The organism is Thermodesulfobacteriota bacterium (assembly GCA_026415035.1).
Taxonomy (GTDB): Bacteria; Desulfobacterota; BSN033; order BSN033; family UBA1163; genus RBG-16-49-23.
Window position 1 is genome coordinate 118308 of sequence record JAOAHX010000004.1, and the last position, 43831, is coordinate 162138.

43 protein-coding genes and 1 riboswitch are annotated in these 43831 nt (G+C 58.0%); of the genes, 17 read left to right on the plus strand and 26 right to left on the minus strand.

Annotated features, from left to right (window positions below; all coding sequences use genetic code 11):
* Both N3G78_04245 and N3G78_04250 read left to right on the plus strand, forming a co-directional pair.
* Window positions 1-238, plus strand: a 238-nt coding sequence (locus N3G78_04245; protein MCX8117128.1) for a hypothetical protein, incomplete at its 5' end; no start/stop codon positions are given.
* Between the two features lie 17 nt (window positions 239-255).
* Complete coding sequence (locus N3G78_04250) at window positions 256-795, plus strand: hypothetical protein (GenBank protein ID MCX8117129.1); 540 nt, start codon at window positions 256-258, stop codon at window positions 793-795.
* Here the strand turns inward: N3G78_04250 and N3G78_04255 are convergent.
* The 7 genes from N3G78_04255 to N3G78_04285 all read right to left on the minus strand — a co-directional run bounded on the left by N3G78_04255 (window position 792) and on the right by N3G78_04285 (window position 7368).
* Complete coding sequence (locus N3G78_04255; protein MCX8117130.1) at window positions 792-1829, minus strand: thiamine pyrophosphate-dependent enzyme; 1038 nt, start codon at window positions 1827-1829, stop codon at window positions 792-794. The genes N3G78_04250 and N3G78_04255 overlap by 4 nt on opposite strands.
* A 19-nt stretch (window positions 1830-1848) precedes the next feature.
* On the minus strand, window positions 1849-3048 hold the full coding sequence (gene porA, locus N3G78_04260; GenBank protein ID MCX8117131.1) for a pyruvate ferredoxin oxidoreductase: 1200 nt from the start codon (window positions 3046-3048) through the stop codon (window positions 1849-1851).
* Window positions 3045-3350, minus strand: a complete 306-nt coding sequence (locus N3G78_04265) for a 4Fe-4S binding protein (GenBank protein MCX8117132.1) — start codon at window positions 3348-3350, stop codon at window positions 3045-3047. Before N3G78_04265 ends, porA begins: the two co-directional genes overlap by 4 nt.
* A 16-nt stretch (window positions 3351-3366) precedes the next feature.
* The gene (locus N3G78_04270; protein MCX8117133.1) at window positions 3367-3954 is read right to left on the minus strand and encodes a 2-oxoacid:acceptor oxidoreductase family protein; all 588 of its coding nucleotides are present in this window, start codon (window positions 3952-3954) and stop codon (window positions 3367-3369) included.
* Window positions 3955-3994: 40 nt separating this feature from the next.
* Window positions 3995-4567 carry a GAF domain-containing protein gene (locus N3G78_04275; GenBank protein ID MCX8117134.1) on the minus strand — a complete coding sequence of 191 codons (573 nt, stop codon included), beginning with the start codon at window positions 4565-4567 and terminating at the stop codon, window positions 3995-3997.
* 243 nt (window positions 4568-4810) lie between these two features.
* Window positions 4811-6199, minus strand: coding sequence for a sigma-54 dependent transcriptional regulator (locus N3G78_04280; GenBank protein MCX8117135.1), 1389 nt, complete (start codon window positions 6197-6199; stop codon window positions 4811-4813).
* Window positions 6196-7368 (minus strand): ATP-binding protein, encoded by a 1173-nt coding sequence (locus tag N3G78_04285; GenBank protein MCX8117136.1) that lies wholly within the window; start codon window positions 7366-7368, stop codon window positions 6196-6198. The genes N3G78_04280 and N3G78_04285 overlap by 4 nt, the downstream gene beginning before the upstream one ends.
* Before the next feature lie 286 nt (window positions 7369-7654).
* Between N3G78_04285 and N3G78_04290 the strand changes: the two genes are divergently transcribed.
* The 5 genes from N3G78_04290 to N3G78_04310 all read left to right on the plus strand — a co-directional run bounded on the left by N3G78_04290 (window position 7655) and on the right by N3G78_04310 (window position 13384).
* Window positions 7655-9046, plus strand: coding sequence for a TrpB-like pyridoxal phosphate-dependent enzyme (locus N3G78_04290; protein ID MCX8117137.1), 1392 nt, complete (start codon window positions 7655-7657; stop codon window positions 9044-9046).
* 83 nt (window positions 9047-9129) lie between these two features.
* Window positions 9130-9408, plus strand: a complete 279-nt coding sequence (locus N3G78_04295) for a hypothetical protein (GenBank protein ID MCX8117138.1) — start codon at window positions 9130-9132, stop codon at window positions 9406-9408.
* A complete protein-coding gene (locus N3G78_04300) occupies window positions 9402-10499 on the plus strand; it encodes a pyridoxal phosphate-dependent aminotransferase (GenBank protein ID MCX8117139.1) in 1098 nt (365 codons plus the stop codon). Before N3G78_04295 ends, N3G78_04300 begins: the two co-directional genes overlap by 7 nt.
* A gap of 81 nt (window positions 10500-10580) precedes the next feature.
* The gene (locus N3G78_04305; protein MCX8117140.1) at window positions 10581-12686 is read left to right on the plus strand and encodes an indolepyruvate ferredoxin oxidoreductase subunit alpha; all 2106 of its coding nucleotides are present in this window, start codon (window positions 10581-10583) and stop codon (window positions 12684-12686) included.
* 113 nt (window positions 12687-12799) lie between these two features.
* Window positions 12800-13384, plus strand: a complete 585-nt coding sequence (locus N3G78_04310) for an indolepyruvate oxidoreductase subunit beta (GenBank protein MCX8117141.1) — start codon at window positions 12800-12802, stop codon at window positions 13382-13384.
* A 164-nt stretch (window positions 13385-13548) separates the two neighbouring features.
* On the opposite strand, the gene N3G78_04315 is transcribed toward N3G78_04310, so the two are convergent.
* The 17 genes from N3G78_04315 to N3G78_04395 all read right to left on the minus strand — a co-directional run bounded on the left by N3G78_04315 (window position 13549) and on the right by N3G78_04395 (window position 29861).
* The gene (locus N3G78_04315) at window positions 13549-14337 is read right to left on the minus strand and encodes an alpha/beta hydrolase (GenBank protein MCX8117142.1); all 789 of its coding nucleotides are present in this window, start codon (window positions 14335-14337) and stop codon (window positions 13549-13551) included.
* Window positions 14328-15296 (minus strand): tRNA dihydrouridine synthase DusB, encoded by a 969-nt coding sequence (gene dusB, locus N3G78_04320; protein MCX8117143.1) that lies wholly within the window; start codon window positions 15294-15296, stop codon window positions 14328-14330. Before dusB ends, N3G78_04315 begins: the two co-directional genes overlap by 10 nt.
* Window positions 15297-15372: 76 nt before the next feature.
* Complete coding sequence (locus tag N3G78_04325; protein MCX8117144.1) at window positions 15373-16224, minus strand: energy-coupling factor ABC transporter ATP-binding protein; 852 nt, start codon at window positions 16222-16224, stop codon at window positions 15373-15375.
* Between the two features lie 4 nt (window positions 16225-16228).
* Window positions 16229-16855: a hypothetical protein gene (locus N3G78_04330; GenBank protein MCX8117145.1), complete on the minus strand. Its 627-nt coding sequence runs from the start codon at window positions 16853-16855 to the stop codon at window positions 16229-16231.
* Window positions 16856-16862: 7 nt separating this feature from the next.
* Window positions 16863-17582, minus strand: a complete 720-nt coding sequence (locus N3G78_04335) for an energy-coupling factor ABC transporter permease (GenBank protein MCX8117146.1) — start codon at window positions 17580-17582, stop codon at window positions 16863-16865.
* 76 nt (window positions 17583-17658) lie between these two features.
* Window positions 17659-18096, minus strand: coding sequence for a transcriptional repressor (locus tag N3G78_04340; GenBank protein ID MCX8117147.1), 438 nt, complete (start codon window positions 18094-18096; stop codon window positions 17659-17661).
* 139 nt (window positions 18097-18235) lie between these two features.
* Window positions 18236-18799, minus strand: coding sequence for a hypothetical protein (locus N3G78_04345; GenBank protein ID MCX8117148.1), 564 nt, complete (start codon window positions 18797-18799; stop codon window positions 18236-18238).
* A 34-nt stretch (window positions 18800-18833) separates the two neighbouring features.
* A complete protein-coding gene (gene gcvT / locus N3G78_04350; GenBank protein MCX8117149.1) occupies window positions 18834-21548 on the minus strand; it encodes a glycine cleavage system aminomethyltransferase GcvT in 2715 nt (904 codons plus the stop codon).
* Between the two features lie 60 nt (window positions 21549-21608).
* Window positions 21609-22025 carry a secondary thiamine-phosphate synthase enzyme YjbQ gene (locus tag N3G78_04355; GenBank protein ID MCX8117150.1) on the minus strand — a complete coding sequence of 139 codons (417 nt, stop codon included), beginning with the start codon at window positions 22023-22025 and terminating at the stop codon, window positions 21609-21611.
* Window positions 22022-22975 carry a patatin-like phospholipase family protein gene (locus tag N3G78_04360; protein MCX8117151.1) on the minus strand — a complete coding sequence of 318 codons (954 nt, stop codon included), beginning with the start codon at window positions 22973-22975 and terminating at the stop codon, window positions 22022-22024. The genes N3G78_04355 and N3G78_04360 overlap by 4 nt, the downstream gene beginning before the upstream one ends.
* A gap of 82 nt (window positions 22976-23057) precedes the next feature.
* Window positions 23058-23921: a lipoyl synthase gene (gene lipA, locus N3G78_04365; protein ID MCX8117152.1), complete on the minus strand. Its 864-nt coding sequence runs from the start codon at window positions 23919-23921 to the stop codon at window positions 23058-23060.
* Between the two features lie 16 nt (window positions 23922-23937).
* Window positions 23938-25341, minus strand: a complete 1404-nt coding sequence (gene lpdA / locus N3G78_04370; protein MCX8117153.1) for a dihydrolipoyl dehydrogenase — start codon at window positions 25339-25341, stop codon at window positions 23938-23940.
* Window positions 25317-26063, minus strand: coding sequence for a lipoyl(octanoyl) transferase LipB (gene lipB, locus N3G78_04375; GenBank protein MCX8117154.1), 747 nt, complete (start codon window positions 26061-26063; stop codon window positions 25317-25319). The genes lpdA and lipB overlap by 25 nt, the downstream gene beginning before the upstream one ends.
* 66 nt (window positions 26064-26129) lie before the next feature.
* Window positions 26130-27602: an aminomethyl-transferring glycine dehydrogenase subunit GcvPB gene (gene gcvPB, locus N3G78_04380; protein MCX8117155.1), complete on the minus strand. Its 1473-nt coding sequence runs from the start codon at window positions 27600-27602 to the stop codon at window positions 26130-26132.
* 28 nt (window positions 27603-27630) lie between these two features.
* Window positions 27631-28980: an aminomethyl-transferring glycine dehydrogenase subunit GcvPA gene (gcvPA, locus tag N3G78_04385; protein ID MCX8117156.1), complete on the minus strand. Its 1350-nt coding sequence runs from the start codon at window positions 28978-28980 to the stop codon at window positions 27631-27633.
* Complete coding sequence (gene gcvH, locus N3G78_04390; protein MCX8117157.1) at window positions 28977-29366, minus strand: glycine cleavage system protein GcvH; 390 nt, start codon at window positions 29364-29366, stop codon at window positions 28977-28979. Before gcvH ends, gcvPA begins: the two co-directional genes overlap by 4 nt.
* A gap of 54 nt (window positions 29367-29420) precedes the next feature.
* Window positions 29421-29861, minus strand: a complete 441-nt coding sequence (locus tag N3G78_04395) for a ParB N-terminal domain-containing protein (GenBank protein MCX8117158.1) — start codon at window positions 29859-29861, stop codon at window positions 29421-29423.
* A 147-nt stretch (window positions 29862-30008) separates the two neighbouring features.
* Window positions 30009-30107: riboswitch (glycine riboswitch) on the minus strand.
* A 143-nt stretch (window positions 30108-30250) separates the two neighbouring features.
* Between N3G78_04395 and N3G78_04400 the strand changes: the two genes are divergently transcribed.
* The 10 genes from N3G78_04400 (at window position 30251) to N3G78_04445 (ending at window position 41170) form a co-directional block, all read left to right on the plus strand.
* Window positions 30251-31540 carry an FAD-dependent oxidoreductase gene (locus N3G78_04400; GenBank protein MCX8117159.1) on the plus strand — a complete coding sequence of 430 codons (1290 nt, stop codon included), beginning with the start codon at window positions 30251-30253 and terminating at the stop codon, window positions 31538-31540.
* 11 nt (window positions 31541-31551) lie between these two features.
* A complete protein-coding gene (locus tag N3G78_04405; GenBank protein MCX8117160.1) occupies window positions 31552-31824 on the plus strand; it encodes a 4Fe-4S dicluster domain-containing protein in 273 nt (90 codons plus the stop codon).
* 104 nt (window positions 31825-31928) lie between these two features.
* Window positions 31929-32549 carry a TetR/AcrR family transcriptional regulator gene (locus N3G78_04410; GenBank protein ID MCX8117161.1) on the plus strand — a complete coding sequence of 207 codons (621 nt, stop codon included), beginning with the start codon at window positions 31929-31931 and terminating at the stop codon, window positions 32547-32549.
* A 3-nt stretch (window positions 32550-32552) separates the two neighbouring features.
* Entirely contained in the window at window positions 32553-33740 is a 1188-nt protein-coding gene (locus N3G78_04415) for an acyl-CoA dehydrogenase family protein (GenBank protein ID MCX8117162.1), read from the plus strand.
* Between the two features lie 39 nt (window positions 33741-33779).
* A complete protein-coding gene (locus N3G78_04420) occupies window positions 33780-34928 on the plus strand; it encodes an acyl-CoA dehydrogenase family protein (GenBank protein ID MCX8117163.1) in 1149 nt (382 codons plus the stop codon).
* Window positions 34929-34967: 39 nt separating this feature from the next.
* The gene (locus tag N3G78_04425; GenBank protein MCX8117164.1) at window positions 34968-36113 is read left to right on the plus strand and encodes an acyl-CoA dehydrogenase family protein; all 1146 of its coding nucleotides are present in this window, start codon (window positions 34968-34970) and stop codon (window positions 36111-36113) included.
* Window positions 36113-38059 carry a CoB--CoM heterodisulfide reductase iron-sulfur subunit A family protein gene (locus tag N3G78_04430; GenBank protein MCX8117165.1) on the plus strand — a complete coding sequence of 649 codons (1947 nt, stop codon included), beginning with the start codon at window positions 36113-36115 and terminating at the stop codon, window positions 38057-38059. The genes N3G78_04425 and N3G78_04430 overlap by 1 nt, the downstream gene beginning before the upstream one ends.
* A 3-nt stretch (window positions 38060-38062) precedes the next feature.
* Window positions 38063-39205 carry a (Fe-S)-binding protein gene (locus N3G78_04435; GenBank protein MCX8117166.1) on the plus strand — a complete coding sequence of 381 codons (1143 nt, stop codon included), beginning with the start codon at window positions 38063-38065 and terminating at the stop codon, window positions 39203-39205.
* Window positions 39206-39369: 164 nt separating this feature from the next.
* Complete coding sequence (locus N3G78_04440) at window positions 39370-40140, plus strand: electron transfer flavoprotein subunit beta/FixA family protein (protein ID MCX8117167.1); 771 nt, start codon at window positions 39370-39372, stop codon at window positions 40138-40140.
* Between the two features lie 55 nt (window positions 40141-40195).
* Window positions 40196-41170, plus strand: a complete 975-nt coding sequence (locus N3G78_04445; GenBank protein ID MCX8117168.1) for an electron transfer flavoprotein subunit alpha/FixB family protein — start codon at window positions 40196-40198, stop codon at window positions 41168-41170.
* 21 nt (window positions 41171-41191) lie between these two features.
* Here N3G78_04445 and N3G78_04450 read toward each other — a convergent pair whose 3' ends face one another.
* Both N3G78_04450 and N3G78_04455 read right to left on the minus strand, forming a co-directional pair.
* Window positions 41192-41602 carry a hypothetical protein gene (locus tag N3G78_04450; GenBank protein MCX8117169.1) on the minus strand — a complete coding sequence of 137 codons (411 nt, stop codon included), beginning with the start codon at window positions 41600-41602 and terminating at the stop codon, window positions 41192-41194.
* 930 nt (window positions 41603-42532) lie between these two features.
* Window positions 42533-43831: hypothetical protein (locus tag N3G78_04455; GenBank protein MCX8117170.1), on the minus strand; the 1299-nt coding region annotated here is incomplete at its 5' end.

Below are 43831 nucleotides of genomic sequence, written 5' to 3' on the forward strand. Positions count from 1 at the left end.
GAGAGGCCAGCCCCGTGAGGAGGAAGCTGAAAGGGTCGAGCCCTCGGAGACCCGTCTCTGCCCGGAAGGATTCTTCCTCCTCAGGCCCGGCATGAAGGTGAGGCATCCCAAATTTGGCGAAGGAAGGGTGAAGGCCGTCGAAGGGATGGACGAAGACCAGAAGGCGACCATCCTCTTCGCAACCGATGGGCTCAAACGTCTCAAGACCCGTCATGCCCATCTCGAAATCCTTGAGTGAAACCGGAGGCCATAGCGATGAAGACCTACTTCATCCTCTCAGCGATCGGAAAGGACAGGCCAGGGATCGTGGCCGATGTCTCGGAGGTCATTTATGAATGCGGGGGCAATATCGAGGATTCGAGCATGACCCTGCTTCGGAACCACTTCGCCCTCCTCCTCCTCTTTTCGACCGAAAAGCAGGAGATCCAACAGAGGCTTTCGGCCGACCTGAAGCGGCTCGAATGGGAGAAGAACCTGAGCGTCTTCTTCTCTCCCGTCACCTTCGAAGAGGCCCATCCGGAGGCGAGAAAAGAGACCGACCGTTTCAAGATCCACACCTCAGGGATCGACCATGCGGGCATCGTCTTCCGGGTCTGCCGTCTCCTGGCCGATCGATCCATCAACATCGTCGACATGAAGACCCACCGTCTCATCTCCGCGGAGAGCGGAACCCCCTTCTTCGAGATGGAGATCGAGGTCGATGTCCCCCGGACGATCTCGGAAGAGGGGTTGAGGCAGGACCTCCATCGCTTGGCAGACGACCTGAAGATCGACCTCGTCCTGCGAAGGCTTTAATTGGGGCCCGAGGGCTCGATCTCCATCGTCAGGGACGTGGCGAATGGCTCCCGGGGATAAGAAGGGGTGGGTTCCTCTTCGAGGCCTTCCTGGCGGCAACGTCTCTGCAATCTGGCCCAGTCGAGGTCAACCTGGCTCTGGAGCGCGGCCACCAGATCCTCATAGCCCGGCGAGAGGAGGTGGCTGAACCTACCCTGCGAGGCGAACCAATCCGTGAGGGGCCTCTTCGTCTTCGGTTGGTAGTTCAGCCTCCACTCCCCCTCCTCGACCTCGTAGAGGGGCCAGACGCAGGTCTCGACGGCGAGCCTCGAAAGGCGGTTGAGGTCCTTCGGATCGTATCGCCACCCCCGGGGGCAGGGGCTCAGGACGTTGAGGAAGGCCGGGCCATCCGCAGAAATCCCTTTTTTCACCTTCCTCATCAGATCCTGCCAGGCATGGGGAGCGGCCTGGGCCACGTAGGGGATATTATGGGCCGCCACGATGGCCGTCATATCTTTTCGGTGCTGGATCTTGCCGGCCATGGCCTTTCCCACAGGGGTGGTGGTGCTCCAGGCCGCTTTCGGCGTGGCCCCGCTCCGCTGGGTTCCCGTGTTCATGTAGGCCTCATTGTTCAGGCAGACGTATAGGAATCGATGCCCCCTTTCGAGGGCGCCGCTCAGCCACTGGAACCCGATGTCATAGGTGGCGCCGTCCCCCGCGAAGACGACGAACCGGATCACCCGGTCGTCGATCTTCCCCTGCCTCTTCAAGGACCGGTAGGCCGCCTCCACACCCGAGATGATGGAGGCGGCGGTTTCGAAGGCGCTGTGGATCCAGGGGACCCGCCATGCCGTGTAGGGAAAGATGGCCGTCGTGATTTCGAGACAACCGGTTGGCGTGGCCACGACCACCGGTTCTTCGATGGCGTGGAGGATTTGGCGGACGATGACCGCCTCTGCACAGCCGGAACACATCCGGTGGCCGGGCGCCAAACGCTCCGGCTGCCGCGAAAGCTCCTTGAGATTGGTCCTCTTTCCCCTCTCCTCGAATCCCATGGAAGGCTCCTTTCTTTATTTATTCTCTCAGGCCGAGGTAACGGAGGGTCGGCCCGACCTCTCCAGATCGAACGATCCTCAACAGGTCTTCGAAGACCGAGCAGATCTGCTCAGGAACCGTATCCCTTCCTCCGATGCCGAAGATATAATCGACCAGATGGGGCCGCTCGCCCTTCAGATATAATGCGGTTGCCACCTCGGTGAAGACCGGGTTTCCTTGGCCGCCGAAGAAGGCCGTCCGTTCCAGCATGGCCACCGCCCTCTTTCCCTTCAAGGCCGTCGCGATCGCCTCAGCAGGAAAAGGCCTGAAGCAGCGGACCTTGAGCATCCCTGCCCTCACCCCCTTCTTCCGCATCTCGTCGACCGCAACCCGGACCGCACCTGCGGTCGCCCCCAAGATCACGATCGCGACCTCTGCATCCTCCAGCCGGTAGGGCTCGATCAACCCATAGGGACGACCCGTAAGCCTCCCATAGGCCTCGCCGACCTCGGAGACGACCACCCCTGCCTTCTCCATCGCCTCCCACTGGGGACGCTTGTGTTCGAAGTAGTAATCGGTGAAGTCGGCCGCCCCATAGGTGACCGGATGATCCACGTCCAGGACCGAAAAGAGGGGCCTGTAGCGGCCGATCCAGTCCCTGACCGTCTCGTCGGGCAGGATTTCAACAGGGGTGAGGGTGTGGCTTAGGACGAAGCCATCGAGACAGCACATCACCGGCAGGAGCACGTCCGGGTGTTCGGCGATCCGGACCGCCTGGAGGACGTTGTCGTAGGCCTCCTGCTGGGTCTCGGCATAGAGCTGGACCCAGCAGGCATCCCGGGCTCCCATCGAGTCGTCGTGACTGCAGAGGATGTTGAGGGGGGTGTTGAAGGCCCGGTTGGTGATGTGCATCACGATCGGAAGCCGCCATCCCGAGGCCACCCAGAGCATCTCCCACATCAGGGCCAATCCAGGCCCGCAGGTGGCCGTCTGGGTCCTGGCCCCGGCCAGGGCCGCTCCGATGCAGGCGCTCAGGGCGGCGTGTTCGCTCTCGACCGGAATGAACTCGGTATCGACCCGACCCTGACTGACGAACTCGCTGAAGGTCATCACGATCTCGGTCTGCGGGGTGATGGGGTAGGCCGCCACCACATCGGGGTTGATCTGGCGCATCGCCTCCGCAACCGCATTGTCTCCTTCGAGGGCCATTCGCAAGCCTTTCACCGGACGCTCGATCATCGATCCTCCCTCCTCATCAGGTGCTCCTCGACCATTGCGATCGCCTGCCGGGGGCACTCCTCCGCGCAGATGGCGCATCCCTTGCAGTACCCCAGATGGACGCCCACCACCCTGCCCTCCTCGACCCGAATGCTCCCATCCGGGCAGAAGAGCCAGCAGAGCATACAGTGGGAACATCTCTCAGGATCGATGAGAGGCCGAAGGGCCCTCCAGCTTCCGGTTTCGTACCCGACGGAGTTTCCCGCCTCGAGGATCAACCCCCTCATCGGCAACTCTCTCCAGCCTTTCAATGTTTGAGACATCCTTCCTCCTCCGGGACTATCCGATCTGACATTCTTGATAGGCCTTTTCAAAGGCCTCGATATTGGCCTCGGCCACCTTGGGAGAGAAGGTGGCCACGAGCTTCGTCCTGATCGTCTCGATGAGGCTCTTCTTCTGCACAACGGGTGCCGCCTTGACCAGGGCCCCTAACATGGGCGTATTCGGGATGTTTCTCTTGAGCGTATGAAGGGCGATCGAGGTCGCATTCACCACGGCCACCTTCCCCTTGCCGAAGGAAATCTTCTTCCGCACTTCCTCCGGGGTGAGGGGGGTGTTGGTCACGAGGACGCCTCCCTCCGGAGGGAGGCCCTCCGTTACATCGACAAATTCGATGAGAGTGGGATCGATCACCACCACGATATCGGGTTCGGTCACCTGACAGTGGAGGAGGATCGGATCGGAGCTGATCCGGGTATAGGCCCGGACAGGCGCTCCCATCCTCTCGCCACCGTAATCGGGCAGGGCCTGGAAGTACTTCCCTTCCTTCATGGCGGCCTCGGCAAGAAGTTTGGCAGCCGTGACCACGCCCTGTCCTCCTCTTCCGTGGAATCGAATCTCGCTCACATCCCTCCCTGTCGCTTTCATGGGTTCCCTTCCCGATCCTCGAATCTGATAGGAATCGATTTCAAAGGCTTCGACGGTATCCGTAGAAGTGGTAGAGGTCCTTCACGACAAATTCGTAATCCTTCCGGATGGTCTCGTACTTCTTCGCATTCTCGATGGCGATCGCGCCCATCTCCGAAAGCGATTTCAAAAACCCGATCTCTTCCGGCGAAAAACTTCGTGGCTCCGAGCTGTAGAGGCGGAGCGCACCGATCACCTGCCCTCCCACCGTGAGAGGGAGAGAGAGGATCCCGACGATCCCCTCTTCCTTGGCCTCATCCCGGTACTGGACCCTCGGGTCCTGAGAGGCATCAGGAATCCAGACCGTCTTCCCCTCCATGGTCTCAGCGATGCTCCGGTCGGCATCGACAGGCCCTTTCAAAAGGTAGCGATCGCTCAACCCTTGGGTGGCCACCAACTCGAGGCGCCTCCTCCCCCTGTCGAGCAGGTAAAGGGAGCATCCCTTGACTTTCATCACCTCCACGACTTTGGTGACCAGCGATCTAAGGACTTCGTGGAGGTCGAGAGAGGAATGGATCGATTTTACCACTTCCCTGAAAGAGTCTATCAAAAACGATTTTGCCTCCATATCCATCGAAACCCTACCTCCTTCAATTATTGAGAAATGATGTGATAGGCGTTCGAATTGAAAAAAAGCAAATTGGATGCCAAGCATAGTAAACCAAAAAAATATAATGATTTTCAATAACTATATCAAAGCCAGAAGGCCGGCGGCTTTAGAAATTTAGAAAAAATTCGAAAATAAATTAGAAATTTTTAGAAATCTCAGAATGGAGGTTGAGGCGAGCCGCCTAAGGGGGATTTTTTTCGGGGGCTTTCAAGATATATTCAATTTCTTCCTGCGATACCGGAAGGTATGGTGATTCAGATGGAGCAACCTCGCTGCCTTGCTCTCGTTGCCCTCTGCGATGCGGAGGGCCTCCTCAAAGTAAGCTTTTTCCAAGGATTGCAAAAGAGCCGTAAGGTCAATCCCTTCCGGTGGAATTGAAGGGACCTCTTTGGAGAGGGGGAGGCGGTCTGGAAGATGGCCTGAAGGGGGCTTTTCGATCCCGAGATCTTTTGGGGTCAAAGTGGGCCCTTTTCCGATCAACACCGCCCTCTCCACCATGTTCTTAAGCTCCCGTACATTGCCGACCCAGTGGTGATCCATGAGGGCCTTCTCCGCCTGAGGAGAGAAACCGGTGAAACTCTTTCCAAACTTCTTGTTGAACCGGAGGAGGAAGAATTTGGCAAGTGGGATGATGTCCTCTCGCCGTTCGCTCAACGAAGGGATCTGGATCTTGATCACGCCCAGACGGTAATAGAGGTCCTTTCGAAACTGGTCCCTCTCGGCCAGGCTCTCAAGGTCCTTGTTGGTGGCGGAGATCACCCGGACCCGGACCTGGAGTTTCTTGGTTCCCCCTATCCGATAAAACTCTCCTGCTTCGAGGAAACGGAGGAGCTTGGCCTGCGACTCGAGGCTCAAATCGCCGACCTCATCGAGGAAGAGCGTCCCATTGGCCGCCTCCTCGATCAGGCCTTTCTTGCCCGAGAGGCTCGCTCCGGTGAAGGCCCCTTTCTCATAACCGAAAAGCTCGCTCTCGATCAGTTCTTTGGGAAAGGCGGCACAGTTGACCTTTATAAAAGGGCCCATGAAGTTTGGGCTGTGGTAATGGATGGCGCTGGCCACAAGCTCCTTCCCCACCCCTGTCTCCCCGAGGATCAGAACGGGGGTGTCAGGGCTTCTCGCCACCATCTCCACGAATTCCATCACGTCGTGAATCACGTTGCTCTCGCCGATGAAGCAGGGAAGGTTCTCCTTCAGATACTTCTCCTGCAGGACCTGGACCTCCTTCCTCAACCGGATCGTATCGATCGCATTGCGGATGGTGATGGCCAGGCCCTCCATGTAGATCGGCTTGACGATATAGTCGCTCGCCCCCAGTTTCATCGCCGAGACGACCGTGTCGGTCTCCTCATAGGCGGTGACCACGATGACCAGGGCCTCCGGCAGGAGGGCCTTGATCCTCCGAAGCGCCTCGAGACCATGCATGTCGGGCAGCCCGATGTCGAGAAGAACCAGGTCCGGAGGATCCTTCGGGAGGGCCTCCAGGGCCGCCTTGGCCGTAGAAAAGGTCCTCACCCGATAATCCTTCTCCAGGGCCATGGTGATCCCCTCCCTGATGGTCTCCTCGTCGTCCAGAACGTAGATGCAATAGGAGATCATGTTCGCCTTCTCTCCCTCTTCACCGGGAGTTCGATCCGGAATTCGGCGCCGCCCCAACGGCTGGTCGAGACGCTCAGCTCCCCTCCGTGGTCGTTGACGATCCGCTGGCAGATGCTGAGCCCGATGCCCGTGCTTCCGTCCTTCGTGGTGAAGAAGGGGTCGAAGATCTTCTTTCGAAGGTGGAAGGGAACGCCCGGCCCGGAATCGGAGAGGGTGATGACGATCCGATCCTCCCGACAGGAGGTGGCAATCTCGATCTGCCTCGCTCCATCCTGCCCCTTCATCGCCTCCGAGGCATTGCTGATCAGGTTGAGGATCACCTGCCCGAAGAGATGGGGATCGGCCAGGCAGGGCGGCAGGGAAGGGGCAAAAGAGCGGTGGAGGGTGACCCCGCTCCTTCGCAAGGCGACCGCCGAGAGGTCGATGGCCTCCTGGATGGGTTGGTGAAGATCGATCAGGACGAACCTCGGCTCGGTGGGCTTGGCGAAGTCCATGACCCGACGGATCACCCCCTCGATCTTGATCGAGGCGGAGCGGATCTTCCTGAGAATCTCCTTCACCTTCTCCCCGCTTTGCTCCTCCTGGAGGGTCGTCTCGAGGTTGTTCAAAAATATGTTGATCCCCGAAAGGGGGCTCCGGATCTCGTGGGCGATGCCCGAGGCAATCCGTCCTAAAGAGGCCATCTTGTCCTCGATCCTCAGCAGATGCTCCATCTCTTTGGCCCGGGTGATGTCCAGTTTGCTGACCAGCAGAGCCTCCCGGCCCTGGTACTCGATCGCACTGGCCCAGCAATGGACCCAGATCATATCCTTGTCTTCCCCTCCCTGTGTCCCGGAGTAGTACCGGAAGTCCATATCGAGGGATTTCACCTCTCCCGTGAGGATCTGACGAAATCCCCTTTCGACCTTCTCGTAATCGTCCGGATGGATGTTCTCCAGCTTTCCATTTTGGAAGAATTGTGTCAGAGGGCTTGGAAGCCTCTTTTCGACCCGGTTTTCGTAAACGATCTTACCTCCTTGGATGATCAGAATCCCGATGGGCGAGTTCTCCATCAGCGTCTGGAAACGCCGTTCGCTCTCGGTCAGGGCCTTTTCCGCCTCCGCCAGACGGCGCCGTAACGATTCCAGGTCATCCTGGGGTTGGGTTTGAACCGTCTTGGGGTGATCCATCTTCTCTGCTAAAAAGAAAGGCTCAAGAGGTGCTTCACTTGGAAGAAGCGCCCCTTGTCAATGCAGGTGGGCGAGCGATATAAAAATATCATATACGTCCCTCGTTGTAAAGCAAAGAGGGGAAGATTGCCGAAATTTCTCTTGACAAGCCGAAAAATTGTTGATAATGGGAGACCAATATCTGGGGGGATTCAAACGGTCATTCTTGCGGAACCGAAGGGAGGTGAGAAGGAAGCGGACGTTCACACCTTAAGGGGGAATCTGTTTAAAAAGAAGGAGGATGGTTATGAAGGAGTTTAAAGTCTTTCTGAAGGAAGAGGAAATTCCGAAGCAATGGTACAATATCCAGGCGGATCTCCCGTCTCCTCTGCAACCCCCGCTCCACCCCGCCACCGGTCAACCGATCGGACCCCAGGATCTCGCTCCGGTCTTTCCCATGAACCTCATCGAACAGGAAGTGAGCACCCAACGCTGGATCGACATTCCGGAGGAGGTCCTCGAAAAACTTCTCATCTGGCGGCCCACCCCGCTTCACCGGGCCTATGCCCTCGAAAAGGCCCTTGGCACCCCGGCCAGGATCTACTACAAGAACGAAGGCGTCAGCCCTCCGGGGAGCCATAAACCTAACACCGCGGTCGCCCAGGCTTACTATAATAAGGTCTTCGGGATCAAACGGATCACCACGGAGACGGGCGCAGGCCAGTGGGGAAGCGCCCTCAGCTTCGCCTGCTGCCTCTTCGGCCTGGAGTGCAAAGTCTATATGGTGAGGATCAGCTACGACCAGAAACCTTACCGTCGCCTGATGATGAATACCTGGGGCGCCACCTGCGTCCCCAGCCCGAGCAAGGACACCAACGCAGGCCGCAAGGTCCTCGAAGAGAACCCCGACTCCCCTGGAAGCCTTGGCATCGCCATCAGCGAGGCCATCGAGGATGCGGTCACCTCGAAGGATACCCGCTATTCCCTCGGGAGCGTCTTGAACCACGTCCTGATGCACCAGACCATCATCGGACTGGAGGCGAAAAAACAGTTGGAGAAATTGGGCGAGAAGAAGGTCGACATCGTGACCGGTTGTGCAGGCGGGGGGAGCAATTTCGCCGGCTTGGCCTTCCCCTTCGTCCTCGACAAGATCAACGGCGCCGACATCACCATCATCCCTGCCGAACCGACCTCCTGTCCCACCATGACCCGGGCGCCCTTTGTCTACGATTTCGGCGATACCGCCGCGACGACCCCGCTGATCCCCATGCACAGCCTCGGCCATAAATTCATCCCTCCCCCCATCCATGCCGGTGGGCTTCGATATCACGGCATCGCCCCGCTGATCAGCCAGCTCATCATCGAAGGGCTCGTCGAACCCCGTGCCTACAACCAGCTGGAGTGTTTTGCCGGTGCGGTCCTCTGGGCCAGGACCGAAGGCCAGATCCCTGCGCCGGAGACGAGCCACGCCATCGCCGTGGTCATCGAGGAGGCGAAGAAGGCAAAGGAGGAGGGGAAAGAGAAGGTCATCCTGCTCAACTGGAGCGGCCACGGGATCATGGACCTCGGAGGCTACGACTCCTACTTCAGTGGCAAATTGAGCGACTACCCCTTGCCCGAAGAGATCATGCAGAAGTCGCTCAAAGATCTCGAGGGACTTCCCAAACCCAAAATGATGAGGAGGGGGAAACCCATCTGATCTCTTAAAACCTGCAGGAGCCCTTCCTGCAGGTTTTCTCTTGAAGCTCCTTGTGCAAAAAGACTCAATCCCTCGGGTAGAAGATGATCGAAGACTATGATGACCTGATCATCCGCTGTGGCCAGCTGGGCGGTGAGGTCCCCTTCAAATACTGCCGGGTCCTGAACGAAGGCCTTCCCTGCAGAAGGATCATCCTCTGCTGGGAGTTTAGGATGGATATCGGTCCCTTTTTAAGTCAATATTATACCCCCGATCAGCTTCGGAAGGTCCTCGCCCCCCCCTCCAAGACGAGGGTCGAGACGATCGTGGAGCTGATCGAGCGGGCCAAGAAAGTCAAAGAGCACGAGGGGGAGGAATGCTGATCTCGGATCGACTGGCAAATCTCAAACCCTCTGGGGTTAGGCGGATCTTCGATCTCGCAAGGCAGATGAAGGATCCCATCAACCTGAGCATCGGAGAGCCAGATTTCGACATCCCCGACCCCATCAAGGAGGAGGGGATCGAATGGATTCGAAAGGGGTTCAATAAATACACGCCCACACAGGGCATTCCCGAGCTTCGGGAGAAGATCGCCTCCCATCTGAAAAAGAAGGGGATCCACTTTGAAGAGGTGATGGTCACCGCAGGGGTGACCGGAGGACTCCTCCTTGCCAGTCTCGCCCTGATCAACCCAGGAGACGAGGTCCTCATCCCCGATCCTTTCTTCGTGATGTTCGAATATCAGGTCCTCCTCATGGGCGGGGTCCCGGTCTTCCTCGACACCTATCCCGACTTCCGTTTGAGGGAGGAAGAATTGGTCCGGAAGCTATCGAAGAAGACGAAATTCATCATCATCAACAGCCCCAACAACCCCACCGGAGCGATCTATCCGAAGGAAGACCTCGAAATGGTCGTCCGACAGGCGCGGAAGCGGGACCTCCTCATCCTCTCGGACGACACCTATGACGCCTTCGTCTACGACGAACCCTCTTGTCCCACGATCGGCCAGCTCTATGAGAAGACCCTGACTTTGGGAGGCTTCTCGAAGACCTGGGCCATGACCGGCTGGAGGCTCGGATATGTGGCGGGTCCAAAAGAGATCCTCCAACAGATGATCACCCTTCAGCAGTATACCTTCTCGAGCGTCAACTCCGTCGCCCAGAAGGCAGCCCTTAAGGCCCTCGATCACCCCATGGGAGATTACATCAAAGAACAGTACCGGAGGAAAAGGGACCTGATCTACGAGGGATTGAAGGAGAAGTTTCAAGTTCAGAAGCCGAGGGGAGCCTTCTATATCTTTCCCGAGGTCCCGGGGGGGGATGGAGAGGCCTTTGTGGAGAAGGCGATTCGAAACAATCTCTTCATCGTCCCCGGCAGCGTCTTCTCGAAAAAGAAGACCCACGTGAGGATCTCCTTCGCCGCACCCGAGGAGACCCTCCTCAGGGGAATTGAAGTGCTCAACCGGATTGGTTAGAATTCTTAAAAAGCCCACGGAAAACCCCCTCCTCCGGTCCTCGGCGATTTGGAGGGCTCAGAGGGTGATAAAAGGAGAGTCATGTCAACGAGCGTTGAAAAAGTGGTCCTTGGAAATGAGGCGATCGCCCGAGGCGTGGTGGAGAGCGGATGCCACTTCTTCGCCGCCTACCCCGGAACGCCCAGTTCGGAGATCCTGCCGGCCATCGTCCGATTTAAAAAAGAGCACAACCTCGACATCTACGTGGAGTGGTCGATCAACGAGAAGGTCGCCTTCGAAAACGCCCTGGTCGCAACCTACACGGGCAAGCGGGCCGCGGTGGCGATGAAGCAGGTGGGGCTAAACGTGGCCGTCGACCCTTTGATGAGCTCTGCCTACATCGGAACGGTGGGCGGGTTCGTGATCATCAGCTGTGACGATCCAGGCCCCTTCTCCTCCCAGACCGAACAGGACACCCGTTTCCTGGCCATGTTTGCGAAGGTCCCGGTCTTCGACCCGGCCAACCCCCGGGAGGCCCAGAAGATGCTGCCCTTCGCCTTCGAGCTATCGGAACAGTACCAGATCCCCGTGATCCTCAGGCCGGTCCTGAGGGTCTCCCATGCCCAGCAGAGCATCACCTTCAACCCCATTGTGAGGATCGAGCGAAAGGCCCATTTCGAACACAACCCCGAGCGCTGGAGCGCCACTCCGAGATACCGGTATTTTTTGCACAAGCAGCTGAACCAGAAGCTCCGAAGCATCGCGGAGGCCTTCAATTCGATGTCCCACCTCAACTTTATCGAGAATGAGAGGGAGGGGGCTCCTCTCGGGATCATCACCAGCGGCATCGGCTACTCCTTCGCACGGGACATTCTGACCGAGCTGGGACTTCTAAAGGAGATCCCCATTCTCAAGATCGGCACCCCCTATCCCCTTCCGGTGGAGCTTGTGGAGTCTTTCATCGAGAAGTGTGATCATGTCCTCATCCTCGAGGAGACGGAACCGGTCGTCGAGTTTCAGATCCGGGACAAATCGAAACTCATCGGAAGGCTGGACGGCACGATCCCCAGCGAAGGGGAGATGCTTCCCGAGGTCGTCACCCGTGTGATCTCGGACCTCTGCTCGAAGTTTTCGATTCCCGTGCCACCGATCGTCTCCACCGCCCCGCTTGAAAAGATGGTGGCCGATCTCGGCCTGACCGTCAGGCGGCCCACCCTCTGTTCCGGCTGTGCCCATCGGGCCTCCTTCTTCGCCTTCAAGCGGGCCTTTCCGAACGGGATCTTTCCGAGCGACATCGGCTGCTATACCCTCGGGATGAACCTCGACTCCGTCGATACGTGCCACGACATGGGTGCGGCCATCACCTTTGCGAGCGGTCTCTACCATGCCTATCATCAGGACGGCATAGATATCCCCATCGTGGCCACGATCGGCGATTCGACGTTTTATCATTCCGGTGCCCCGGGGCTCCTCAACGCCGTCTATAATGGGTCGAAATTCATCCTGGTCATCCTCGACAATTCGATCGTGGCCATGACCGGGATGCAGCCCACGCCCGAGTCTGGGATCACGGCCGATGGACACCCGGGCAAGGCCCTCTCGATCGAGGAGCTGGTCAAGGGCTGTGGCGTCCAGTACCTCAAGGTCCTCAATCCCTACGATATCAAGGGGATGATCCGAGAGGCCCAGAAGGCCTACGCCTACACCTTGAAAAAAGATGGGGGGATGGCGGTCCTCATCGCCCGCTACCCCTGCATCATCAACCAGAAGGATCAGCTCAAGGTCAACCCGATCAAGGTGGAGATCCGCCACACGCCGCCGCCTGAGAAGGGGCTTCCGCCGGTCAAGAGCGGGGAGATGCCCCTCTCCCTTTTGCCGGCCTATCATGAAGACCGGTGCGTCCAGTGCGACACCTGTGTGATCCAATGCCCGGTCGGGGCCATCTCGAGGCAGGGAGACACTTACGTCATCGATTACGACCGATGCAGGGCCTGTCGCGTCTGTGCCCAGGAGTGCCCGACCTCAGCGATCGAAATGCCGGCCGTGGGGGCCTGCGTGGCCTGCGGTTACTGTCTCAGGCGATTCGAATGCCCCTCCCTCATCCCGGCAGAGGACGGCCGCGTCACGATCAATCGCCTGACCTGTGTGGATTGCGGCCTCTGTCTGGAAGTCTGCGGCCAGGAGGCCATCTATCGGGTCAACCCTTAACGTTTAAAGGTAGGGTGGATCAAGCGAAGCGGATCCACCTCAAATGGTTGGATCGAGCTTAGCGGATTGGGCCACGAGATTCGAATTTCAAAATTTAAATAGAGGATTTTGAGATGAACATCCAGATGATCATTTCCGGCGTGGGAGGGCAGGGTGTCCTTTTGGTGACCCGGATCATCTCCGATTACGTCCTCCGGGAGGGCTACTCCCTTATCGGTTCCGAAGACCACGGGATGAGCCAGCGGGGAGGCTCGGTCATCACCTACCTGAAGATCGGAGACTTCAACAGCCCCCTGGTCAAGAAGGGAAGCGCGGACTTTCTTCTCTCCCTTGAGAAGAGCGAGGCCTTAAAGACCCTTCATTATCTTCGACCTTCTTCGAACGGCCAGGCCGGAGGCATCGGCTTCATCAACGCCCCGGACCCCCATTACATGAAGGAGCCGATCCGAAACTACCTGAGGGAGAACGGGATCGAGATCTATATCTTCTCCGCCGACCGCATCGCCGTCGAGATGGGCTCGGTCCAGTCTACCAACATCGCCCTGATGGGCTTTGCCTCGGCCCACCCCAGATTTCCCTTCAAACCCGAGAAGTTGAGAGAATCGATCGATCGCATCACCCCGCCCAAATTCAAAGAGATCAGCTTGAAGATCTTCGACCGGGGCTTGGCCGAAGGCGTAAAGCTCATTCAGTTGTGATCCCGATCTCCGATTGCCCCAATCCTCGGACAAACCTGCAAAAAACGAGGAGGAGACGTAGCCCTTGGAGTTGCCAAGGAGCCGGCGTCCTCTATGTTCCCCCTTTTCCGGGCGTGAGGCGGCCGAAGGGAGAGGCCGAGGAGAAGGCGGGTTTGGCTTCGGTTCTATTCAGATTCGGAAGGGATGGGGTTTTGGACAAACTCCCTGACCTTCTCGTTGAAGATCGAGGGGGCCTCCATCATCACCATATGGCCCGCCCCAGGGATGATCTCCAGCCTCGAACCTTTGATGCGTTGATGGAGGAATTGGGAATATTTCACGGGGGTCAACCGGTCCTCATCCCCGCAGAGGATCAGGGTGGGCAGGTTGATCCTCTCCACTTCCCTCATGAGGTCGAACCGATCGCAGGCCGTAAAGTCCCCATGGACGACCTCGGGCCGGCAGCGCCTCATCCCCGTCAGGCCCTGTTCGACCAGATGGGCAGGCGCCTTCGGGGAGAAGGCGAGTTCGTTGATCCTTCGTACCGCCGCCTCGTAATCCTCTCGAATCCCCTGGAGGATCTCCGGGAGGACCCGGAGCCTTGCCCCGGTCCCAACCAGGACGATCCCTCCGATCGCTTCGGGATACCTCAGGGCCATCGTCTGGACGATTGCGCCTCCCATCGAGTGGCCGACCAGAAAGGGCTTCGGTAGATCCAGGGCCTTCAAAAAACGGTAGGCCTGTTCTGCATAACGTCCGATCTCTTGCTCCCCGTCGCCTTCCGAATCTCCATGGCCCGAAAGCTCGAGGATGATCGGGTTGAATTCCCTCTCAAAAAAAGCCTTCTGGAAACTCCAGGTATACTGTCCGCCTCCTGCTCCGTGGATGAAGAGGAGGCAGGTCCTCCCCTCCAGAACCCCTTTCCTTCCCGCCCAGTAACTGATCCTCCTTCCCCCGACGTCGATCACCGCCATGGCCCCCTCCTCAGCAAGGAATCGAAATAGGAATCCGCCGCCTCTCTCACCTGTTCTTTCTCTTTCAGGGCGAAGAGGCGAGCATGGAAGATGGTACAATGGGGAAGCCCTTTCGTATACCAAATGAGGTGCTTTCGCATCTGAAAGGCCACCTCCCTCTCCTCGTAATAGTCCTCGATCAACGAGAGATGGCGAAGGAGGGTCAATCGTCGGGTTTCGAAGGGAAGGGGGGACTTCCCCTCGCCAGAGTCAGAAGAACCTTCATGGAAGATCCAGGGATTTCCGAGGGCCCCCCTTCCGATCATGACGCCGTCGCAACCCGTCTCGTCGACCATCTTCCGGATGAGAGAGTGACTTTTGACATCTCCGTTCCCGATCACCGGGATCCGGACCGTCCTCTTGACCGCCTCGATCACTGTCCAGTCGGCCTTTCCCCGAAAACCCTGTGTCCTCGTCCTGGGATGGACCGTGATGGCATCGACCCCGCAATCCTCCGCGATCCGGGCGATCTCGACGGCATTCTGCTCCTCCTCGCTCCATCCCGAACGAATCTTCACGGTCAGGACACCGCAGATCCTCTTCCGCATCGATTGCAAAATCCTCCTGACCTTCTCCGGAGAACGCATCAACGCCACGCCCGCCTCCGCCTGGATCACCTGCTTGGCCGGGCATCCCATGTTGAGGTCGATCCCATCGGCACCCATCGCCTCCGCCATCGCCGCAGCCTCGGCAAGCACCTCCGGGTTGGAACCGAAGAGCTGGACCAAAAGGGGATGCTCCCCGCGCACCCTTTTGAGAAACGAGGGCCCCTTCCGGACAAGGCCGTCTGCGCTCACCATCTCCGTCACCGTCAGGCCGCAGCCCATCTCTCTGGCCACCTGTCTGAAGGGATAATCCGTAATCCCGGCCATGGGTGCGAGAACGAGGTTGTTGGAAAGCTGAAGAGGACCGATTCTCATCTTCCCTGAAATTCGGGACCTCGGATTTAAAGCCCCGAGTGGAGAGCCAGAGAGGGCCTCCTGCCGGCCCGACCCTTCACTTCCGGAGTCCTTCCCAATGTCTCTTAATCGCCGAAATGGCCTCCTCAATCTTAAGGGGCTCTCCAAAATCGAGGCCCTCTCGTTTCAACCCTTTGAAAAGTTTCGTCAAAGTGGGCACTTCGAGATTGAAACTCTCCAAATCCTCCACCTTCCCGAAGATCTCTTCGGGCGTCCCCCTCTCTCCCAGGTCTCCGTGGCCATGCATCAGGTAGAGGATGTCCGCGACCTCCGGTACGAGGTCCACCTCATGAAGGGTCATGATAAAGGTGATCCCTTTCGACCTGTTTAAATCGTTCAGGAGGCCGATCAACTCCCTCCTGGAAAGGGGATCGAGCCCGGTGAAGGGCTCATCGAGGATCAGAAGCTCGGGTTCCAGGACCAGGGCGCCGGCCAAGGCAACCTTCTTCTTCTCTCCTCCCGAGAGGTAATGGACGATCTTGCCTTGGATCGGTCCAAGATTCAAAAGGTCGATGACCTTTTCCGCAAGCCTCTCGGCCTCTTTTCGTTTCATCCCATAATTGAGGGGGGAAAAGAGGATATCGTCATAGACCGTGGGTCCGAGGATCTGTTCATCCACGTCTTGCATCACCACCCCGATCCTCTCCCGAATCCTGAAAAATTCCTTTGCCGGGTCGATCCCTAAAACTCTCACGCTCCCTTCCCTCGGGACCAGGATGCCTAAGAGATGCTTAAGGAGGGTCGTCTTTCCACAGCCGTTCGATCCGAGGATCGCCACCCGCTCCCCCCGATTGACGACGAAGTCGAGACCGCAGATCTGGACTTTGGTCCGGTCCGGATAGACATGGGTGATACAATCGACCTGAATCAATCGTTCCCCTCGGGGCATCCTCTCAGGCTCCTCGATGACGGATCTTGTGCCGAAACCCGCGGATCACCATCGCCTCATACATCTTTTCGCTCTCGTCGATCCCTTTGAGAATGAGATGGCCCAAGGCATGGGCGATATTGTGCAAGCTCCTCAGAGGATGCCTCCACCGTATCCCGCCTCGGAGGTAAAGGGAATGATGGGTCTCCTCGAGCACCTTCAAAAGGAGAAAGGTGGAGCGGTAGGTCAGAAAGAGGGCGGTGACGAAGAGGGACGGGAGGAACCGTTCGAGGGTTGCGAAGATCATCGGGTACGGGGTGCTTGCCAGCAGGAGGACGACGCCGGTCGACCCGGAAAGGACCTTCAAGAAGACCAGGAGGACGAATCGGAGCTGAAAGTCGGAGAGGAAGAGGAAGAGGGTTGCGAAGAGGAGGGGGTAGAGGGTGAGGGGAAAGAGTTTCAGGGGAAGGCGACAGGCGAAGAAGAGGCCGAGGAGAAGGCCATAGAGGAGGAAAAGACCTAAAGGATCCTTCAGGAGGACCACGCCGCTTAAGACGGCGAGCAGGCCTGAGATCTTCAGCAAGGGAGAGCGACGATGAAGAAAACCCCTTCCTTCGACCGCCAGATAATCGAGGTAAGAGAGTTGAATCATGAGCTCTTCACTCCAGCTTCAACAGGTCCGGCCTCAACCGATGGAGATATCGCAAGATCAGGGTGGTGAGGACTCCCTCCAGGCACCACCCGATGAGGCTCAGGGGGAGGAGAAGGGCGATGAACCGTTCGAAATGGACCGCTTCACCCTTTTCTCCCCTCCCGTGGAGGTCGTCATGTCCTTTGAGGAGTTTGAACTCAAAGAGTCCATGGGCCTCGCCTCGATGGAGCAGCTCCTCGTAATGAGAAAGGCCAAGCCTCACCACGCCGACCATCGAAAAGGTAGATAGGCAGAGGGCGAGAAAGGTGGCGAGGAATGCGGCCGGGGTGAGCCTTCGCCACATCTTCCATAACAGTCTAAAGAAGAGGTACCCCCCTATCCCTTCGATCGAGAGGATGAGCGTGTTCAACCCGATCACCGTCACCCCGCCATGGCCAAAAAGGGCCAGAATGACGTTGACGACGAAGGTCGCCAAGAAGATGAGGGAAGGACCCAAGAGAATCCCCGAGACGACCATCAGATTGACATGGTAGGCGATGGGGACGATCTCCACCGAAGCGCCGAGGACCATCGTGGCCGCCATCATCCCCAGCAGGGGAAGCCTCCGGCCGAGCACCTCCTTGTTCCTCCTCCGAACGAGGATAAATCCCATCAGGATCGCAAGAATAAATCCCGAGGCCCACAACCACACGGGCAGAATCCCGTCGGGAAGATGAATATGGGACATGACCCTCTCTCCTCAGAGCCCCTTCGAGAAATCCCCCGTCTGATCTCATTTCAGGGGCTTGGGGAAGGTCCGGTTTTCACCCCTGAGCTTGGGGCGGACCCTTGCAGGCCTGACAGAATCCATAAAAATTCAGTTCGTGGTCCGTCACCTCATAACCGGTGGTTTCGGCCACCCGCTTCGACCAGTCGGAAATCTCGCAAAGTTCGATGTCGACCACCTCTCCACATCCTTTGCAGACGACGTGGTGGTGGTGCTGCTCCGTCTCGCAGAATTTATACCTGACGCTCGAACCTTCGACGATCCGGAACACGATGCCGAGGGATTCGAAGAGATCGAGACAACGATAGACCGAGGTGAGCCCCACCCTTCTCCTCTTCTTCAGCAGACCTCGATAGACTTCCAGTGGGCTCAACGGTGCCTTAGAAGCTGAAAGCTCTTCGAAGACGAAAAGCCTGGGCCGGCTCATCCTCAACCTCTTTTCGGAAGAGATCGTCTTTAAAACCTCTTTTGCCATAATAAGTTAGGAGAAGAATGAAAAATTTTTCATTTAAATCTAAACCCCTTCCCTCCTTTTGTCAAGGCGTGTGGGAGCCCATCGGCCAAAGGACGATTGAAGCCATTGTTACGGGGAGGAAAACCGATCGAGGAAGGGGCTAACTTCCCTTTTTTTCTTCGATCTTTCCGGTCAGTTTACCGATCCAGTCCATGAGGCGATCGATCACTGTGGGACCCTTCACCTTCAGAGTGGTCTCGGCGCTCAGGGGAGAGAGCATGCTATTGACCCTCACCTTGTAATCCCCTGTGGGAATCGGGGGCTGGCTGATGACCACCACCGGTTCGAACCTCTCGTTGGGGACGATATCCGCTTTCAAGATCTCCATGGCCTTGGTCAACTTGGCGATGGGCGATTTCCCCAGTTCCGCCCTGAAGGTCCCGTCGGGCTGGATATTGGCCTCTGCCACGATGGCCTTCGTCTCTTGTGGACCGTGGAGGGAGATGAAGATGGAATCCCCCGGCTTAAATCCCGATCCTTCGAAGACGATCACCGTATCCATCAGCTTGGCCACTCCCAAGCGGATCGACCCGGGATGGACAACCACCTGCGGACCGCTGAGGGTCCGATCGAGGGTGTTGGGCGTATTGGAACATCCGGCCAAAAGGATAAAGAGAACGAACCCCCAAAAACCCCAATTCCTCCGCTTTGTATTCTCCATCATCGTTCCCCCCCTTTTTCCCTCTTTCGTCCGATTTTCACACGACTGCCTCCAGCAGACCCTGCACCATCGCTTTGGCTTCCGACTCCGAAAGACAGTATCTCACCTCGGCAAATCTCTTCCGGAACCGGACCACCTCCTCGGCCACCGACCGACCATAAAGGATCACCTCGGCCAACAACTCGGCCAATTGTCCGAAGTCCTCCTCCTTCATCCCGAAACGGGTCATCTCCTGAACCCCCATCCTCAGACAGCTGGCCGCAGTGAAGGCCTCGTCGTCAGGGGCGGCCTGGTAGTTGACGATGATGTTGTTCCGCTCCAGCTGCTCGGCCACGACAGGTCCTTTCCCATAACCGACCCGGACGATCACCTGATGGGTCTCGGTGTATCCTTTTTCCGGATCGCCCTCCACCATGATCCCCTGTTCCCTCAGGGACCGCGCAAAGGCCTTCGCATTGGAGAGAACCGCCTTCTGATACTCTTCCTTAAAGGCGTTCATCTCGTAAGCGGCCATGAGCAATCCCAAGAGGGTCCCGAGGTGGTGATTGCTGACACTGCCCGGAAAGACCCTTCGGACAATGGCCTCCCAGAGGTCTTCGTAAGGCGTCCCTTCGGACATGTTGCTTCCGATCACTCCCCGCTGGGGACCGAAGAAGGTCTTGTGGGTCGACCCGGTGACGAGATCTGCCCCCTCTTCGAAGGGCTCCTGAAAATAGGGCCCGATCAACCCGAGCACATGGGCCATATCGTAGTGGATGATCGGCCTCGGCTTCAGGGTTGAGGCCATCCGGACGATCTCCCTCACGGGCTCTCGGTAAATGACCATGCTCTTTCCGAGGATGATCAATTCGGGTTTATGGACATCGATCAACTCCTCCGTCTTGACGAGGTCGATCTGATAGGGATCGTCCTTCAGCACGGGAAAAGGGACGACCGAAGGCCGCTCGGTCAAGGGATCGATGGCGACGAAATCCCTGAGCGCGCCCATGGGCTGGGCGCTGAGATGCCCTCCTCTCCCGAGATGGTGATTCATCACCTTCCGGATCCTTCGAGGCTCGCTCTTTCGGTCGAACCGATTGAGGAAGTCCACGATGCCGCTGAAGACGGCGGTGTTGGCCATCTGGCCGCTGATCACCCTCACCTCGACCTCGGAACATCCGAGGAAACGGCGCATCTCCTCAACGAGCAAGGCTTCCACCTCTGCGATCAGTCTCGTCCCTTGGTAATAGAAGATGTCCCTCTCCCCCAGGGCCTTCACCACCCGGTGCTCCCCGTAGCGGTGCGAGGGGTCCATGATGGTGAGAAGCCTGACCAGAGGCGAAACCGTCTGCTCCGAGGGGATAAGGTTGATCGTCTCTTTCTGGCGCCAACGGGTGTTGTCGATCGCCTTTTCGACCAACCGCTTGGCCCGCGTTCTGAAATCCCTTTCGGCCTCTCCCCGGGCCTGGGTCTTTTTGGAAAGCAGGATGGGACGGGCATAAGGAGGAGCCTCTCCGGAGAGGTGTTTCTCCACGATAGCCCCCTCAAACGTCTTTCCTTTCTGTCGGATCTCCACCTTCTGTCCCGCTTCAAACTCGGCATCGATATAGGCCAATCCGATCGCCCTCATCCCTCTGTCTTCCGTAGGTCTGGAGAGGATCCCCTCGTCCGAGAAATGCCAGTATGGGATCAGCGTCCCGCTGGTCACAAAACCGACGCTCCGGCCGTCGATCGTGACCTCTGCGCCCGGCCTTGCGATGGCCTGTCTGCCCTCCCCACCACAGACCGCGAAGGGGACGATCCTCCTCGGGACGGCCTGTTTCTCGCGGGGAGGAAGGAGCTGCCCTTCTGCCCTCGCCTTCAACTCCTCGAACTGCCTTCGGAGGGCAGCCCTGCCGATGAACTCCCCCTTCAGGGGAGAGAAGCTGACGGCCAGACCCGCCGAATAGACGGCGAAGATGGGAATCTCTTTCCCCTCCTGGTCCGTCCCCAGTTCGTGCCCATAGAGGGGAAGGCCCGCCTCGATCCTCAGGGTATCCCTTGCCCCCAACCCCACAGGCACGATCCCCTCTCGCTCTCCCGCGGCAAGGATGGCCTCCCAGATCATCCTGATCTTCTCGCTCTCGGAAAAGAGTTCGAAGCAGATCGGCTCTCCCGTATATCCGGTCCGCGAGATGGTGACCGCCACCCGAACCCCCTCGATCTCGCAGACCCTCAACCGGTTTCTCCAGGGATCGGGAAGCTTCGAATGGCTTTCGATGACGAGCTTCTCGAGCACCCTCTTCGTCGAGGGACCCTGGAGGGCAATCATCCCCATCGCTTCGCTCCGATCTTCGAGAACCACCCCTCGAAACCGCCTCTTATGTTCGATGAGCCAGTTCCAGTCCCTCGTGTGATTGGCGGCGTTGACCACCAGAAGGTATCTCGACTCCGAGGGAAGGTTCCCCATGTCGAGCCGGTAGAGATAGGCATCGTCGATGGCCTCGCCCCATTCGTTCTGGATCAAGGTGTACTGGGCCATGCCGTGCTCCAGGGCCAGGACGTTGTTCGTCAGGACCTGCTGAAGAAAAGGGATGGCCTCCTCTCCGTAGATCAGGAAGCGCCCCATATGGGAGATATCAAAGAGCCCCCCGTATTTCCGGGTCGCCAGGTGCTCCTCGATGATCCCCCCCGGATAGGAGATGGGCATCTCCCAACCCGCAAATTCCGCCATCTGCGCCCCGTGTTCCTTATGCCAAGCATGGAGGGGGGTGCGTTTCAATTCTTTTCCCATGGGTTCATCCTTTCTGTCCCGGTCTTCGATGCCTCTCTCTAACACATTTATCGACAGGGATCATTCCCCGATGATCTTCACCAGGACCCGCTTCCTCCTCCTTCCATCAAACTCGCCATAAAAGATCTGCTCCCAGGGGCCCAAATCGAGCCTCCCCTCGGTCACGGCCACGACGACCTCCCTGCCCATCACCTGCCTCTTCAAATGGGCATCCGCATTGTCCTCTCCGATGTTGTGCCGGTACTGCCTCACCGGCTCATGAGGCGCCAGCCTCTCAAGCCAGACCTCGAAATCGTGATGAAGGCCGGGCTCGTCGTCGTTGATGAAGACGGAGGCCGTAATGTGCATCGCATTGACGAGGACCAACCCTTCGCGAATCCCGCTCTCCCGGAGGCAGGTGGCGACCTCCGGGGTGATGTTGATAAAGGCCCTCCGCGTGGGCACCTCGAACCAGAGCTCCTTCCGGTAGGACTTCATTCCAGCCTCCTTTCGATTCGAAGTCGGTTGAGGATCTCGAGGATCTTCGGAAGGGCCTCGGTGGCCGCTTTTTCTCCCTCCAAGATCGCCTCGTGTCTCTTCGAGAAGTCGGCAGACCCGATGTAGCCCACCTTCGGCCGAATCACCACATCGGCCTGCGACAGTTGAATTGCGGCCAGCTTCGAATACATGATGGTGATCGACTGAAGGAGCGTTTCGATCGTGTGCGTAGGGGGGGTCCGCTCCGAACTGGCCGAGATGTCCACGGCGATGACCACATCCGCCCCCAGTCGCCTGGCCGCCTCAACGGCCACGGGGCTGACCACCCCGCCATCGACATAGAATCTTTCCCCGATCTTGACCGGTCTGAAAACCCCGGGGATGGCACAGCTGGCCCTCACCGCCTGGCCGGTGTTTCCTTTGCCAAAGACGGTCTCCTGACCGCTCTGGATCTCCGTGGCCACGGCATAAAAAGGGATCTTCAACCTCTCCATCGGCGTATGCTTCACCGTGCGGTTGACGAACTCTTCCAGTTTGTCTCCTCGGATGAACCCGTTCTCGGGCAAGACGAGGTCCACGATATCCTTCTGCTCAATCGTAAAGGACAACCTTTGGAGGTCAAAACCGCTAAGCCCATAGGCGTAGAAACTTCCGACCACACTGCCCACGCTCGTTCCGACGATCAGATGGACGGGGACCTTGTTCGTCTCGAGGACCTTGAGCACCCCGACATGGGCAAATCCCTTGGAGGCCCCCGCCCCCAAGACCAGGGCGATCTTAGCCGGCCTGGGGAGGGGTTCGACCACCGGGGGAGGTTGGGTCTCCCTCACCGTGCAGGCCATCAGACATAGGAGAAATATCCCTGACGAGAAATAGATGAATCGCTTCATTTCCGATTTCCTCACCTCCGCGGCCTTTTTAAGACATCCACCCTCCAGGCCCGATTCCATGGCCAGAGGTCTCTTTAAAAGATTCGTTCAAAAATATATCACTGCGGGGGGAATTAGCAAGGCCTCTTTAGGGGAGGAGGGGTTAAGAGAATCGGAGGCCGACCGATGCGAGCATCTCGGAGGCATGGAAGGAACTTCTCACGAAGGGGCCCGAGGCCACCGCCCGAAAACCCATCTCCATGCCCATCTGTCGATACCGTTCGAACTCCTCAGGAGGGAGATACCTCCTAACGGGGAGACGGTCGATACGGGGCTGGAGATACTGGCCGATGGTCAGGAGGTCGCATCCCGCCTCCCGGAGATCTCTCATCACGTCCCGAACCTCTTCGGGTCTCTCCCCCAGGCCGAGCATGAGGCCCGATTTGGTGAGGATTTGAGGAGAGAGGTCTTTTGATCGATTCAATAGGCAAAGAGAGCGCCCGTAGTCGGCCTGCGGTCGGACCATGGGATAAAGCCGGGGGACGGTCTCGAGATTGTGATTGAGGACATCGGGCGAGGCCCCGAGCACCCGCTCGAGGGAAGAGAGGTCTCCCCGAAAATCCGGGATGAGGACTTCGACGCCGATGGCAGGGTCCTTCCTCCGGATCGCCTCGATCGTCCTCGCAAAGAAAGAGGCCCCCCCGTCTGGCAGGTCGTCGCGGGTGACGGAGGTGATGACCGCATAGCGGAGGCCCATCTGGGCCACGGCCTGGGCAACCCGCTCGGGCTCGTCTTCTTCCGGAGGAGAGGGGATGCCGTGACGAATCGCACAGAACCCACAGTCCCTCGTGCAGATCTCCCCCAGGATCAAAAACGTGGCGGTGCCCTGTGAAAAGCATTCGCCGAGGTTGGGACAGCGGGCCTCCTCGCAGACCGTGTGAAGAGCGGTCCTCTCAAGAAGGCCTTTCACCTTCAGAAGATCCGGATAGGGAGGAAGTCGCTTCTTCAGCCAAGGGGGTTTGACCATGGGCGATGGCCTCAGCCTATCGTTTGGGGTGTAAGGGTCTGGGGAGGTGAAGCGCCAAGCCCTCCGCATCCAGACAGGCCTCCCTCAGCGCCTCCGGAAGGGTGGGATGGGCCTGGATGAATTGGGCGGCCTCCCTCAGCTTCCTTCCCAACATCGCCGAAGCCCAGGAGACGAGAAGGGTCGCCTCTGGGCCGACGATGTGGATCCCGAGGATCTCTCCTCCCTCGCGGTCTGCGACCACCTTGATCAGGCCATCGGTCTCTCCGGAAAGGACGGCTTTCGGATTGGACCGGAAAGGAAAGCGGCCGATCTTGACCTCTCCCCTCTTTTTGGCCTCGGCCTCGGTCAAACCGATGGAGGCCACCTCGGGAAGGCTGAAGATACAGAGGGGTATGGGAGGCGATTCCCACTCCCTCGGAAGCCCCAGGGCATGTTCGGCCGCCAAAATCCCCTGCTCCATGGCCACATGGGCCAGCATGACCCCTCCGGTGGCGTCTCCGACCGCATAGACACGGGGGAGGGTCGTCTCCATGCTCGACCCGACCTTGATTCCCTTTGGAGAGACCTCGATGCCCACCTTCGAGAAGTCCTGTTCCAGCCGGGCGACCCTTCCGACGGCCACCAACAACTTCTCGGTGACTGCCTCCTCGAGCCCCTGAGGCGTCCGAAGCAGAAGCCTCAATCCCTCCCCATCGGATGTCACCTCTTCGACGGAGGACCGGGTCAAGATCCTGATCCCGTCTCGCTCCATGAAACGGCTGAGATGCCGAACCAGCTCGCCCTCCAGGCCTGGAAGGATCGTATCGAGGATCTCGACCACCGTCACCTTCGTCCCTAAGAGGTTGAAGAGGGTGGCGAACTCCACGCCGATGTAACCCCCTCCGAGGATCACCATCTGCCTGGGCAGGTCGGTAAGTTCCAGGGCCTCGTCGCTGTGAAGGACCTTGACTCCGTCATGGGGGATATGGGGGAGCTCCTTCGCCTTCGATCCCGGGGCGAGGATGATTGCGTCTGCTTCGAGCCTCTCCTCTCCCCCCTCCCGAGGAAAGAGGGCCACCCGGTCGGAGCTCAGAAGATCAGCCCGGCCTCTTCTCACCAAAACCCGATGAGATTCGAGCAGTCCTTCAACCCCTTTGGTCAGCTCCTCGATCACCCTCGCCTTCCGCTCCCTCATCGCCCCAAAGACCTCGGAAGGATCGATCGAGCAGGCCTTTCGAAACACCGGAGATCTCTTGATGGCGCCAAGGAGCTTGGCTTCGTGGAGAAGGGTCTTGGTGGGAATACATCCCCGGTGGAGACAGGTCCCGCCGATCTTCTCCCTCTCGATCAAGCTCACCTTTGCTCCCAATTGCGCGGCCCGAAGCGCGGCCACGTAGCCGCCCGGCCCGCCACCGATCACGATGATTCTCTTCGAGTCCATGGGCGTCCCAGTGTCGGAGGAAGGCTCAACGTTTCTCTGCCCTCAGGGGTCCCGAGGAGCTCGTCCGGTCCTTTTTCCTCCCATTCCTTTGGAAAGGCCTCTTTGAAACGGAAAGAGAACCGCTCCACCAACCTCTGCCTCGAGACCGACTCCTTGAGGATCTTCGCCATCGAAGTCATCCCTTGACCCTCGAGGCCACAGGGGTGGATCAGGTTGAAATATTTTAGGTCGGTCTCATAATTCAAGGCCAACCCGTGGAGGGAGACCCAACGTTTGATGGCCACACCGACCGAGGCGATCTTCTCCCCACCGACCCATACCCCGCGATGGGAAGGATCCCTCTTGCCGTCGATCCCGAAATCCCTCAGGACGGCGAGGACCACTTCTTCCAGTTGGCTCACATAGGGATGGAGACGGTAACCATAGTGCCTCAGACCGAAGATCGGATAGGCAACCAGTTGGCCAGGACCGTGATAGGTGACATCCCCTCCGCGGTCCGTGTGGAAGACGGGGATCCCCAAGGCCTCTAAGACCTCCGGCGAGACGAGCAGATGGGCGAGGTCTCCCCGGCGGCCGAGGGTGATCACGTGGGGGTGCTCGAGGAGGAGCAGCAGATCCGGCAGCCGGCCCTCGACCCGCATCGACCAGAGCCGATGTTGAAGATCCCAAGCCTCTCCATAAGCCATCAGGCCGAGGTCGACCACGTATCCCTTAGGCTCCATCGGAGGACCCCTCCCTCCCAATATCGAATCTCGAAGGAGGCGCAGGTTCGAACGCCGCTTTCGATCTCAGGGATTGGGAGTCCATCTCAGCTTCGGCCTCCTCGCTGCCAACACCTCGTCAAGCCTCCTCGTCTTCACCTTCGTCGGAGCCTGCCGGAGAAGCTCCGGGTTTTCCTCGGCCTCCCTTGCGATGGTGAGCATCGTCTCGACAAAACGGTCAAGCCCCTCCTTGCTCTCCGTCTCCGTCGGTTCCATCATGAGGGCTCCCTTCACCACGAGGGGGAAATAGATCGTGGGCGGGTGAAACCCATAGTCGATCAGTCGCTTGGCGATGTCGAGGGTCGAGACGCGGTGCTTCTCCTGATATCGGTCGGTGAAGACGCACTCGTGCATGCAGAGACGGTCGTAGGGGAGGTGGTAAGTTCCTTTCAGCCTCTTCATGAGGTAGTTGGCATTCAGGACCGCCATCTGGCTCGCCCTTTTGAGACCGTCGGCCCCCATGGAAAGGATGTAGGCATAGGCCTTCAGGGCCACCCCGAAATTTCCATAAAAGGCCTTCACCTTTCCGATGCTTTTGGGTCGGTCATAATCGAAGCGATACCGCTGTCCCTCCTTTTGGATCACCGGGACGGGCAGGTAGGGGGCGAGTTCCTTTTTGACCGCCAGCGGACCTGCCCCAGGACCCCCTCCTCCATGGGGCGTGGAGAAGGTCTTGTGTAAGTTGAGGTGAACCATATCGATCCCCAGATCGCCCAGCTTGACCATGCCCATCAGGGCGTTCAGGTTGGCGCCGTCGCAGTAGACATATCCTCCCTTGCGGTGGACGATCTCCGCGATCTCCGGAAGGTGCTCTTCGAAGAGCCCGAGGGTGTTCGGGTTGGTTACCATCAGGGCGGCCACATCCTCGTCCATCAAGCGGGCCACCTGCTCCGGACTGAGGATTCCTCTCTCGTTCGATTTGAGCTCGACCATCTGAAAGGAGGCGAGGGTCGAGGTGGAGCAGTTCGTTCCATGGGCCGTGTCCGGAACCAAGATCTTCTTACGACCTTCGCCCCGCTCGACCAAGGCCTTCCGGATCATCATCAGACCGGTCAGCTCTCCATGGGCCCCGGCAGCCGGCTGGAGGGTGACCTCATCCATGCCAACGATCTCGGCAAGGAATCTCCCCAGGTCGTAGAGAAGTTTGAGAACACCCTGGATCTGTTCCTCGGTTTGATAGGGATGGAGCTCGGAAAACCCCTTCATCCTCGCAATCTCTTCGTTCACCTTCGGGTTGTACTTCATGGTACAGGAACCCAGAGGATAGAATCCGCTGTCCACCCCGTAATTCCACTGAGAGAGGCGGGTGAAATGGCGGACGACCTCCACCTCGCTCAGTTGAGGAAAGCCTTCGATCTCTCCCCTCAAGAGATGGGAGGGGATGCAAGATTCCTTTTCCACGGCTTCCACATCCCATGCCGGAAGGGAGTCGCCCCTTCTCCCCTCGCTCCCCTGCTCAAAAATCAAAGGCTCCTCCTGCAGAAGACCGTTATCCCTCATCGTTCTCCCTCTTTAAGGCCAAGAGGACTCACCGGAGTTCCCCTTCGAGGAGTTCCGCCCACCGATCGATCTCCTCCCTCGTATTCATCTCCGTCACCGTGACGAGGAGGTGACGATCCAGCTCCGGGTAGAAACGGGCCAGAGGCAATCCGCCCAAGATCCCCTCGGCCTGCCACCGATGGAGAATCTGCTCCGGCTCCTCCTCCACCTCCAGGACGAATTCATTGAAGGTGGGACCGGAGAAGGCCAGGCGGCATCGCCCCATCCGAGAAACCCTCTTCTTGAGGTACTCGGCCTTGCTCAGGTTGATCCAGGCCAATTCCTTTAATCCCTCTTTTCCAAGGCAGGAAAGGAAGATCGTGGCCATCAGGGCACAGAGCCCCTCATTGGTGCAGATGTTGGAGGTCGCCTTCTCCCGACGGATATGCTGCTCCCGGGTCGCCAGCGTGAGGACGAAACCCCGCCTTCCCTCAAGATCGACGGTCTCCCCAACGAGACGGCCGGGCATGCTCCGGACGAACCTCTCGCGGGTGGTGAAGATGCCGAGATAAGGGCCGCCGAAGGAGAGGGGAAGGCCGAGGCTTTGACCTTCGCCGGCCACGATATCCGCCCCGAATTCGCCGGGCGGCCTCAGGAGGCCATAGGCGATCGCCTCGGAGAAGGTGACGATCAGAAGCCCCCCTGCCTGATGGACCCTCTCCCCGATCGAAGAAAGGTCCTCAACGACGCCGAAGAAGTTGGGATTCTGGAGGATGACCGCGCTGACGTCCTGGTCGAGATGGCGGAGGAGGCTCTCCATGTCCGTCCTGCCTTCCCCCCTAAGATAGGGAATCGGAACAATCCCCTCCAGCTCCGGATAGAGATAAGTCTTAACGACCTGACGGTATTCCGGATGGACGGCCTCCGAGATCAGGATCTTTCTCCTTCCCGTAATGCGATGGGACATCAGGACCGCCTCAGCCAGGCTCGAGGCGCCGTCATACATGGAGGCATTCGACACCTCCATCCCGGTCAGTTGGCACATCAGGGTCTGGTACTCGTAGATGGCCTGGAGCGTGCCCTGACTGATTTCGGGCTGATATGGGGTATAGGCGGTGTAGAACTCGGAGCGGGAGGCGAGGTGAAAGACCACGGCGGGGATAAAATGGTGGTAGGCCCCGCCCCCGAGAAAACGAATGGGGCGACTTCCTTGAAGCCCTTCGAGATGGCCCAGGAGATCCTTTTCGGAAAGGGGCTCAGGAAGGTCCAAGGGCTCGTTGAGCCGATACGGTCTCGGAATGGCCTCGAAGAGGTCTTCGAGGCGATCGACGCCGATCGTCTCGAGCATCTCCCGGACCTCTGCCTCGGTCTGGGGAAGGTAGCGATGGGGACGCTTCATGCGTTCTCCTCCAAGATCTTTCCTCGATAGGCCTCTGCGGTGAGGAGGCCTTTGAGCTCCTCCCGATCCTCAGGCTCCATCCGGAGGAACCACCCCCGACCGTAAGGATCGCTGTTGACCCATTCTGGATGGTCTTTCAATTCGTGATTCTTTTCGACCACTCTCCCCGAGACCGGCGCATAGACATCCGCAACGGTCTTGACCGATTCGACCGCCCCCATCGTCTCCCCTTTCTTGAATTCTGCGCCGACCTCCGGGAGATCGACATAGACGATGTCCTTCAATTGACTCTGGGCATAGTCCGTGATCCCCACGGTCGCGAGTCGCCCATCGTCTCTCACCCATTCATGCTCTTCCGTGTAGAGCAGGTCTTCGGGGAAGTTCATGCTCTCTCCTCCTGTCGTTGAACTCTTGGGCGTCTGCCGCCCCCTGAACCGGGCCTATTTCAACTCCTCCAGCGGGACGTTGATCGTCACCTCGAGGCAGGAGATGTGTCTCAACTCCCCTTCCACCCGGACCATATGTCTGGACGTCTTGGGAGCCATCCTCTTGCCGCTCAGGGCGGTATGGATGATCATCTCTTTGGTGATCACCTCGCCCTCCCGCCAAGGAAGGACCTCGATCTCGGGAGAGCGGTAATCGACCAAGATGGCTGGGATCCTTTTACACCCGATCCTTTTCAAGGCGTGGAGACGATGGTGCCCGTCCAGGATGATGTAGGTGTGGCGATCCACAGCGATGGGCATTTTGAGGATCCCATCGGAGAGGATTTCGTTCTTCAGCTCCTCGAGGTACTGAGGTCGAATCTCCTCATGTTCTCTCAGTGAGTCAATGCTGAGGTAGACGACCTCCACCATCCTCGGCTCCGCCAGAAACAGCACAGGGGGAGGGCAATCGAATCCCGATCTCCCTCCCCCTGTCTTTTGACCTGAGAGATTATCCCTCTGAGGGATTTGTCCCCGTCGGTGTCCCCTCCTCCGTACCATCGTCGGTCCTCTACAGGCGAAGGCGGGAGCTTTCCAGGGGTCAGCTGGGTTACAGTCCTTTTGCCTGAGAGTTTCCTTCCGAAAAGCTCGGAACTTGCCCCTTCGGCGTCCCTTCCGAGGGATCTCTCCTGTAACCCTTAATCGATATTCTGTTTCAAACCTCTTTCGATGTCAAGCCGAATGTTTGGGAGCCCCTGACCCTCGGCCCGAGGTTTCCGTTTGATAAAAAGGGGCAAATAGGGTAGAAATAGGTTCAGGACGACCCCGCAGGTGAGGTGAGATAGATGGAGAAGGTCGATGTGATCATCGTGGGTGGAGGCCTGGCCGGGCTTTCCTGTGCTTATGAACTGGCCGACTCGGGGATGACCATCCTCGTCCTGGAGCGAGGAGATTTCCCGGGCAGTAAGAATGTGACCGGAGGCAGGCTCTATCTCCGACCGATCCTTCCCTATCTTCCCGATATTTGGAAGGACGCCCCCTTCGAACGACACGTGACAAAGGAGAGCTTCACCGCCCTGGGCAAGCAGAGCTCGATCACCTTCGACTTTTATAGCGATCGCTTCCATGAAAAGCCTTACCCCAGTTACACGATCCTCAGGGCCACCTTCGACCGATGGCTGGCCGATCTCGCCACCGAAAGAGGGGCCTTTGTCATCCCCCAGAAGGCGGTGGACGATCTGATCAAGGAGAATGGGAAAGTGATCGGGGTGAAATCCGGCGATGAAGAGATCGGGGCCGATTGCGTGGTGGCGGCCGATGGCATCCTCTCCTTTCTCGCGGAGAAGGCTGGGCTTCGAGCTCCGTTCCATCCCAAACATTTCGGCGTGGGGTTTAAGGAGGTGATCCGCCTCGGTTCGGCCACGATCGAGGACCGATTCGGTTTGGCCGAAGGGGAAGGGATGGCCCGGCTCTTCTTCGGCTCCCTCACCGAGGGGATGATGGGCGGAGGCTTCCTCTATACCAACCGGGACACCCTCTCCCTCGGCCTGGTCATTGGCCTTGCCTCCCTCAACCAGAAAGAACCCCGCCAAGAGGTCTATCAACTCCTCGATCGCTTCAAAGACCGTCCCGAGATCCGGCCCCTGATCAGAGGGGGCGAGACCTTAGAATATTCGGCCCATCTCGTGACCGAGGGCGGGATCCATCTCATGCCCAAGCTCTTCACCGACGGGATGCTGGTCGTAGGCGATGCCGCGGGTCTGGGACTCAATATGCTTTTTACCGTCAGGGGAATGGAGTATGCCATCGTCTCCGGCGTGTTGGCAGGCCGGACCATCAAGAGGGCCAAGGAGAGAAACGACTTCTCCGCCTCCTCCCTCTCCGAATATGAGAGGATGCTCAGGGAGAGTTTCATCCTGAGGGAGATGAATACCTTCAAGGAGATCCCCCTGGTCTTGGAGAATCGAAGGCTCTTCGAAAAGTATCCGCAGGTGATCTGCGATCTCTTCGAAAAGATCTTTTGGGTGGACGAAGGCCCCAAAGAAAGGCTCTATCAGACCAAAATGGCCGAACTGAAGAAGGCTTTCTTCAATTTCGACACGCTGAGAGACTGGTGGCTGTTCAGAAAGATCTAAGGAGGCAGCCGATGAAGATCACCGAGAAACTGGCCCTCGATGCTATTAAAAACGACCAGGAGACCCATATCCTTCTCGATCAGAAGATCTGCCACGCCTGCAAGGAGAGGTTCTGCATCTATGCCTGTCCCGCCAACCTATATTCCCTGAACGAAAAGGGGGAGATGGTCGTGGAATACGCGGGATGTCTCGAGTGCGGCACCTGCATGATCGCCTGCATCTACGGCTCGGTTAAATGGCATTATCCGAAAGGGGGCTATGGGGTCCAGTACCGTTTTGGATAACCGGGCCCTTGACAGACGGGGGCGGTTCGGTTAATATTCGACCGACCGATCGGATTTCAACCAGACGGTCGGTTTTTTTCTAAAAATATCTTTTTGAAATAACAATGGAAATCGAAACCAAGGAAGCAAACTTCAAAGAGAGGGAAAAAAAGGAAAAGATCGCCAAGGCCGCCGCTCGGCTCTTCAATGAAAAGGGTTATCTTGAGACGAGCATGGACGACATCTCGATTGCGGCCCATTTAAGCAAAGGGGGTATCTATCACTACTTCTCGAGCAAGGACGAGATCCTCTTCTTCATCGCCTCGAAATTCATGGACCTCCTGCTGAGGGGGCTGGAGGATGAGCTGAACCGGTTTGAAGATCCCTCTGAAAGGCTCAAATACTTCATCTCCCGTCACATCACGTTTTACACCCGCTACCTCTCAGAAGCCAAGACCGTCATCCACGAAGCCCACCTCCTTCCCGCTGAATATTTCAAGGTGATCGCAGAGAAGGAAAGGCAGTATCACCGAATCGTCAGCCAAGTCCTCTACGCCCTCTTCGAAGGCAGGATCGAAAAGGAACGGCTGAAGGCCCTCGCCTTCATCCTCTTCGGAACCTGCAACGGCATCTACTACTGGTATCATCCCAAAGGGCCGATCGTTCCCGAGGAGCTTTCCGAAATGATCGGGACCATCCTCTGCGTGGGGCTCACCGGGTATAAACAACAGATGGAGAGGGATTAAGAGATGACGACGCTCGATCCAAGGGATCTCCTTCCGACCGACGAATTAAGGCGTTTCCGCGATGAGGTTCACCAACTGGCCAAAGAGAAGATCGCCCCCCAGGCCTCTCTGGTCGATGAGGAGGAGTTCTTCAATCGCGAAGTGGAATCCCTTCTTTGGGATCGGGGGCTCCTCACCCTCACCTATCCGGAAGAATTCGGGGGATGGGCTCAGTATAAAACCACGGCCCTTTGCATCGCCGTGGAGGAGATCGCCAAGTATTGCGCCTCCTCCGCGCTCCTCCTCATCATCCAGGCGGTCGGAAGCTTTCCGATCCTTCATGGCGGCTCCCCGGCCTTGAAACAGAAATACCTGCCTCAAATGAGCGAAGGAAGAAAACTGGTGGCCTACCTGGTGACCGAACCCTCTTCGGGTTCGGACGTGGCGGGCATCCAGACGACGGCCAGGAAGGTGGGCGATCGGTATTTCCTCAAGGGATCGAAGTGCTTTTCAACCAACGGGGGCGTGGCCGAGCTCTACTCCGTCCTCGCCCGCACCTCTCCGGAGCGTGGGAAGTGTTCCTTTTTCTTGGTCGAAAGGGGCTCCAAGGGTCTTTCGATCGGGAGGACGGAGCGAAAGCTCGGACAGCGGGGATCCAACACGACCGAGGTCTTCCTCGACGAGGTGGAGGTCCCTGCCGAAAATCTCTTAGGCGAAGAAGGGGAAGGCTTTCTGATCGCCATGAAGGATTTCGACATGTCCAGGCCCGCCATCGGCGCCCAGGCCCTGGGAATCGCCGAAGGGGCCCTGGAGACCCTTCTCACCTCATTGAGGGAGAAACTCCAGGGGGAGGTCTCCCTCAAAGAACTCCCGATCCTCCAATCCCTCATAGCGGAATCGGCCATCCTCGTCGAGGCCTCCCGGGGGCTCATCTATCGGGCCGCTTTGCTGAACGATGAAGGATTGAGCAACACGAAACTGGCCTCGATGGCCAAGTGCTTTGCCGCCGACGCGGCGATGAAGATCACCACCGAGATGATCGATGCCTTTCAGATGTTGAACGGATTCGGTTCGATGAAGGCCTCTTCCCTCGACCGGATGTTCCGGGACGCCAAACTGACGCAGATCTTCGAGGGGACGAATCAGATTCAGAGGCTGGTGATCTCGCGCCAGATCCTGAAGGAGCAACTGGGCAGGTCGATCAAAGTTTAAAGGAAGGTTTGAGAGGCCGCCCCGACAGGGAGGGATGTCATGGACTTCAGTTTGACCCCCAGGCAGAGGCTCTTAAAAGAGGCCGTCAGGGAATTTATGAGAGGGGAGTGCGACCCTTCCGTCACCCTCGAGCTGGCCAAAAAGAAGCAATTTCCCTGGGAGATCTACCGGAAAGCGGGCCAGCACGGTTATCTCGCCTCCTACTACCCGAAGGACCTCGGAGGTCAGGGGTTACCCCTTCTCGATTATTGCCTGATCATGGAGGAGATGATCCGCTACGATCATCGGGTCGGGATGGCCCTGAGCCTCGGCTCCATCCCGGCCAAGGCCCTTCTCAGGTATGGAAACGAGGAGCAGAAGAAGAGGTACCTCCCTCGATTGACCAAAGGGGAGGCCGTGGCCTCCATCGCGGTGACCGAACCCAACCACGGAAGCGATATCCGATATCTCGACACCCGGGCCGAGCGAAAGGGCGATGAATACATCCTCAACGGAAGCAAGATCTTCATCACCAATGCCGACATCTCCGACTTCTACACCGTCTTCGCCCAGACCGATCCGGATGCCCCTCCTTATCGGGGCATCAGCGGCTTCATCGTCGAGAGGGACCAGCCCGGTGTCACCGCCATCGATCTCGGAGACAAGATCGGGTTAAAGACGACCTCCTCCTGCAGCATCGAATTCCGGGACGTCAAGGTCCACAAACGGAATCTCCTGGGCAAGGAGAACCATGGCTTCACCTACATCATGGGCGCCCTGAACGAGGGAAGGGCGGAGATCGCCAACGAGGCCATCGGCCTGGCCAGAGGGGTCTATGATCGGGCCCTGCAGCATTCGAAAACCCGGGAGCAGTTCGGCCAGAAGATCGGGAAGTTCCAGAACATCTCGCACATGATCGTCGAGATGTCCGAGGAGATCGAGTCGGCTGCCCTTCTGGCCTACAAGGCGGTCTGGCTGATCGATCAGGGCAAGATGGATCTGGCCACCTGCCTCCAGGCCAAAGTCAAATGCACCCTCACGGCGATCGACGTCAGCCTGAAGGCCATGCAGATCTTTGCGGGCTACGGGCTGTTCGAGGAACAGTTCATCGCCGGCTACTTAGGAGATGCCCTGGCCGCCTGGCTCCTCGAAGGCACGGGCCAGATTCAACGGAATACCGTGGCCGCCCAGATTCTCGGAAAACTCTGAGCCTCGGACTTGCCATCCTGCGTTTAGAAGGAGGACGAGATGGATTTCGAATTGACGAACCGCCAGAGACAGATCCGGCAGGCCGTCCGGGAGTTCGCCGAAGGGGAAGTGGCTCCGGTGGCACAGGAGTGCGAGCTGAAAGAGGACTTCCCCAGGGACCTCCTCAAGAAGGCGGCCCAGCTCGGCTTCATCGGCGTCTTCATCAAAAAGGAGTACGGAGGCCTCGGCCTGGGGTTTCTGGAACACGCCATCATCCTTGAGGAGTTCTGGAGGGTCGACCCAGGGCTGGGCCAGGTCTTTTCCTCGGTCACCTTCGGCGCCGAGGAACTGCAGCTCTTCGGATCGGAGGAGCAGAAGAAGAAATACCTCCCCCGGCTGGTCAAGGCCGAGCAGATCATGGGCTTCTCCATCACCGAACCGGAGGCCGGAAGCGACACGGCCTCGGCTTCCACGACCGCCAAAAAGGAGGGAGAGGAATACGTGATCAACGGCAACAAGGTGATGATCACCAACGGGACCGTGGCCAATTTCATCCTGGTCTACTGCCTCACCCACCCGGAGGAGACCTCGAAGACGAAACGCCATAGCATCCTCCTGGTGGAGACGGACAGGCCGGGATATAAGGCCGATAAAATCCATCGCAAGATGGGCATCCGCGCCTCGGATACGGCCAACATCTACTTCAACAATGTCAGGGTGCCGAAGGAGAACCTGGTCGGGACCGAAGGAAACGGCTTTCTCCAGTTGATGAAATTTTTCGACCACTCCCGATCCTACGTGGCGGCTCACGGGGTGGGGCTGGCCCAGGGGGCCATGGAACAGGCCATCAACTACGTCAAGAAAAGAAAACAGTTTGGGAAGTCGATCGCCTCCTTCCAGGCCACCCAGTTCAAGGTGGCCGACATGGCGACCCTCATCGAGACGGCTCGAACCCTCGTCCACAAATCCTGCTGGAACCTCGATCGAGGCCATGTGGACCCTCAGCTTGCGGCCATGGCGAAATGGTGGGCCTGCAACGTGGCCGTGCGGGTGGTCGACGAGGCCCTCCAGATGCACGGCGGCTATGGCTACCTTGAGGATTATCCCATCGAACGTTTCTATCGGGCGGCCAAGATCCTCGAACTCTACGAGGGCACGAAGGAGATCGACAAGATGATGATCGGCCGCAAGATGCTCGGGGTCTGATGAAGAAGGTCGGCATCTATATCTGCCACTGCGGAACGAATATCGCCGCCACGGTCGATTGCGAGGCCCTCGTCCGCCTGGCCAGGACCCTTCCCGGAGTTGGGATCGCCCGCGATTATCGCTACCTCTGTTCGGATCCGGGCCAGGACCTCATCAAAAAGGATATCCGGGAGGAGGGAGTGGAAAGGGTCGTCATCGCGGCCTGTTCCCCCCGGATGCATGAGGCCACGTTCAGAACCCTCCTGGCCTCGGAAGGGATCAATCCCTATCTCCTCCATATCGCCAACATCCGTGAACAGTGCTCCTGGGTCCATTCCGATCGGGAGAGGGCGACGGAGAAAGCGGGCCATATCTTGAGGGCTGCCCTGGCCAGGGTTCTCGCTCAGGAGGCGCTCACCCCGAGAAGATTCGGCATCAAGCCTTCGGTCCTCATCGTCGGAGGGGGGATCGCGGGCATTCAGGCCGCCTTGAACGTGGCCGAAGGGGGGATGAAGGTGATCCTGGTCGAGAAGGCCCCTTCCATCGGCGGACACATGGCCCAACTCGACAAGACCTTCCCCACCCTCGACTGCTCCTCCTGCATCTTCACCCCCAAGACCGTGGAGGTGGCGAGACATCGGAGGATCGAGCTTCTGGCCCACTCCGAGGTGACGGAGGTGACGGGCTTTGTCGGCAATTTCAGGGTCAAGATTAAGAGGCATCCCACTTTCGTCGACGCCGGCCGATGCACGGGCTGTGGGGACTGCGTGGAGGCCTGCGTCTTGAAAAAGGGTGTCCCCTCCGAGTTCGAAGAGGGGATGTCCAGACGAAAGGCCATCTACATCCCCTTTCCTCAGGCCGTTCCCTTAAAAGCGGTCGTGGACCGGGAGAACTGCCTCTTTTTGAGCAGGGGGAAGTGCAAAAAGTCATGTGTCGAGGCCTGCAAGGCAGGGGCCATCGATTTTGAACAGCGAGAGGAAGAGGTGGAGAGGGAGGTAGGTGCCATCATCCTGGCCACCGGCTATGACCCCTTCGACCCCCGTCACCTCCCCCAGTATGGATACGGGGTCTATGAGAACGTCATCACAGGGCTTCAGTTCGAAAGGCTCTCCAGCCCCTCGGGTCCCACGGGTGGGGAGATCCGTTTGGCTGACGGGACCGTCCCCAAAGCCATCGCCTTTCTTCACTGCATCGGAAGTCGAGACGAAAATGCCAATCTCCACTGTTCGAGGATCTGCTGTATGGCCTCGATGAAGCAGGCCCACCTGGCCAAGGAGAAGACCGGCGCGGAGGTCTACGAGTTCTATATCGACATCAACGCCTTCGGAAAAGGTTATCAGGAGTTCTACAAGAGGGTCCGGGAAGAGGGGATCTACTTCATCCGGGGAAAGGGCTCGGAGGTCTTCAAGAGAGAGGGTCGTTTGGTGGTGGCCGCTGAGGATACCCTCCTGGGGACGCCTCTGGAGGTCTCCGTCGACATGGTCGTTTTGGGTACGGGATTGACCCCCCGCCGCGATGCCGAGCGGGTGGCCCAGGTCTTCGGGATCGGTCGGAGTTCGGAGGGCTTCTTTCTCGAAGCCCACCCCAAGCTCAGGCCGGTGGCGACACAGGTCGAGGGCATCTTCCTTGCGGGATGCTGCCAGGGCCCGAAAGACATCCCGGATACGGTGGCCCAAGCCTCTGCGGCCGCTGCCGAGGTGATGAGCCTGTTGAATCGGGGGGAGATCGAGATCGAACCGACCACCGCCACGATCGACCCCGAACGATGTGCCGGCTGCAAATTGTGCATCGAGATCTGCCCTCACGGGGCGATCGAATTTCTCGAGGCCAAGAGAATCTCCTCGGTCCTCCAGGCCCTCTGCAAGGGCTGCGGGGCCTGTGCCGCGATTTGTCCAAACAAGGCGGCCAGGCAGAACCATTTCACCCCGCTCCAGGTCCTTTCGGAGGTGGAGGCGCTCTCCTCCTGACCCATGGCGATGAAAATAGATCCCAAAAGTTTCCTGAAAGATTACCAGCTCACCCTCTGCATCCAGTGCGGAACTTGCACCGGCGGGTGTCCGGTCAAATATCGTTCTCCTCTCAATATGAGAAGGCTCGTCCGGGAGACCGTCTTCACGGAAAATTTCCATTCCCTCTCGAAGCGACAGGAATTATGGGCCTGCACCACCTGTTCCACGTGCAGTCTGCGATGCCCCTCCGGGGTGAAGAACGTCGAGCTGATCCTGGGGATCAGAAGCCTCCTCGCCAATCGGGGAGAAGTTCCCTCGACGGTCCGGGATGCCCTTGAAAATACCTTGCTGCAGGGCAACCCCTGGGGGAGGTTCCGAGATCGAAGGGCCGATTGGGCCAAGGACCTCGGCGTGAAGGTCTTCGGCGAGGAGACTTCCGAGACGCTTTACTACGTCGGCTGCGCACCCTCCTACGATCCCAGAGTCCAGACCGTGGCCACCTCGCTCGTCAGGATCTTCCAACGGGCGGGGTTCGATTTCGCCATCTTGGGAAAGAAAGAGACCTGCTGTGGAAATGAGATCCGCAGGATGGGCGAGCAGACCCTCTTTAAAAAATTGGCCAAGGACAACACCGCCCTTTTCAGGAAGCTGGGGGTCAAAAGGATCATCACGACCTCTCCGCACTGTTACCATGCCTTTAAGAACGAATATCCGGACTTGAACCTTCCCGTTTTCCACTACACCCAGATCCTCACCGATCTCATCGAGGCCGGAAGGCTCTCCTTTTCAAAGGGGATCCAGAGGCCGATCACCTACCATGACCCCTGCTTTCTGGGCAAGCAGAACAAGGTCTTCGAAGAGCCGAGAAAGATCCTCTCCTCGCTCCCAGGATATGAATACAGGGAGATGGAGAGGTCGAGGGAGAGAAGCCTCTGTTGCGAGGGAGGGGGAGGGCGGATGTGGACGGAAGGGGGGACAGAAGGGAGAAGAAACGCCGAGATCCGGATTCGAGAGGCCCTGGCTGTGGGCGCAACGATCCTCGCCACAGCCTGCCCCTTCTGCCTTCTGACCTTCGAAGATTCCGTTAAAACCTCTGGCCTAACAGAACAGGTTGTTGTAAAAGATATTGCGGAGCTTATCGCGGAATCCATGGGGCCCCAATAGGCCCCAAACTCGAAGGAGGAAATCCCCATTTCGAAAAAGTCCCAAAGGACCCGATTCAAACGCTTCCGAACCAGAGGGTTTAGAAACGTTGAATCCCGAAATTTGAAACGGGTTTCCGTTTCAGAGATTCCAAATCCGGATCCCTGATCCAACGGGAGGTTCCCATGAACATCGTCGTCTGTGTCAAACGGGTCCCGAAGACGGCCGAGGCGGACATCATTATCGAGAAGGACGGGAAGGATATTAAGAAGGACCACCTGGTCTTCGCCCTCAACGACTGGGACGGTTATGCCGTTCGCGAGGCCGTCCGATTGAAGGAGGAGCTCGGAGGCGAGGTCGTGGTGATGACCGTTGGGCCTGAGGAGTCGAAGGAGGTGTTGACGAGATGTCTGGCCATGGGTGCGGACAGGGCGGTCCGGATCGAAGAGCCCCTTCCGAACGACGGCCGGCTCATCGCTGAAATCCTTTCGAAGGCCATCCAGACCCAACCCTTCGATCTCATCCTGACGGGCGTCCAGGCGGAGGACGATGGCTGGGGTCAGGTCGGGGTCGCCCTCGCCCAGATCTTGGGGATTCCCCATGCCTCCATCGTCACCCACATCGAGGTCGCCGAGGGAAAGGCCAGGGTCCGAAGAGAGCTCGAAGGAGGTTTGGAGGAGCTTCTCGAGGTAAGGCTCCCAGCCGTCTTGACGATTCAGACCGGGATCAACGAACCCAAATATGTCTCCTTGACCGCCATCCTCGAGGCGGAGGAGAAAGAGACAAGGGAGTTGACCTTGGATGAGATCGGAACGGTTCCGAGCGCTTCCCTTGACGCAACGATCGAAGAGGTGGCCTTTCCTCCTGCGGGAAGGATGGCCGAGTTTTTGAGAGGCTCTCCGGAGGAGGTCGTGGATCAGTTGACGGAGATCCTCAAAAAGAAGAAGGGGAATTGAACCATCCGCGAGACGGGAATTCCAATTTCGGATCTTCATCGACCGGAGGAGAAGGATGACCGAGATATTCGTATTGGTCGAACACAGGCAGGGAAAGGTCCGGGAGATCACCTACGAGATGATCGGGCTGGGAGAACGCTTGATCCAAGAAAAGGGAGGCTCTGTGACCGCGGTTCTCCTGGGCAACGGGGTCAAAGATCTGGCCGAGGATCTATCGAGGAGGACCTCGAAGGTGCTCGTGGTCGAGGATGAGAACCTCGGGCATTTTAATTCCATCCCTTATCAGAAGACGCTCTCTCATCTCCTCTCGAGATATGAACCCGCCCTTCTCTTAATGGCCCATTCCGCTTTCGGGATGGACCTGGCCCCAAGCCTCTCCGTGGAGATGGATTATCCCCTGGCGACCGATTGTATCGGCCTCTCCATCGAGGAGGGAGGGCTGAAGGCCACCCGATCCATTTATGGGGGGAAAGTCCATGCGAGGGTCGCTCTGAGACCCTCGAAGGGTTACCTCGCCACGATCCGACCGGGGGTCTTCCCCCCAAAATTGCCGGCCGAATCGCGAGGGGGGATCGTGGTGGAATCTTCACCCCTTCAAGGAACCTCGGATGCGAAGAGGTTTATCGATTACGTCGAAGCCCCTGTGACCGGTGAAGACATCGCCCAGGCCGAGATCCTCGTCTCGATCGGTCAGGGCATCGGTGGCCCGGAGCATATCCCGATGTTCGAAGAGCTGGCGAAACATTTGGGAGGCACGATCGCCTGCTCCAGGCCCGTGGTCGATCGGAACTGGCTTCCCAAGGAACGACAGGTGGGAATTTCGGGCAAGACGGTAAAGCCGAAGATCTATCTGGCCGTAGGGATCAGCGGGGCCTTCCAGCACGTGACGGCCATGCAGGGGTCGGAGACCATCATCGCCATCAACAAAGACCCCCGGGCCCCCATCTTCAGCGTGGCCCACTACGGGATCGTAGAGGATTTTCAGAAGGTGATTCCGGTTTTAAAAGAGAAGATCAAGGGTTGGAGATAAGAGGCCTTTAGAATTCAAACGTCATCCCGTGGACTCCTCCTTCCGGACGAGCAGGACCCGTCCCCGGGTTCCTTCGACCCTGACGGTCTCTCCCTCTTCGACAGGAGGAGACCCCTCGACGATTTCCGCTTTCCATAGTTCACCGCGTATAAAGATATAACCTGACGGGTTCAATCGTTCCTTCGCCACGCCTTTTTGTCCGATCATCTTCTGCGAGCTCCTTTCCAGACTTCGGTCATAGGCTCTCCAGACAAAGGGAAAGAGGAAGGCATCTTTGGCCACCCAGGCGAGCAGGACCCCCCAGAAAAACCAGGGGGGAAGATCGACATGTTTCTGAACCCCCCATAGGATGAGGACCAGAAGCAACAGGCTCGGGATCTGAAAAAGGGCATATCTGAGAACGGTGCGAGACGACCAAGGGGCTCTCTTCATCCGTTTGGAGGACCCTTCTGACGTTGAAAAGGGAGGCTCCCCCTTGACCTCCTAAACCGCGGGAATTCAGGCCATACCCTATTCATTTTAAAATATTCTCTCGGGCCGTTTCCTCTCACGTCTCCCCCTCTTGGCCCTGAAAGAATTTCTCTGGCAGGGATCCTTTTTCACTTCTAATGAGCTCCTCCCGAGCCTCCCCTTTACGACAACTTCTTTCTGCACCCATGAACTGCCTTCCAAGGGCCTTCCCCATCTCTTCCCAAAACAGGCCGAATTTTCTTTGGGCTGCCCCTCCAAAGGAAGATAGGGCATGGCGAGCCATGAAATAGCATCTCATGGGTCTCGAGGATCTCTTTCTTAGGCCTTAGAAAAGTAGGAAAGGAGTCGTAAGAGAGATGCTTCCCAAACTCCAATCCAGACCTTAACGGTTGAAAAACTCACAGGGTTTCGAAAACCCATCCGGTCCGATGGGATAATATCATAACATCGATAAGGAAACTTTGCATCGCCTCAACCACTCCCAGCCATTCTTGGAGCAGTGCAGAACGTAACGGAGAATGGACCAGACCGGGAACCCGGATTCTTTGGAAGGTGAGCCTTTCCTAAAGAGTGGCGGTGAGGGATCGAATGTCCTTAACGGGCCCTTCCGGTCTCTTTCTGAAACCCCGCCGATGGACCTCCTCTTACAGCCTCCTGGGGAGGCCTTCCCCGGTCTTTCATCGAAGTCCTTCTTTAAGGGGATCTCTTTTTCGGCAGCCTAAGTTGGAGGGAGCATAAACCCAAGGGTGGGAGCAAAGGGAGGAGAATCTGTCTCAGGGCCGATAAAAGGTGATCCTCCCGCGTTTTGAAATAGAAGGGGAAATCTTTTGGAGGGAAAGGGATTCTTTTGGGTCGGCTAAAGAGCTTAATAAATTTTTACACTCCCCCTGTTTATTCTTTGGCCGACCCCTGACCACTCCGTCGGTGGTCATGGGGGACGGTCACCGTCGTCACACAGGTGGCCGGATTCCCTGCCTGATCGAGAATCCTGTAGGTGAGTGTATAGACGCGATCCTTACCTTTTCCAGACCGTTCGGCTCGAAGTTGTCCCTGGATACAAGGAGTTCCAATGGCCCAGCCTTGAATGTCATTGGGACGATCTCCATCGCCAAGCCCGTTGTCGGGTTCGTTGCTGACGACACTCACCAATTGGAACCCGTGAGCTCCGGAGAGAACGTCACGGATGTTTAACAAGACGGTGATGTTGACCATTTGGTGATTCGGGGGCCATAGGAGGCTCGGCATCGCTCGGCAGGTGATCACAGGAGGGGTTCTGTCAATCTTGACAAGAACCGTCTTGGGAAACTCCCTATTTCCCGCCTGATCGCTGGCAAAATAGTGGACAGCCGTCTCCCCTTCGGCCGAAAGGAGCACAGAAACGGTATGGCCGGCCTGAGTGGTGACGGGAAGAGATTGAGCCCCTGAAGTCCAATAGGTAATCTCCTTCACCCCTGCTCCGCTTTGGTCTGTTGCTCTGAGCGTGACCGTGACATCGCTCTTATTCCATCCCAACCCATTGGGCAAAGGCGAGAGCTCTACAAGTGTGATTGGGGGGATTTGAGGGACGATCACAGTTACCGCCACATTGTCATATCCAGCATCGATTCCATCAAATACCATGAGCTGCAAGACATAGACCCCTGCTACATCAGGGGTAAAGGAAGCCAATACGGAATTCGCATCGGAGATGGCTTCGTTTTTGAGTTTGCTTCCGTTCGGTATGCTTACCAAGGTCCAGAGGTAGGCAAGCGGACTCGGGCCATTGTCTGGGTCGTTGCTTGCCGATCCGTTAAGAATGGCCATTTTGCCGAGGTGGATGGTGAGATCCTCCCCTGCATTGGCATTGGGCGAAACATTGGGAGGGGTGGCGATGATTTGAACCGTATCCTCCGAAGAGAGATCACCATCGTTTACAATGAGCTTGAGCTCATAGAGGCCCGAGACATCCGGAGTGAACGTGGCATTGGGTTTATCTCTATTGAGAATGTCACGGTCAGTGAGAATGCTGTTGGAGGGTTTTGTGACAAAACCCCAGAGATAGCCGAGTGGATTTGGTCCTTGGTCGGGGTCATGGCTCAAACTGCCATCGAGTTGGGCAGACTTTCCCGTTAACACATTCTGATCAGGTCCGGCGTTGGCGTTGGGCGCTACATTGGGAGTTGAGGCATAGATGACCACTTCATCCGGATG

Excerpts from the sequence above, each read along its gene's own strand:
- N3G78_04250 (MCX8117129.1), top strand. The coding sequence starts at position 256 with ATGAAGACCTACTTCATCCTCTCAGCGATCGGAAAGGACAGGCCAGGG.
- N3G78_04255 (MCX8117130.1), bottom strand. The coding sequence starts at position 1,829 with ATGGGATTCGAGGAGAGGGGAAAGAGGACCAATCTCAAGGAGCTTTCG.
- porA (MCX8117131.1), bottom strand. The coding sequence starts at position 3,048 with ATGATCGAGCGTCCGGTGAAAGGCTTGCGAATGGCCCTCGAAGGAGAC.
- N3G78_04265 (MCX8117132.1), bottom strand. The coding sequence starts at position 3,350 with ATGTCTCAAACATTGAAAGGCTGGAGAGAGTTGCCGATGAGGGGGTTG.
- N3G78_04270 (MCX8117133.1), bottom strand. The coding sequence starts at position 3,954 with ATGAAAGCGACAGGGAGGGATGTGAGCGAGATTCGATTCCACGGAAGA.
- N3G78_04275 (MCX8117134.1), bottom strand. The coding sequence starts at position 4,567 with ATGGATATGGAGGCAAAATCGTTTTTGATAGACTCTTTCAGGGAAGTG.
- N3G78_04280 (MCX8117135.1), bottom strand. The coding sequence starts at position 6,199 with ATGATCTCCTATTGCATCTACGTTCTGGACGACGAGGAGACCATCAGG.
- N3G78_04285 (MCX8117136.1), bottom strand. The coding sequence starts at position 7,368 with ATGGATCACCCCAAGACGGTTCAAACCCAACCCCAGGATGACCTGGAA.
- N3G78_04290 (MCX8117137.1), top strand. The coding sequence starts at position 7,655 with ATGAAGGAGTTTAAAGTCTTTCTGAAGGAAGAGGAAATTCCGAAGCAA.
- N3G78_04295 (MCX8117138.1), top strand. The coding sequence starts at position 9,130 with ATGATCGAAGACTATGATGACCTGATCATCCGCTGTGGCCAGCTGGGC.
- N3G78_04300 (MCX8117139.1), top strand. The coding sequence starts at position 9,402 with ATGCTGATCTCGGATCGACTGGCAAATCTCAAACCCTCTGGGGTTAGG.
- N3G78_04305 (MCX8117140.1), top strand. The coding sequence starts at position 10,581 with ATGTCAACGAGCGTTGAAAAAGTGGTCCTTGGAAATGAGGCGATCGCC.
- N3G78_04310 (MCX8117141.1), top strand. The coding sequence starts at position 12,800 with ATGAACATCCAGATGATCATTTCCGGCGTGGGAGGGCAGGGTGTCCTT.
- N3G78_04315 (MCX8117142.1), bottom strand. The coding sequence starts at position 14,337 with ATGGCGGTGATCGACGTCGGGGGAAGGAGGATCAGTTACTGGGCGGGA.
- dusB (MCX8117143.1), bottom strand. The coding sequence starts at position 15,296 with ATGAGAATCGGTCCTCTTCAGCTTTCCAACAACCTCGTTCTCGCACCC.
- N3G78_04325 (MCX8117144.1), bottom strand. The coding sequence starts at position 16,224 with ATGCCCCGAGGGGAACGATTGATTCAGGTCGATTGTATCACCCATGTC.
- N3G78_04330 (MCX8117145.1), bottom strand. The coding sequence starts at position 16,855 with ATGATTCAACTCTCTTACCTCGATTATCTGGCGGTCGAAGGAAGGGGT.
- N3G78_04335 (MCX8117146.1), bottom strand. The coding sequence starts at position 17,582 with ATGTCCCATATTCATCTTCCCGACGGGATTCTGCCCGTGTGGTTGTGG.
- N3G78_04340 (MCX8117147.1), bottom strand. The coding sequence starts at position 18,096 with ATGGCAAAAGAGGTTTTAAAGACGATCTCTTCCGAAAAGAGGTTGAGG.
- N3G78_04345 (MCX8117148.1), bottom strand. The coding sequence starts at position 18,799 with ATGATGGAGAATACAAAGCGGAGGAATTGGGGTTTTTGGGGGTTCGTT.
- gcvT (MCX8117149.1), bottom strand. The coding sequence starts at position 21,548 with ATGGGAAAAGAATTGAAACGCACCCCCCTCCATGCTTGGCATAAGGAA.
- N3G78_04355 (MCX8117150.1), bottom strand. The coding sequence starts at position 22,025 with ATGAAGTCCTACCGGAAGGAGCTCTGGTTCGAGGTGCCCACGCGGAGG.
- N3G78_04360 (MCX8117151.1), bottom strand. The coding sequence starts at position 22,975 with ATGGAATCGGGCCTGGAGGGTGGATGTCTTAAAAAGGCCGCGGAGGTG.
- lipA (MCX8117152.1), bottom strand. The coding sequence starts at position 23,921 with ATGGTCAAACCCCCTTGGCTGAAGAAGCGACTTCCTCCCTATCCGGAT.
- lpdA (MCX8117153.1), bottom strand. The coding sequence starts at position 25,341 with ATGGACTCGAAGAGAATCATCGTGATCGGTGGCGGGCCGGGCGGCTAC.
- lipB (MCX8117154.1), bottom strand. The coding sequence starts at position 26,063 with ATGGAGCCTAAGGGATACGTGGTCGACCTCGGCCTGATGGCTTATGGA.
- gcvPB (MCX8117155.1), bottom strand. The coding sequence starts at position 27,602 with ATGAGGGATAACGGTCTTCTGCAGGAGGAGCCTTTGATTTTTGAGCAG.
- gcvPA (MCX8117156.1), bottom strand. The coding sequence starts at position 28,980 with ATGAAGCGTCCCCATCGCTACCTTCCCCAGACCGAGGCAGAGGTCCGG.
- gcvH (MCX8117157.1), bottom strand. The coding sequence starts at position 29,366 with ATGAACTTCCCCGAAGACCTGCTCTACACGGAAGAGCATGAATGGGTG.
- N3G78_04400 (MCX8117159.1), top strand. The coding sequence starts at position 30,251 with ATGGAGAAGGTCGATGTGATCATCGTGGGTGGAGGCCTGGCCGGGCTT.
- N3G78_04405 (MCX8117160.1), top strand. The coding sequence starts at position 31,552 with ATGAAGATCACCGAGAAACTGGCCCTCGATGCTATTAAAAACGACCAG.
- N3G78_04410 (MCX8117161.1), top strand. The coding sequence starts at position 31,929 with ATGGAAATCGAAACCAAGGAAGCAAACTTCAAAGAGAGGGAAAAAAAG.
- N3G78_04415 (MCX8117162.1), top strand. The coding sequence starts at position 32,553 with ATGACGACGCTCGATCCAAGGGATCTCCTTCCGACCGACGAATTAAGG.
- N3G78_04420 (MCX8117163.1), top strand. The coding sequence starts at position 33,780 with ATGGACTTCAGTTTGACCCCCAGGCAGAGGCTCTTAAAAGAGGCCGTC.
- N3G78_04425 (MCX8117164.1), top strand. The coding sequence starts at position 34,968 with ATGGATTTCGAATTGACGAACCGCCAGAGACAGATCCGGCAGGCCGTC.
- N3G78_04430 (MCX8117165.1), top strand. The coding sequence starts at position 36,113 with ATGAAGAAGGTCGGCATCTATATCTGCCACTGCGGAACGAATATCGCC.
- N3G78_04435 (MCX8117166.1), top strand. The coding sequence starts at position 38,063 with ATGGCGATGAAAATAGATCCCAAAAGTTTCCTGAAAGATTACCAGCTC.
- N3G78_04440 (MCX8117167.1), top strand. The coding sequence starts at position 39,370 with ATGAACATCGTCGTCTGTGTCAAACGGGTCCCGAAGACGGCCGAGGCG.
- N3G78_04445 (MCX8117168.1), top strand. The coding sequence starts at position 40,196 with ATGACCGAGATATTCGTATTGGTCGAACACAGGCAGGGAAAGGTCCGG.
- N3G78_04450 (MCX8117169.1), bottom strand. The coding sequence starts at position 41,602 with ATGAAGAGAGCCCCTTGGTCGTCTCGCACCGTTCTCAGATATGCCCTT.